Genomic DNA, 55,881 nt, shown 5'->3' on the forward strand with positions numbered 1-55,881 from the left:
TCGCCGGCTTGCGTCCGATCCTTCCTCTCTTCCCCTCCGATGCAGTCCTTGATTGTGAGGACAGGACATGGACGCGCGCAACGACATGCTGAGGCTCTTGAATAGCCGCAAGCAAGGCTTTTCACTGGAGCAGCCCTTCTACACCGACCCCGACTATTTCAAGCTCGACATGGAGCTGATCTGGTATCGCGACTGGCTGTTCATCGGCCATGATTGCGAACTGCCGAAGCCGGGCAGCTACATCACCGTGCAGATCGGTGACTATCCGGTCGTCATCGTCCGCGACCAGCAAGGCAAGATCAACGGCTTCCACAATTCCTGCCGCCATCGCGGCAGCCGTGTCTGCAATTCCGACAAGGGCACGGCGGCCAAGCTGGTCTGCCCCTATCACCAATGGACCTATGAGCTGGACGGAAGGCTGCTATTCGCCAGGCAGATGGCCGACGGTTTCGACAAGAGCCAGTTCGGCCTGAAGCCGGTCGCCTGCGAGACGGTCGGCGGTTACATCTTCATTTGCCTGGCCAAGGAGCCGGCGGATTTCGCGCCGATGCGGGCGATGATCGAACCCTATCTGCTGCCGCACCGGCTGCGCGAGGCAAAAGTCGCCTTCGAGAGCACGATCATCGAGAAGGGCAACTGGAAGCTGGTCTGGGAAAACAACCGCGAGTGCTACCATTGCGCCGGCAATCATCCGGAACTGTGCAAGACCTTCCCGGAAGCACCGACGGTGACCGGCGTGCAAGGCGCCGACAGCGACCCGGAAATGCTTGCGCACTGGGCGAAATGCGAGGCGGCCGGCCTGCCGAGCAAGTTTCGCATCGATCCGGCCGGGCAATACCGCGCCACCCGCGCGCCGCTGCTGCGCGATGCCGTCAGCTACACGATGACCGGCAAGCGGGCGGTGAAGAAGAACCTGTCCGAAGCCGTCTCCGCCGACCGCATTGGCACTTTGATGCACTATCATTATCCGACGACGTGGAACCACATCCTCATCGACCATGCGGTGACCTTCCGGGTGCTGCCGATCAGCGCCACGGAAACCGCGGTGACGACGAAATGGCTGGTGCACAAGGATGCGGTCGAAGGCGTCGACTACGATCTCGCCGAACTCACCCATGTGTGGACCGAGACCAATGACCAGGACCGCCGCATCGTCGAGGAAAACGCCTTCGGCATCCTGTCGCCGGCCTACGAACCGGGCCCCTATTCGGAGCTGCATGAGGGCGGCGTGATCCAGTTCGTCGACTGGTACGCACGCTTCATCGGCCCACGCCTGGCCGGAGACGGCAAACCGGCCCTGCGCAGCGTCGCCTAACGCATGGCGCCCAAAAGTGCGCGGCGGTTTTGGGTTCACGACATGTGCGGAACAAAAGGGACAAGAGGATGAACGCGATGACGGATCTTGGCCTCTATCGCCATCTCGACGAGATGGCGCCCTGGAACGACAGGCTCCAGGTGCTGGAAGTGATCGGCGTCGCCGACGAGGCCCCTGACGTTAAGACCTTCACCTTCCGCTCCGACAACCAGACCTGGTTCCGCTACAAGCCTGGCCAGTTCGTGACGTTGGAGCTGCCGACCGCCGAGGGGCCGCTGATGCGCACCTACACGCTGTCATCCTCGCCGTCGCGGCCGTTCTCGATCGCGGTGACGGTGAAGGCACAAGCGGGCAGCATCGGCACACGCTGGATGTTCGATCATCTGGCGCCCGGCACCCATGTCAAAGCCTATGGGCCGGCCGGCGACTTCTCGCTGCACAGCCACCCGGCGGCCAAATACCTGTTCATTTCGGCCGGCTCCGGCGTGACGCCGATGATGTCGATGCTGCGCTGGCTCAACGACTGCGCGCCATGGACCGATGTCGGCTTCGTCAACTGCGCGCGCCGCCCGGAAGAGATCATTTTCCGCAAGGAGCTCGAACTGCTCGGCAGCCGCATGCCTGGCCTGTCGCTCGGCTTCATGATCGAGGAGCGGTCGAGCCGCGAGGGCTGGTTCGGCCATATGGGCCGCATCGACGCGATCCGGCTGCCGTTGCTGGCGCCTGATTTCCGCGAGCGCGAAATCTTCTGCTGCGGTCCCGATCCCTTCATGCGCGCCGTGCGCGGCATGCTGGAGGCCGCCGGCTTCGACATGACGAAATACCATCAGGAGAGCTTTGCGGCGCCTGTCGTGGAGGAGATCCCGGCGCCGTTCGCAGCGCAGGCGCGCGACGGCGCCGCGGTTCCCGTCGAAGCCGCCACGCCGATCCGCTTCTCGCTTTCGGATGTCGATGCCGAATGCGTCGCCGGCCAGACCGTACTGCAGACGGCGCGGGCTTCGGGCGTGCGTATCCCCGCCGCCTGCGAGTTCGGCCTGTGCGGAACCTGCAAGGTGAAGAAGGTCGCGGGCACCGTCGAGATGAGCCACAATGGCGGTATCCTCGATCATGAGATCGACGACGGTTTTATCCTCGCCTGCTGCTCCAAGCCGCTTTCGGCGCTCGAAATCGAGGCGTGATCCACTCGGAGAGCCGGACTGCTCCCCAAAAATGGTCGACGCCTCGCCGGCGCCCGTTGGCTTGCCAAGGAAGAACCGAGTGTTTACAGGCGTTGTTGGGGAGCAACCACGCCGACCGGTGATTGGTCGCGCAAGCTGCGGGGACCAAGAACGATGCGCCATGCCGATGTCTACAAGATTGCGAGCAAGGACGTGGTCTTTGAGTCCTTCGACGGCGAAGCCGTCGTGCTCGATCTTTCAAGCGGGAAATATTTCGGTTTTTCCGATTCAGGCAGCAGGATCTGGCAGGCGCTCTCGTCCGGCGTCGATGCCCAGGCCCTGATCGGGCTGACCGCAGGTGCCTCGACAATAGGCCCGGCTGAACTCGACGGCTTCGTATCGCAATTGGTCGAGATGCGGCTCCTGACGCGTTCCGACGCGCCGGCGCAGCCGCTGCCGGGCGGCCTGCTTGCCGAGCTTGCGGCCACGAGCGAGCCGCTCAACGTGAGTGTTCACGACGATCTGGCCGACCTCATCATCGTGGATCCCATCCATGAAGTCGAGGAACCGCTGGGTTGGCCGGCGGTCAAGCAGGCATCCTGACGATCCGTCGCATCCGCGATAGAGGGGCGCTGGACCTGGCCATGTCGCGCGTTACCCTCGAAACCTTGCCGGACTACGCCCGCTATGTCATCGCCGCCGCCGAAGGCGCGTCCGCGTCCTATCCGGTCACGCGAACGATCCGCCTGCCGTGGCTGGAACTGAACGCGCATCTCGGTCCCGGGGTGCTGGCGGATGCGCTCGGCCATGCTTTTGTCGAGACCAGGGGTGATCAACCGGAAAGCGCCCGTTGCCGCATTTTTATTGCTCACCCAGGCATCCACGGCATCCCTGAGCCGGCACAATGGGGCGATGCGCACTTCACCGAACACGGCTTTGCCAAGCGCCTCGCCAAGGCCGGGTTGCGCGGCCACCATTTTCACGATCTCGATTTCTGGCAGTTCTACGATCCGCAACGTCGCGTTGGCGTGCAGTTGATGGGCTCGGCCGACGCCTTTCCGCCCTGGGAACCTGGCGCGCCACTGCGCGCCTTCCTGCACTGGGAGTATGCGGCACGCGGCATGCGGCTGACCCATGCCGGCACCCTTGGCGCCAACGGCAAGGGCATTCTGCTTGCCGGTGCGGGCGGCGCCGGAAAATCCGGGACCGTCGCTGCCGGCCTCCTCAACGGGCTGGACAGCGTCGGTGACGACTATGTGCTGATCGACCTCTCCAACGGCGTGACGGCCCGTCCGCTGTTTTCAACGTTGAAACAGGATCCCCAAGGGTTTGCGCGACTCGGGCTGAAGCGCCGGGTGCCGGCCAATGTTCCGCTCAACTGGCAGGGCAAGCATGCCTTTCACATTGGCGACATCGCGCCTCGGCCGGTACCGGCAACGCTGGACATCGTTGCGCTGGTGGTGCCACATATCAGCGGTGGCGGGGCAAGCTCGATCATGCCGGTGTCGCGCAAGGATGCCATGATTGCATTGGCGCCGTCCGGCATAGCGCAGATGCCGGGCGAGCGGGAAAGCGGCTTTCGCTTCTTCAGCGATCTCACCCGCCTGCTGCCGTGCTACCGTCTGTCGCTGGGGACGCAGCCGCAGGAGATCGCCGGCACGGTCGCGGATTTCCTCGCGCGGGGCGCTTCGTGAAACTGAGCGTGATCATGCCCGTCTACAACCGCGAGCGCTATGTCGTTTCGGCATTGCGCTCGCTGGTGCGGCAGCGCGACGTCGTCGATCTCGACGTTATCGTCATCGATGACGGCTCGACCGACGGGTCGGCGGAGGCGGTGCGCTCGATGATGCGCGAGACCCCCTGCATCCGCCTGTTCCAGCAGGCCAATATGGGCGTCGCCAGGGCGCGCAACGCCGGGCTGCGGCACCTGCCGCCGGACGCCGGGTTCGTGTCGTTCCTGGATTCTGACGACATCTCGCTGGCGGGACGCTTCGAGAGAGATCTTGCATGCTTCACGGCCGACCCCCGCCTCGAATTGACCTATTCGCTGATGACGCTGGCCGACCGGATTGACGACGAGAGGCTTGAGCCCGCAGCCGACAGCCGTACCATGACGCTTCGGGGAATTTCGCTGAGCACCGCCGTGCTCAGCAGGGGGCTTGTCGACCGCACGGGACAATTCGACGAGGATTTCGAACAGGCCGAGGACACCGACTATCTGCTGCGTGTTTTCGAAACGGGTCCGAACTACGAATTGCTGGATGCCGTCGCGATCTACTACCGGCGCCACGCTGGCAACGTCACCAAGGAACATGGCGGCAGGGTCCGCAACCACTTGCGTGCCATCCACAAGTCGATGCGGCGGCGCAAGGCCGACCCGTCGTTACATGAGGTCCAGGGCATCTTCGAACTGAAGAGCCCGGCTGACTGGCAGATGCTGTGATGCCGGACACAATCGGTTCGGATCGGCCAAGCCCGGAACAGTCGTGGAGCCATCAATGAGGCTGAGCGTGATCATGCCCGTCTATAACCGCGAGGCCTTTGTCGGCGCGGCCCTGCGCTCGCTGTTGAGACAACGCGACGCCGCCGATCTCGACATCATCGTCATCGACGACGGCTCGACAGACGGATCGGCCGAAGTCGTGCGCGCGGCGATGGATGAAAACCCCTGCATCCGCCTGTTCCAGCAGCCCAACCTGGGTGTGACCCGGACCCGCAACACCGGGCTCAGGCTGCTCGATCCGGAAACGGAACTGGTGTCCTTTCTCGATTCGGATGACATTTCCCCAGCGGGACGGTTCGAGGCCGATGTCGAACTCTTCCGGACCGATCCGGACCTAGACCTCACCTATTCAAAAATGATGCTTGTCGACGAGATCGACGACGAGCGTCTGGAGCCGGCCGTCAATAGCAACAGCATCACGGTTCGGGGCATCCATCTTTCGGCGGCGATCTTTTCGCGCCGGCTTGTCGAGCGTATCGGTGGTTTCGACGAAGCATTCAATCAGGCGGAGGACACCGACTACCTGCTGCGCACCTTTGAAAGCGGACCAAGATATGCGATGCCGGAGACAGTGGCGCTCTACTATAGACGCCATCCCGGCAACATGACCCGACAGACCGACGTCCAGTCCCGTGAATTCATGCGCGCTATCTACAAATCGATGAACCGCCGCAAGGCAGATCCGTCCCGGCGTCGAATCGAGGGCATCTTCGATCTCAGGCCTCTCGCTGACTGGCATTTCATGTGATGAGCGGATACGGCGTCGTCATCCCAGCCTTCAATGCGGCCGGCACAATAGCTGAAACGCTGCGGTCGGTCATGGCCCAGTCGGTCAGGCCCGAGACCATCATCGTCGTCGACGACGGCTCGACCGACGACACGGTTGCGGTGATCAAGACGATGAACCTGCCGGTCAAGCTGTTGCGCCAGGACAATGCCGGGCCCGGTAGTGCCACAACCCGGGGCATTGGGGCGCTATCGACCCCGCTCATTGCGACGCTCGATGCGGACGATCTGTGGCTGCCCAACAAGATCGAAAGCCAGCTCTCGCATTTAGAGGGATCTCCAGGAACATCGGGAGTTTTCTGTCATTGGCGGAATTTCCGTAACGACCGGCCCGACGCGCCCGAGGCCGAGGTCATGCCCGGCTGGTCGCGGACCACCATGATGATTCGCCGCGAGGTCGCCGAGACCGTTGGATCAATCGTCGATCCGCCGGGCGGCCGTGGCGAAATGATCGACTGGATCGCCCGAGCGCGCGAGGCAGGCCTTACACTCGATATGCTGGACGAGGCGCTGGCGCTGCGCCGCATCCGGCCGGGCAGCCTGTCCTACGGACGCGATCCGGCCCGCGACCGCGGCTATCTCCAGGTGGCGCGGCTCGCCATGCAGCGGCGGGCGCAGAACAAGGCCGGCTCGGGCTGATGGCTGATATTCGCCGTATCGATCGACGCTTCCCGGACTACGGCTGGTCCTGGCCGACCGGTGGGCTGGACCAGCTGCTCAAGGCGGCGCTTCTTTCCGACGAGGACGCCGCCGCCGCTTGCGCAGCGCAATGGCTGGACGAGAACGACATCGACCTTGTCGCCTTCCGGGAGCATCGGCTGCTTGCTGCCATTTCCGACAGGTTTGGCAGGAAGCTCGCCGGCCATTCCGCCTATCCGCGGCTCGTTGGCCTGCAGAAGATGCTGTGGACCAAGTCGCGCATGGCCATGCGCGAGGCCGAACCGGCGCTGCAGGCGATGGCGGATGCCGGATGCATGGTGATGCTGATCAAGGGCGCCAGCCGCATCGCCTTGAACGCGTCGGCGCAGCGTGGCCGCGTGGCGCACGACATCGACATATTGGTACGGCCGCAGGACATGCAAACGGCCTTCGACGTGCTGCGCGACCGCGACTGGCAGATCGCCTCGGGTGTCAGTCCGCAATATCTGCGGACAAGGCTGGCGTCGCTGCGCTCGATGAATTTCTTCAAGGGCAGTTTCGGCGACATCGACCTTCACCAGCTCGCCTATGATGGTTCGCAGCAAAGCAACGAAGACGACCTTGCAATCTGGCGCAGGGCGGCGGCCGCCGCGTTCAGCGGCGTCAGCGTGCTGGTGCCGTCGCCTGCCGACCGTATCGCGCTGGCCATCGCGCATGGCGGGCTTGATGCCCACACGCACAGCGACTGGCTGGTCGATTGCGCCGTGGCTATCCGCGACGGCGATGTCGACTGGGACGTGTTCCTCGATATTATCGCCAGGCGCGGCCTCGCCGTTGCCGCAGCGGTGGCGCTCTCCTACCTTGCGCTGGGTATCGGCGTGGCGGTGCCGGATGGGGTGCTGGCGCGCGTGCTGGAGATGGCCGACCGCGCTGGCCTTTCGCGCTGGTCGGCCGTGCTGCAGGCCAAGCCGCGTACTGATTTCGGCAGGCTGGTCTGGTTGTCGCGTGGCCTTGCCAAGCAATTGCGGCTGAAGCGAAAGAGCGGCCGGCTGCAACAGGAGCCGCCGGCCAAGGCCTGGCGCGGCAGGTCGGCTGGGCGCAGGCCACCGGACGCGGCGTCGCCGCTGGTGTTTTCACAGACCATCCCCTGTCCGCAAATGACGGGGGACGTGATGCTCGACGTCGCCGTCAGGATCAGTGTCCCACCGGTCCGGCGCCGCATCGAGATGGAGATCAATGCCGGTGACGACCATGTTGCTCGCCTGCGTGCCATGGTCATCAGCCGATCCGGCAAGGAAAGGGTGCTGCATTTTCGCGGCAAGGTGAGGCTGGACGGCTCGCGACAGGCCTTGACGCTGGAGGCGCGGCCATCGCGGCAGTTTCGCGAATGGAATGACGCGGCCGCCGTCGCCGTCTATGGCGCACTGCCTTTCCAATTGCTGTCGGCAGAATTCTCGCCGGTTGGCTGAGACCGGAGAAGACGGGAAGCACGCGTCGAAAACGACAAGCGCAACCTCCGAGGCGACCCTCCTTCAGACCCCGTAGCGTTCGGTGCGAATGATTTCCGTCGCAACGCCGGCATCGATCAGCGCCTGGGCGGCAGCCGAAACGAAGGCGTTGGAGCCGCAGACGAAGGCGATCCTCGGCGGCTCGGGCAGCCGGGCCATGGCTTGCACCATCATCGCGACGTCCACCCGCCGCGAATAGTCGGCCGGCCGGCGCGCGGTTTCGCGCGTCAGGGTCAGCACGAGGCCGAAGCCGTCCTTGCGGTCGTCGAGACCGATCAGCTCATCACGAAAGATCACCTCGTCCCAGACCCGGGCCGAAAAGACGAGGACGACGGGCACCGTCGATTTTCGGGCGGCGCGATGGCGGACCATCGACATCAACGGCACGACGCCCGAGCCGCCGCCGACCAGCAGAAGGGGCCCACCGTCGTCATCGGGCCAGACGAAATGCCCGCCGAGCGGCCCGCGCAGTTCGACCTCGTCGCCAACCGCGGCGACCTCGTGGAAGAAGGGCGAGACCTCGCCATCGTCGAGTTTTTCGATCGCCAGTTCGATCGCCCCGTCCGTCCTCGGCGCGGAGGCAATGGAATAGGAGCGGCGCGCCTGATAACCATCCGGCGCCGTCAGCCTGACATCGACATGCTGCCCGGCTCTATAGGCGAAGGGCCGCGACAGCCGGAAGAAGAAGCTGGTGACACGCGGCGTGCGCTTTTCGATGCGGACGATCCCGGCTGTCTGCCAGGGCGACTGGACCGCCAGCGCTTCGCTCATGGATCGTCCGTATAGCGTTGTTCGCGCCAGGGGTCGCCATAGATGTGATAGCCGCGCAGTTCCCAGAAGCCGGGCTCGTCACGCGTCGTGAACTGCAGGCCGTTCAACCATTTGGCCGACTTCCAGAAATAGAGATGCGGAACGAGCAGCCGCGCCGGACCACCATGGTCCGGGGTGATCGGCTTGCCTTCGTAAAGCAGCGCCACCATCGCCTTGCCAGCGGTCAGGTCCTTTACCGGCACGTTGGTGGTATAGCCGTCGAACGCATGCGCCAGCATGAAATCGGTCGGCGGCTCCAGGCCGGCATCGGCAAGGATATCGTCGACCAGCACGCCCTGCCACGGCGTGTCGAACTTGGTCCACGCGGTCACGCAATGGATGTCTCGCGTCATCTTGGTCAAAGGCAGCGCGTTGAACTCGGCCCAATTCCACTTCTTGATCGGCCGCGGCCCATGCTTCAGCGTGAACGACCAGTCCTCGGTACGCACGCGCGGCGTCGGACCGGCCGACAGGACCGGAAATCCCTGCTCGAGATATTGCCCGGGCGGGATGCGCGCATCGCCGTCGGTCGGTGGGCGCCGCCCAGAAAGAAACCCTCGGGTGACCATTGCGGCAATCCCCTCTGTGTCAGGCCATCGTCAGCCTTGCACAATGTTCTCGAAGATACCGTGGCGGGCAACCAAAATCTTGACGCAAGGGCGGAGGGTTCGTCGCTGGTCCGACGAGCCTGCCGATCCTGCGCCCAGTTCAGCGACCCATGTCAGCCATTGGCAAATGGCACCGCGACATAAATCTGGCCACCGTCGCGCTCCACCAGCAACAGCACCGATTTCCTGCCGGACTTGCCGGCCTGGGCAATCGCCTGGGTGACCTGCCTGGCGTTCTTCACCGGCACCTGATTGACGGCAACGATGAGGTCGCCGGGCTCGATACCGGACGCCGCGGCCGCCTTGTCGGGACTGACGCTGGCAACCACCGCGCCGCGCTGGTTGTCGGCGAGGTTCAGCTGCTGGCGAATGTCGGGCGTGATGTCCATCAGGCCGAGGCCGATCGCGGGAGCCCGATTGCCTTGCCCGGGCGCACCGGAGCCGTCGGTCACCGACGCCGTCTTCACATCATCGCTGTTTTGGCCGACATCGACGGAAATCTGCACCGCCTTGCCCTTGCGCCAGACCTCGAGTGGCTCCCTGGCGCCGGGTGCGACGTCGGCGACGGCCCGCGACAGGTCCTTTGGATCCTTCACGTCCTGTCCGGCAAAGCCGGTGATGACGTCGCCGGTCTCGACGCCGGCCCTGGCGGCCGGCGAGCCATCATTGACCTGCGAAACCAGTGCCCCGCCAGGATGGTCGAGGCCGATGGCGCTCGCCACATCCGGGGTCACCGGCTGGATTTCGACACCGAGATAGCCGTACTGGATCGAGCCGCCCTTCTCCAGCTTGGCAACCACCTTCTGGGCCTGGTCGGATGGAATGGCGAAACCGACGCCGACGCTGCCGCCATTGGGCGAATAGATCGCCGCGTTGATGCCGACGACATTGCCGTTCACATCGACCAGCGGACCGCCGGAATTGCCATGGTTGATCGGAGCATCGATCTGGATGAAATCATCAAACGGTCCGCTGTGCAGATCGCGGCCGCGTGCCGAAACGATGCCTGCCGTCACCGTGGTGCCGATGCCGAACGGATTGCCGATCGCCAGCACCTGGTCGCCGGTCATCAGCTTGTCGGAGTCACCCCATTTGACCGTCGGCAACGGCTTGTCGGCCTTGATCTTCAGCACGGCGAGATCGTTCTTGGCGTCGCTGCCGACGAGCTTGGCCGGAAGTTCAGTACCATCGTCGAGCGTCACCTTGATCGAAGACGCGCCATCGACGACGTGGTTGTTGGTGACGATGGTGCCGTCGGCGGCAACGATGAAGCCGGAGCCGAGCGCCTCGGCGCGTTGCGCCTGCTGCTGCGGCGGCGTGCGTGGGGCCGGCATGCCCTGGTCACCGAAGAACTGGCGGAAATAGTCATCGAACGGCGAGTTGCCGAGAGGTGTGCTGTCATCGGCACTTGCCGGCGGTGCTTTCATGACGGTGGTAATCGTCACCACCGCCGGCTTGTCGGCCGCCACGATGGGGGCGAACGAGCCGTTGGGCGCGGTGATGCCGGCGACAGGTGTCTGGGTTGTCGGAACGGTGTTGCCCGCACTTTGGGCGAAAGACACGACGAAGGGGGATATGATCAGCGCAGCGCCCAGCAAGGCCGCGACGCGATGTCTGCGAAGGATATCTGACATGGTCGTTTGTCCGGGCGAGAGTTGATCCGGCGCCGCGACCGCTTCCCATGCAGGGAAATCCGGTCATCCGGCGTGTCGAGGGTCGCGATTGCCCGTCTCGCCTAGCATGGCAGCCGACCGGATCGACAACCCTGCATCTAGGACGCAGATTGGCCCGATTTAGGGTTTTCGGGCGACCTTACGAAGATTTAATTTCCGGACGGTGGCTGGTTCTCTGCTCTGCCGGGCATCAGATCCCGCCGGTTTGCCCGAGATACGCGGTGGCGATGTCGCGCATGCGTCTGCCATCGAAGCTCGGCCCGTGGCCGCCATGGCCGATGCGAATCGGCAGGTCGAGCAGGCGCCGCATCGTGTGGCGATAGGCGGTGCGGTCGGAATCCGGCAGGTCGTCGATCAGCCTGTCGTCGTAGATGGCGTCGCCGCTGAAAAACAGGCCGTCGGCCTCGTCGAACAGCGCGATCGAATCCGGCGAATGTCCGGGCAGGTGCAGCACACGGAACTGGCGGTCGCCGAGATCGACCACGTCGCCTTCGTCCAGGATCCGTGTCAAGGGCGCGGACGGAATCTTGTAATCGGCGGCTCTCCAACCCGGTGCCGGCAGTTTCGAAACGGCACCTTCGAGATCGTGGAACATGTAGGCGTAGGTCGCAGCCTCATCCATGCTTTCGAACTGCGCCGCACTCATCCTCGGCCCCGCCCGCCACGGGAATTCGTGCAACGAGCCTACATGGTCGAGATGGATGTGGGTGGCGACGACCAGAAGCGGCTTACCCTGCGGCGTCTCGATTTCCGGCGCCAGCGGGCGGATGCCCATGCCCGTATCGACCAAAAGGTCGGCGTCGCGGCCGCGCAGGTGCCAGATGTTGGCGCGCACATAGGCATGCACGAACGGCTCGGTCAGCATCGTCGTCTTGTCGTCGACGATGCTCTTGCTGAACCAGTCGGGGTCTGAGCCCGGCATCAGACGAACGGCTTCCCGATCTTGTATTTTTCCGGCACCAGCCGCTTGAGGTAGGCCATGCCCGCATCGGACAGCTGATTGACATCGGGCTGCATGAAATCGTCCGGCATGTGGCGGGTCTTGCCGGCAACGTTCTTCAACGGCACTTTCTTCAGCACCGTTTTGCTACCGTCATATTGCAGCGCCACCGAGCCGCCGCCCTGTTCGGCGACGGTGACGGCGAAAGCGCCGGCGTCGAAGGCCTCCCGCGCGTCGACCGCGCTGATGGCGCCGACATAGCCGCGCGGCATATAGCCGAGCGCATCGACACGGGCCCGCTTGCCCGGCAGGCCCTCGGCCAGCGCCCGCTCGAGTGCCGCCGGCAGGTCGCTGCCCGAGAGCTTGACGTTGCCATGCGCGTCGCGTTCCAGCTTGTCGGGCGGCACCAGGCTTTCGACCAGCGCCTTGCCGTCGGCTGTGCTGACACCTTCGGACACGGCGACGATGCAGCGCTTGTGGCGGTCGAGCGTGGCGCGCACGTCGTCGATGAAGCCGGCGGCCGAGAACGGACGCTCGGGCACATAGACAAGATGCGGCCCGCTGTCCTGGTCGAGTTGCCAGGCCGCGGCCGCAGCGGTGAGGAAGCCGGCATGCCGGCCCATGACGATGCCGACATAGATGCCGGGCAGAGCTCGAAAATCGAGGTCGACGGACAGGAAGGCGCCAGCGACGAACTCGGCCGCCGAAATGAAGCCCGGCGTGTGGTCGTTCTCCTCGAGATCATTGTCGATGGTTTTCGGCGCATGGACAAAGGCGATTTGGCCGCCGGCGGCATCGGTCAGGATTTGCTGCGTGCCCGACGTGTCGTTGCCGCCGATATAGATGAAGGCATCGGCGCCGGCCTTCTTCAATCCGTTGAGGATGACGTCGCAATAGGCCGCGTCCGGCTTGTCGCGCGTCGAGCCAAGGGCCGCACTTGGCGTTCCGGCAATCAGCCGCAGCCGATCCTCGGGAATGGCGGAGAGGTCGACATAGTTGCCGTCACGGATGCCGCGCACACCGTGGATCGAGCCCAGGACCTTGGCGCCGGGATGCCGCTTGCGGATCTCGAGCGTCGCCCCGACAACGGTCTGGTTGATGACGGCGGTCGGACCGCCGCCCTGCGCGATAACAAAAGTTCCGGCCATTCCTGACGTCTCCCGAGCGCTGGATTCGCAGGCACATTCGCCTGTCTTTCGCCATCGCGCAACGGGAGAACCGGAGCATGGTCCCGAAAAGCCTGCCGTCGGGCCTGACCCGAGGCTGGCAGCCGGCTTTCACGAGAGATCGGGCTCAAACAGAGAGACGAGGCGGCCGCGCGGGGGGCCGACAGGATCAGACGACAACGACCGGGTTTTTCTTGGAGACGCGGCTGTAGAGATCGATGATGTCCTGGTTGATCAGGCGCACGCAGCCCGACGACATGGCCTGGCCGATGCTCCACCATTCGGGCGAGCCGTGGATGCGGTAGCCGGTGTCCTTGCCGTCCTGATAGATGTAGAGGGCGCGCGCGCCAAGCGGGTTGGTGAGGCCGCCGGGTTGCCCGGCCTGCCACTTCACCAGTTCCGGCTTGCGGGCGATCATTTCCGGCGGCGGCGTCCAGGTCGGCCATTCCCTGCCGTACTGGATGTTGGCGCGACCGGACCAGCGGAAGCCGTCCTTGCCGATGCCGACGCCGTAGCGGATGGCGTCGCCACCCGGCTGGACGAGATAGAGCATGCGCTCCTGCAGATGGACGACGATGGTGCCGGGCGCTTCGCCTGTCGTGTCGACGACGATCTGGCGGCGGAATTCCGGCTTGACCTTGAGATAGGGAACTTCCGGCAGGTTAAAGCCGCCATCGGTCATGGACGCGTACATGACGTCCGGGCTGGTGATGTTCTTGTCGACACTGATGCTTGGCCGGATCGGCCGCACCGAGCCGGTGGTGACATCATCCAGTTCCAGCGCCGGCAGGCCGCCGCCCGAGGTCGAGCAGCCGGCAGCACTGAGCAAGGCCAACGCCCCTGCTCCGGACAGGACGGCACGGCGGGAAAGGTGATGATCGGTTTCGATTGCGTCGCCGTTTCGCGGCGGCGTCAGACCTTGCGGCAACTCACGCATATACCCAAACCCTACGCTGTCGGCGGGAAGCACGGTCCGGCCGGATAGCAGGCATTTTCATCATTCATGGTTGATAAAGCGTGAAGACCTTGTGTCGCCCGCGTTTGCGGGCCGCCTTGCCGGCTTCCTGCCTTCCGCCGGGGCATCAGCCAAGGACTGCCGCACAAAAAGACCTCCATCAGGTCATATTCCCGGCCCCGGCATTTCCTACCCCCCGAATGCTAACGAGGGGTAGGCATGTGCGAGACCTTGAAAACCGACATCAAGCCTTTTGCCGCTGCCATTGCCGCGGCAGCAACAGTTCTCGGTGCCAATGTCAGCCTGGCCGATATCGCGAGCACGCTGAGCGGCGCGAACTGACACCGACCTGCCGCTGGAAAAATTGATGTGGTAGCAATTCCAGGAAAAGTGCATCGCGGTTTTCCGTCCGGAATTGCGTAAAAACAAAAAACCAGCCTCTTTACATTCTCCCGGACACAAGGATTTATCCTCTTCTTTGAGCTCAAGGGAGACGAGCATGTCCTTCGAAAACTGGGCCGCCTTCGCCGCCGCATCGACGATACTTCTCATCATTCCGGGCCCGACCATCCTGCTGGTGGTGTCCTATGCGCTGGGCCAGGGCTGGCGCACCGCATTGCCGATGGCGGTCGGCGTGGCACTGGGCGACTTCACCGCGATGACGCTGTCTATGCTTGGCATCGGCGCGCTGCTGGCCGCTTCGGCGACCGTCTTCACGATCCTGAAGCTGATCGGCGCCGGCTATCTGATTTATCTCGGTGTGAAACTGTTCCGCGCCGGCGGCGCGCTGAAAGCAGAACCGCGCACCGACGTCGTGTCCTCGGCCAGGATGATGGCGCATGCCTGGCTGGTCACGGCGCTCAACCCGAAAAGCATCACCTTCTTCGTCGCCTTCCTGCCGCAGTTTCTCGACCGGCACGCCGATTTCTGGACGCAGATGCTGATCTTCGAGACGACCTTCCTGGCGCTCGCCTTCGCCAATGCCTTCGGCTATGCGCTGATCGCGGCGCGGGCGCGCAATGTCGTGCGCAACCCCAAGGCGATCCGCATCTTCAACCGCACCGGCGGCACGCTGCTGGTCGGCGCCGGCATCGCCACGGTGGCGATGCGTTCAGGCAATTGAGGGCCGGTAAATCCAGGACGTTACAGCACCGCGAGCCCTGAAGGATGCGCGGTGCCGCAGGTTCACATGCCTCACCACTTGGCGCTGAAGCCGAGATTGCCCTCGAGAATGCGGCGCTTGTCGCCGCCGAGATTGGTGGTGTAGCCGCCGGTGGCAAAGATGCTGACCTTGTCGGTCACCTTGGCGACGACGCCGCCGCCGAACTCCAACGAGGTCGACCTGCCTTCGGTCGAGATGTCCGTCGTGTCGAAGCTGACACGCTCGGTGCCGCCGAAATCGTGCCAGATGTTGGCCTTCAGGTAAGGCTGCAGCGCCATGCCTGTGATCGTGGTCTCGCCTTGTAGCCGCACGCCCAGCCGACCTGTGACACTGTTGTGGGAATCGAAGGAAACCGACGAGAAGCGGTCCGAGGTGTCGTCGAGCGACAAATGCTGCCAGACCAGTTGCGCCTGGGGTTCAAGCGTCCAGCCTTGCGATAGGGCAATGGGATAGCCCCCCTCAAGCGAAGCGGTGATGCCGGTTCCGCCGATGTCGATGCCGATGTCGCGCGACGACGTGGCGTTGCCGCCGAAGAAGGTGGCCATGACCACGCCGTCCAGGTACCAGCCGCCCTGGCCGATACGGGTCCAGTAACCGCCAACGCTGGTGCCGCTGAGGTCGATACCGCCGACGGACAGATTATCCTGCCCCAGCGCCTGGCCGCGCACGTCCCCATTCATGCTGGCATAGGCAATGAAAAGGCCGGCGCGATCGATCGAACCGGAGCTGGTTTCCCGGCCGAACACGTCGAAGCCGCCCTGGAAGCCGAACAGAGTGCCGTCGAAGGACGGCGATACCGTTCCCGACCAGGCCATCTTGGTGTCCTGGCCGAAGATGCGGCCCCAGACCGGTGACAATTCCGTGTTCGACAACAGGCTCTGCTCGCCGCGCCGTTCATGGAAAGTGCCGAGCGTCGTCATCGCCAGATGTCCGGCCACTGGCGGCAAGGCCGAATAGACCGGCACCTCGATACGATAGAGCAGGATTTCCTCACCCGCGGCCGGCGTCGGCAGGCCAGGCACCTCAGTCGGCACCACCGGTGGCGGCGGTGGCGGATCCGCGGCCGGTGCCGGCGGCGGCGGAGGCGGCGGCTCGGGTTCCGGGTCGCTGGCCTGCACCGGCGGTGTGGGGTCGACCGGCGGGTTGTTGATGTCGCCCTCGGTCGGCGGCGGCGTTGGCGGCAGGTCGGATGGCGGCGGGGGCGGCGGCTCGACCGCGGGCGGTACCGGTTCCGGCTGCGGGGCGGGCTCCAGCGGCGCCGGCGCCGCCGCCGGCGACGTCGGCGTTATCAGCGTCGAGCGCAGATACCAGTTCTCCCCGCTGCCGGCGCTGACGCCGCCCTTGAACAGATAATATTCGAAGGCGCCTGCGGCGACCGGCGCGTCGAGGGCAAAAGCGTTGGCGCTGGATGTGGCACCGTTGATCGCCTGGATGACCATGATGCCGTCCGCCGTGGTCTCGGCGCCTGCGCCGCCGACATTGACCACTCCGATGCCGGTCGAGCCGGAGGCCGTTCCTCCCGACAGGACCAGCCTGTCGGAAGCGGACGAATCATCGCCAAGTTCGGTCTGGATGAGCAGCAGCCCGCCGAGCCCTGTATAGTTGCCGGAAATCGTCAGCCGGTCGCTGGCGCCGGTGCCGCCATTGGTCAGGTCGATGCGCCCGGCATTGGAGACCTGCGCCAGCCGGCCCGCCGTAAAGGCCTGGATCGAGGCATTGAAGCCGCCGCCGTAGAGCGTGCTCGCCTGATCGACACTGAGCGATCCGGTGCCCGTACCGCCGTCGCCGAGCACCAGGTTGCCATCCAACATCAATTGGGTGTCGTTGGTGGCGTTGATCGTCTCCCAATTCTGGACCCTGGCGATCCCCTCCAGCTTGACGTTGTCGAAGGTCAGCGTGTCGGCGCCAAGGGCGCCGTTGAGCGTGTCGACGGCGCCGAGATTGGCATTGGTGAGGTTGCTGAGCTTGGCGGTATCGTTGTCACCGCCGAGGTCGACAGCGCCGTATATGATGCCGCCGCCGTTCCAGACGAAGTTGTCGGCGCCAAAGCTCATCAGCACGTCGCCGCCGACCGTGCCGCCGGTAATCGTCACGCTGTCGTTTCCGCCGCTGACGCTGATGTTGCCGCCGATCGTGCCGCCCGATAGGATGATCGTGTCCTCGTCGAAGCCGGTAACGAGATTGCGGTCGATCGTGCCGGCGGACATGTTGAAATAGTTCTTGTCGAGCTTCATGTTGACGCGGCCGATGCGGCCACCGGTCATCACGGCGTGATCGCCATCGTCGAAGAAGTCGACGATGCGGCCGCCCGTCATGGTGAACGTGTCCAGGCCGTCGCCTTGGTTGAGCGAACCGATCTGACCACCGCTCATGTTGAAGTCGTCGATGCCGGCGCCCTGCTGGACATTGCCCGCGACAGCGCCGGCGCCGATGGTGAAGAAGTCCGTGCCGCCGCCCTGATCGACAGTGCCGGTGATGGTGCCGGACTGCATGTTGATACGGTCCGTGCCGACGCCAAAGGTGACATTGCCGCTTACCTGCCCGGTGCCGCCAGCGGGAAAATTCAGCGTGTTGTCGCCGCCGGTATCGGTGAGGCTGCCGCCTGAATCGCCACTATCGCAAGTGAAGGTGTCATTTCCAGGAGACGGAACCAGAACGCATGCTGCCAAGGCCGCGGAATTGGGTAGCAACGCAAGTGCTGTAGTTGCAAGAAAACTAATAAACCATGGATGGATTTGACACGGCCTTTGCCGCAACAAAGCAATCGTTTCACCCGGCTCTTCCGAACGGCTGCCCGGAAGCTCTATTTCAAAGAGCCACATCGCGTCCCCTCTCAGATCGCGATTTTCAAGCCCCTTACCCGCGCCGCAATGAAGCCACAATCTGTCCGATTTTACAAAGCCTAATCTTCACCCCATGGTTGATGAACTACGAAAACTACTCAACTAGACCAGCGCAACGCATGGTTGGCGCGTCCGTGGCCCATGCTTTAAGATCGCTTTGGACCCAGGGTTCGAAGGGTCGATCATAGGCGGACCGGAGGACATTGCATGGCAATCAGGGATCCATTCGGCCTGACATTTTCGGGCGCGACAGAGGCAGGTTTTTCAACCTACAGCCAGGCTGTCCATGAATTGCAGTGCTTCGTCGGCGATCCGGTCGCCTCCGTCGATCGTGCTATCGTCGAGGATCCCGGCTTCGTCATGGCGCATGTGTTCAAGGGTTATCTCTTCGGCCTCGCCACCGAGCGAGAGGCAACGGCGGTGGCCATGGCTTGCCATCAGGCGGCGCTGCCGCTTACCGCGACAGCGCACGAGCAGGCGCATGTCTCGGCCCTTGGCCACCTCGCCAATGGACGCTGGCATGATGCCGGCAGCATTCTCGAGGACATTGCCATCGAGAACCCGCGCGACGCGCTGGCGCTGCAGGTCGGCCACCAGATCGATTTCTTCACCGGCAATGCCCGCATGTTGCGCGACCGCATCGCCCGCGCCCTGCCGTCCTGGCAGAGCGGCATGCCCGGCTACCACGCCATCCTCGGCATGCAGGCGTTCGGGCTGGAGGAAATGGGCGACTATGCGCGGGCCGAGATGCTTGGCCGCACTGCCGTAGACATCGAGCCGCGCGACGGCTGGGCGCAGCACGCCGTCGCCCACGTCATGGAGATGCAAAGCCGGCAAAGGGATGGCATCGCCTGGATGCGCGCCAATCCTGAAGCATGGACGAAGGAAAGCTTCCTGCAGGTGCACAATTGGTGGCATCTGGCGCTGTTCCACTATGACCTCGGCGAGATCGACGAGGTGCTGGCGCTCTATGACGGCCCGATCTACGCCGAGCGATCGACACTGGCCCTCAACATGGTCGATGCGTCGGCGATCCTGTGGCGGCTCTATCTCGGCGGCATCGATGTCAGCGACCGCTGGGCAGCGATCGCCGCCAACTGGCGCAAGGCCGGCGCCGGCAACTATGCCTTCAACGATGCCCACGCGATGATGGCCTTTGTCGGCGCCGGCCTCGACGCCCCGGCTCAGACCTTGCTCGAGGCGCAACGCGAGGCCATGCGCGGTAACGATGACAACGTCGCGTTCACCCGGGATGTCGGCCACCCGCTGACACTCGCCATCAAGGCATTCGGCGACGGAAACTACACCGAGACCATGCGCCTGATCCGGCCGATCCGGGCGATCGCCCATCGTTTCGGCGGCAGCCACGCGCAACGCGACGTCATCGACCTGACGCTGATCGAGGCGGCCTTGCGGGCCGGCGACGGCGCGCTGGCCAAGGCGCTTACCGCAGAACGTTCGATGGCTCGACCCGACAGTCCGCTATCCGCGTTGCTTTCGCGTCGTGCAGCCGATTTGTCGGAGAATTGACCGGAAGCGGATCTTGTCTTAAAAACTGGCCAAGCCAGATTTTTTCGAGATCCGAAAAAATTAATGGCATGGGGAGGAAGACATGTATCTCGGGCTCGATCTCGGTACATCGGGCGTCAAGGCGCTGCTCATCGATGCCGGGCAAACCGTCGTCGGCTCCGGCCATGCGTCGCTCGATGTGTCGCGGCCGCATCCCGGCTGGTCGGAACAGGATCCCGCCGATTGGATTCGCGCCTGTGAAGAGGCGATCTCCGCGCTGAGGGCCGGCTATCCGCAACAACTCTCCGCCGTCAAAGGCATCGGCCTTTCCGGTCACATGCATGGCGCGACCCTGCTTGACGCGGCAGACCGGGTGCTGCGCCCTTGCATCCTGTGGAACGATACGCGCAGCCATGCGGAGGCAGCTGCCCTCGACGCCAACCCGCGTTTTCGCGCGTTGACCGGCAACATCGTCTTTCCCGGTTTCACGGCGCCGAAGCTGGCCTGGGTGAAGAACAACGAGCCCGCCATTTTCGCCAAGGTGGCGAAGGTCTTGCTGCCCAAGGATTTCCTGCGGCTCTGGCTTTCGGGCGAGCACATTTCGGAAATGTCGGATTCGGCCGGCACCTCCTGGCTCGACGTCGGCGAACGGCGCTGGTCGGCCGAATTGCTCGCGGCGACATCGCTCGACGAAAGGCAGATGCCGTCGCTGGTCGAGGGCACGCAGAAGGCCGGTGCCTTGCGCGCCGAGTTGGCTTCGAAATGGGGCCTGCAGGCCGGCATTCCGATTGCCGGCGGCGCCGGCGACAATGCCGCCTCGGCCTGCGGCATGGGCACGGTCGGCGCCGGCCAGGCCTTTGTCTCGCTCGGCACATCGGGTGTTTTGTTTGCCGCCAATGCTTCCTACCTGCCCAACCCGGCGAGCGCGGTGCATACCTTCTGCCATGCCCTGCCCGACACCTGGCACCAGATGGGCGTCATCCTGTCGGCGACGGATTCGCTGAACTGGCTATCGGAGATCACGGGCAAGGGCGCCGGCGAACTGACCGCCGAGCTCGGCGGTACGTTGAAGGCGCCGAGTGGCGTGTCGTTCCTGCCCTATCTGTCGGGCGAGCGCACGCCCTACAATGATTCCGCCGTTCGCGGCGCGTTCACCGGACTGGCGCATGAATCGAGCCGCGCGGTGCTGACCCAGGCGGTACTGGAAGGCGTTGCCTTCGCCTTCCGCGACAGCCTCGAAGCGCTGGCCAAGGCCGGCACGACATTGACGCGGGTGACGGCGATCGGTGGCGGCTCGCGCTCACGCTACTGGCTGAAGGCGATCGCCACCGCGCTTGGCCTGCCGGTCGACATTCCCGCCGACGGCGATTTCGGCGCCGCCTTTGGCGCGGCCAGGCTCGGCCTGATCGCGGCGACAGGCGCCGATCCGCTCAGCGTCTGCACGGCGCCCGCGACCGATGCGACGATCGAGCCGGACGCCGCGCTCGGCGCGGCCTACGCGGATGCCTATCACCGCTACCGGGCGCTATACCCGGCAATCAAGAGTGTCACGGCGTGAGCGATTTCTCCCCCACGCCGCGGCTTGCCAGCTCACTGTGCGGGCACCTTGTCGAGAAAGCCGGTGACGCTCTTCAGCCGGCCATTCTCGATGACGCCGATGTCGGTGCCTTCGATGACGGAAGGGATGCCTTCCGGGCCGAGATTCCAGGAGAAGCGGATCTTGTCGGCGAAACCATCGGGCGTGCCCTTCAGCGAGAAGCGGAAGCCGGCAAAGCGCTGCTGCACGCCGTCGATGAGTGCCGCGACACCCGCATGGCCATCGCCCTGCATCAGCGGATCGCGATAGCTGACGTCTTCGGTGAAAATCGCCTCGAGCAGGGCTGCGCGGCGATCCGCGTCGCTCTCGTTCCAGGCGGTGATGTAGCCTTCGGCAATCTTGTTGAGGTCGGTCATGGTCTGTCTCCTTTGTTGGCTGGCTTTGACATGAGCCTTTTCGACCGGCGGAAGAACGAAACCAATTACGCCTGAGGTAATCAAGGCGAACTATTCGAGAGGAAGAAAGCCAATGAGCAGCGGATTTTTCGGCGACATCCAGAAGATCAAATACGAGGGTCCGGATTCGACCAATCCGCTCGCCTACCGGTTCTACAATCCGGATGAGGTTGTCGCCGGCAAGCGGCTGGAAGATCATTTGCGCTTTGCCGTCGCCTACTGGCATTCCTTTGCCTGGCCGGGCGGCGATCCGTTCGGCGGCCAGACCTTCGATCGCCCCTGGTTCCCCAAGGCCGGAGGCGTCGACACGATGGAACTGGCCAAGCTCAAGGCCGACGTCGCCTTCGAGATGTTCTCGCTGCTCGGCACGCCCTATTTCTGCTTCCACGATGCCGATGTCCGGCCGGAGGGCAAGGATTTTTCCGAAAGTGCGGCGCGCCTCGATGAGATCGCCGATTATTTCGCCGGAAAGATGAAGCAGACCGGCGTCAAGCTCCTATGGGGCACGGCGAACCTGTTCTCCAATCGCCGCTTCATGTCGGGTGCCGCCACCAACCCCGACCCGGATGTGTTTGCCTATGCGGCGGCGACGGTGAAGCACTGCCTGGACACCACCAAGCGGCTGAAGGGCGAGAACTATGTGCTGTGGGGCGGTCGCGAGGGCTACGAGACGCTGCTCAACACCGACCTGGCCCGCGAGCAGGAGCAGGCCGGCCGCTTCCTCAGCCTCGTCGTCGACTACAAGCACAAGATCGGCTTCAAGGGCACGATCCTGATCGAGCCGAAGCCGCAGGAGCCGACCAAGCACCAGTACGATTACGATGTCGCCACGGTCTATGGCTTCCTCAAGCGCTTCGGGCTGGAGAAGGAAGTCAAGGTCAACATCGAGCAGGGCCACGCCATCCTGGCCGGTCATTCCTTCGAGCACGAGCTGGCGCTGGCCAATGCGCTCGGCATTTTCGGCTCGATCGACATGAACCGCAACGACTATCAGTCGGGCTGGGATACCGACCAGTTCCCCAACAACGTGCCGGAGATGGCGCTGGCCTACTATCAGGTCCTGCAGGCCGGCGGCTTCAAGACCGGCGGCACCAATTTCGACGCCAAGCTGCGCCGCCAGTCGCTCGATCCGCAGGACCTGCTGATCGGCCATATCGGCGGCATGGATTCGTGCGCGCGTGGCCTCAAGGCCGCCGCTCGCATGGTCGAGGACAAGGCGCTGTCGAGCCCGCTGGCCGAACGTTATGCCGGCTGGAGCACGGCCGAGGGCAAGGCGATGCTGTCCGGCAAGCGGACGCTGGAAGAAATCGCCGAGCGCGTCGTCAAGAAGAAGATCGAGCCGCAGCCAAGGTCGGGTCGCCAGGAGCTGCTGGAAAATATCGTCAACCGCTACGTCTGAGAGCGGAAAGCCGTTTCGGACTGTTCTAAGGGCGGCTGGGATGACACACCCTGCCGCCCTGGAACGGGTTTGCGCGAGGCCGTATCGGACGACAAGGTTCTGCCCTTTGCCGCCCTTCAATGACCTCGCTCCTGCCTTCAAACTGCCGTCACGTATCTCCTATAAGGATGCTGCGTGGCGGAGAGGAAGAAGGAGGCGAACCGATATGCAGAACGAACGTGAAATCGACGCCCTGCTTTCACCGGGCGAGGCCGGATCGATCATCGACAGGCTGATGGCAATGCCGCATCCGAAAGATGGTACGCGCCGCTCGAACGAATGGGACCGCGCCGTAGCCAGCCGTTTTGAGACCCATCTTGCCAGACAGATGCGTTCGCAGATCGACGCTGGCTCGGACCGCCGGAACGCGGCCTGATCCTGCCGATTTTGTGCATGTCGTTGCCCCAAAACCGCAATACACTTTTGGGCGACATGCATATCAGCCCCGGCGCAGCCTGACCGGCGCTTCGCCGAAAGCCCGTGAAAAAGCCCTCGAAAACGCCGCGGCGGACGAAAATCCGGTCCGCCCGGCAATATCGGCCATCGCCACTCTGGTGTCGACCACCAGCCTGCGCGCCGCTCCCAGGCGCAGCCTGAGATAATAGGCGCCCGGCGTCTCGCCGATCGACTTACGAAAGATGCTCTCCAGCGTCCGCGCCGTCACGCCGGCACGCTTGGCCACCGCTTCTATGGTGAGCGGCTGGTCGACATGCGCTTCCATCAGCCGGATGGCTTGCGCCAGCCGCGGATCATAGCCGTCGAGCCGGCCGAGCGACACCAGCGGCTGCGCGTCCGTCGCGGCTCGGGCCTGGTCGTAGATGAAGACGCTGGCGACATCCAGCGCGACGGCCATGCCGAGCCGCGTGCGAATGAGGTGCAGCATCAGGTCGAAGGTCGGCGAAGCGCCGCCCGAGGTAAAGACAGGCCCGTCGATGACATAGCGGTCGGGACGGACATCGACGCCGGGAAAGGCCGACGAAAAATCCTCCATGTCTTCCCAGTGGGTGGTGGCGCTGCGCCCTTCCAGCAGGCCAGCACGCGCCACCAGCCAGGTGCCGGCCTCGACGCCGCCGCACGCGCGTGCTGCGCGCGCGGCGCGGCGCAGGCCCGACAGAAGAGTCGAGGTCGCATAATTCTGGGTGCCGAAACCGGCGACGACGACAAGAACATCGGTTGGCTCGGTCGCATCGAAACGGCCACTGACCGCCACTGGCAGGCCGCAAGTGGTGACCGGAGCCTCGCCGGTCACCGAGACCAGTTTGAAATCGAACAAGGTCTCGCCGGAAATGCGGTTGGCGGCGCGCAGCGGGTCGACGGCCGACGCAACGCACATGATGGACGAGCCGGAAAACACCAGCAGCGTCACCTTGAGTGGCGAGCGCTCGGCGCGAAAGATTGTCGGCTTTTCGCTTTTGATCATGAGAGCTTCGTAAAACGCAAAACAGTTTCCGGCAAGTCAGTCATTGTTGGCTCGTTCTGGTGCATGTCGTTACCCCAAAACCGGTTTCCCACTTTTGGGCGACATGCATGGCTATCTCGATTGGGAGGATTTTCGATGCCGCTCGCGATGAACCGTGAGGTTTTCATTACCTGTGCCGTGACCGGGTCCGGCGGCTCGCAGGATCGCAGCCCGCATGTGCCACGCTCACCCAAGCAGATCGCCGATTCGGCCATCGACGCGGCCAAGGCGGGCGCCGCGATCGTCCACTGCCATGTCCGCGATCCCGAAACCGGCAAGCCGCGGCGCGACGTGCATCTCTACCGCGAAGTGACCGAGCGCATCCGCGCGGCAGACGTCGACGTCATCCTGAACCTGACCGCCGGCATGGGCGGCGACATGGTGTTCGGCTCGCCCGAGGCGCCGCTGCCGCTCAACGAAAAAGGCACCGACATGGGCGGCGCCACCAACCGCATGGAACATGTACGCCAGTGCCTGCCGGAAATCTGCACGCTCGACTGCGGCACCATGAACTTCGCCGAAGCCGACTATGTGATGACCAACACGCCCGGCATGCTGCGCGCCATGGGCGGCATGATGACGGCGCTCGGCGTCAAGCCGGAGATCGAGGCTTTCGACACCGGCCATCTGTGGTTCGCCAAGCAGCTGGTCGAGGAAAAGGTGCTCAATCCCGATGCGCTGGTGCAGCTCTGCATGGGCGTGCCGTGGGGTGCGCCTGACGACCTCAACACCTTCATGGCCATGGTCAACAATGTGCCGTCGACCTGGAACTGGTCGGCCTTCGCCATCGGCCGCAACCAGATGGCCTATGCCGCCGCGGCGGTGCTGGCCGGCGGCAATGTCCGCGTCGGCCTCGAAGACAATCTGTGGCTCGACAAGGGCGTGCTGGCGACCAACGCGCAACTGGTCGAGCGCGCCGCCAGCATCGTCACCAATCTGGGCGCCAGGATCCTCGGGCCAGAGGATGTGCGCAAGAAGCTGAACCTGACCAAGCGGGCACCGATAGCTGCATAATTGGGGGGAGTCGCAGATGACAACCGTCAAGTTCACCGCGATGAAGGATGGCGACAGGGACGACTATGAGTTCCTGACCGCCCATGAAATCGACTATGCGGCCAGGACCGGTGAGCGGCTGCTCGACGCGCTGGTGCAGTTGGACGAGGGCCTGTCGGGCTACAAGATCACCCGGCTCGGCCATTCGCTGCAGGCGGCGACGCGCGCCTGGCGCGACGGCGCCGACACCGACTGGATCGCCTGCGCGCTGCTGCATGACATCGGCGACATCTACGCGCCCTACAATCACGACGAATACGCCGCTTCGATCCTGAAACCCTTCGTGCGCGAGCAATGCACCTGGGTGGTGGAGAAGCACGGCGACTTCCAGCGCCTCTACTACGCCCATCATCTTGGCGGCAATCGCCATGCCCGCGACCGTTTTGCCGGCCATGCCTATTTCGACGACTGCGACCAGTTCTGCGAACGCTGGGACCAGTCGAGCTTCGACCCCGGCTACGATACGCTGCCGATCGAATTCTTCCGGCCCTTCGTGCTCGAGGTCTTTGCCCGCATGGCCTACGACCCCTCGGTCATCCGCGCCGGCGAGCGCGTGCCTCTGACAGATCCCCAAACAGCCACGACAAGAACCGGAGCTTCCGCATGAGCATCATCAACAAGGCAGCCGCCATCGGCGGCGGTGTCATCGGCGCCGGCTGGGTGGCGCGCCTGCTGCTCAATGGCATTGACGTGTCGATCTTCGATCCCGATCCGGAAGCGTCGCGCAAGGTCTCGGAAGTGATGAAGGGCGCACGCCGCGCCTACAAGCAGATGGTTCCAGGCGGCTTGCCCAAGGAAGGCAAGCTGACCTTCGCCAAGACCATCGCCGAGGCGGTGGCCGATGCCGACTTCATCCAGGAAAGCGTGCCGGAGCGGCTCGACCTCAAGCACCGCGTGCTGGCCGAGATCGATGCCCATGCGCCGGCCAACGCCATTGTCGGCTCGTCGACCTCCGGCATCAAGCCGACCGACATGCAGGTGGCGATGAAGAAGCATCCGGAGCGGCTGGTCGTCGGCCATCCGTTCAACCCGGTCTATCTCCTGCCACTGGTCGAGATCGTCGGCGGCGAGCAGACCTTTCCCGAGGCGATCGAGGTCGCCAAGGAGATCTACGCCTCGATCGGCATGAAGCCTGTCGTCATCCGCAAGGAGATCGAGGCCTTCGTCGGTGACCGTCTGCTGGAGGCGGCATGGCGCGAGGCGCTGTGGCTGATCAAGGACGGCATCTGCACGGTCGAGGAACTCGACGACATCATGCGCTATGGCTTCGGCCTGCGCTGGGCGCAGATGGGCATGTTCCAGGTCTATCGCGTCGCCGGCGGCGAGGCCGGCATGCGCCACTTCATGGCGCAGTTCGGCCCGTGCCTGAAATGGCCATGGACCAAGCTGATGGACGTGCCGGAGTTCAACGACGAGCTGGTCGACCTGATCGCCACGCAGTCGGACGACCAGGCGCATGGCCTGTCGATCCGCGAGCTGGAAAAAATCCGCGACGACAATCTGGTCGCGATCATGGACGCGCTGTCCAAGCAGAACAAGGGCAAGGGCTGGGGCGCCGGCGCCTTGCACAAGGACTACACCAGGCAGTTGGCCAAGCTGGCGGCGAAGAAGCCGACGGCTTCCAAGGCGGCCGAGAAGGCCAAGGCTTCCAAGCCGGTGAAGAAAGCCGAGAAGCCGAAGAAAAAGACCGGCAAGAAGAAAGGCTGAGACCATGGATTTCGGTCTGTCGGAGGAACAGAGGCTCATTGTCGAGACGACGCGCGCCTTCGTCGAGAACGAGCTTTATCCGCATGAGCGCGAGGTGGAACGCACGGGCGTGCTGCGCCGTGAGCTGATCGAGGAGCTCAAGGCCAAGGCGATCGAGGCCGGGCTCTACGCCGCCAACATGCCGGCCGACGTTGGCGGCGCGGGCCTGGATACAGTGACCTGGCTGCTCTACGAAAAGGAGCTTGGCCGCGCCAACTACGCGCTGCACTGGACCTGCGTCGCGCGGCCTTCCAACATCCTTTTGGCCGGCACGCCGGAGCAGCGCGAGAAATACCTTTTCCCATGCATCCGTGGTGAAAAATGGGACTGCCTGGCGATGACCGAGCCGGGCGCCGGCTCCGACCTGCGCGGCATGAAGGCGACCGCCGTGCAGGATGGCGACGACTGGGTGCTGAACGGCACCAAGCACTTTATCTCCCATGCCGACCTTGCCGATTTCGCCATCGTGTTCATGGCGTCAGGCGAGGAAGAGTCCGCGCGTGGAAAACGCAAGAAGATCACCGCCTTCTTCGTCGACAAGGGCACCAAGGGTTTTACCGTCCGCGACGGCTACCGCAATGTTTCGCATCGCGGCTACACCAACGCCATCCTGGAATTCGACGATTGCCGCTTGCCGGCAAGCCAGGTGCTCGGCGAAGTGCACAAGGGTTTCGATGTTGCCAATTCCTGGCTCGGCGCCACCCGCTTGCAGGTCGGCGCCACCTGTCTCGGCCGTGCCGAGCGGGCGCTTGGCCACGCCGTCGAATATGCCGCGCAGCGCCAGCAGTTCGGCCAGCAGATCGGCAAATTCCAGGGCGTGTCGTTCAAGCTCGCCGACATGGCGACCGAACTGAAGGCCGCCGACCTGATGGTGTTCGAAGCCGGCTGGAAGTACGATCAGGGAACCGTCACCGACCAGGACATGGCCATGGCCAAGCTGAAGGCCACCGAAATGCTCGCCTTCGTCGCCGACGAGGCGATCCAGATCCATGGCGGCATGGGGCTGATGGACGATCTGCCGCTGGAGCGCATCTGGCGCGACGCGCGTGTCGAGCGCATCTGGGAAGGCACGTCGGAAATCCAGCGCCACATCATTTCGCGGGCGCTGCTGCGCCCGTTTGGAGCCTGATAATGCACAAGCTAGAGCGTCTCCTGCGGCCGAAGTCGATCGCCGTCTTCGGCGGTGCGCAGGCCGCGGCTGTCGTCGCGCAATCGATCAAGATGGGCTTTGCCGGTGAGATCTGGCCTGTGCATCCGACCAAGGACGAGGTTGCCGGCCGCAAGGCCTATCGTTCGGTGGCCGAGCTGCCCGGCGCGCCCGACGCCGCCTTTGTCGGCGTCAACCGGCACCTGACCATCGAGGTGATCAAGGCACTGGCCGAACGCGGCGCCGGCGGTGCCGTCTGCTTTGCCGCCGGCTTCCTCGAGACCGAGGCTTATGACGATGACGGCCAGCGGCTGCAGGCTGAACTGGTCGCGGCGGCGGGCTCGATGCCGATCATCGGGCCGAACTGCTATGGCCTGATCAACTATGCCGACGGCGCGCTTCTGTGGCCCGACCAGCATGGCGGCATCAGGCTGGCCGAGGGCGGCCGTGGCGTCGCCATCATCACCCAGTCATCCAACATCGCCATCAACATGACGATGCAGAAGCGCGGCCTGCCGATCGCCTTTTTGATGACCGCCGGCAACCAGGCGCAGACCGGCCTGTCCGAAATGGCGCTCGGCCTGATCGAGGACGAGCGGGTCACGTCGCTCGGCCTGCATATCGAGGCCTTCGATTCGGTAGCCGGCTTCGAGAAGCTGGCGGCGCGGGCGCGAGAACTGAAGAAGCCGATCATCGCCATGAAGGTCGGCCGCTCCGAACAGGCGCGGCAGGCGACCGTCTCGCACACCGCCTCGCTCGCCGGCTCGGACGCGGCATCGGGCGCCTTCCTGAAGCGGCTCGGCATCGCGCGTGTCGATTCGATCCCCGCCTTCATCGAAGCGCTGAAGCTTCTGCACATCACCGGTCCGCTGCCCGGCTATCGGCTGTCGTCGATGAGTTGCTCGGGTGGCGAGGCATCGGTGATGGCCGACAGCGCCGAAGGGCGCTGGGTCAACTTCCCTGAACTGACCGACAAGCACCGCGCGCATGTCAAATCGACGCTCGGGCCGCTGGTGGCGGTGGCCAACCCGCTCGACTACCACACCTTCATCTGGAACAACGAGCCGGCAATGACCGCCACCTTCACCGCCATGGTGTCGGGCGGTTTCGACCTCAACATGCTGGTGCTCGACTTCCCCCGCCCAGACCGCTGTTCCGACACCGACTGGTGGGCGACGCTGCGCGCCTTCGAATCGGCGCTGAAGACCAACAAGGCGCAAGGCGCGATCGTGTCATCGCTGCCGGAGAATTTGCCGGAAGAGTACACGGCCGGGCTGATGGCACGCGGCATGGTGCCGTTGTTCGGTATTTCCGAGGCGATGGACGCCGCCCAGGCGGCCGCCTTCATCGGCTGGGCGTGGCTCGAGCCGCAGGCACAGCCGATCGACACCTCGGCCGCCGGCGCACCCGGCGGCGAGCACGTCACCCCTGACGAGGCCGAGGCGAAGGCACGGCTGATCAGAGCGGGCCTGCCGGTGCCGAAAGGTGAACGCGCCGGCAATGCGGTCGAGGCGGTGATCTCGTCGATGGCGCTCGGCTTTCCGGTAGCGCTGAAGGCGCTGGGCGTTACCCACAAATCCGAGGTCGGGGCGGTGCGGCTCAATCTCAAGGACGCCGAATCCGTCAGCACGGCGGCGCATGACTTGCTGCCGCTCGGCACCGGGCTCTATGTCGAGCGCATGGTGCGCGACGGTGTCGCCGAACTGATCGTCGGCTTCACCCGCGATCCGATGTTCGGCGCGGTGATGACGCTGGGCACCGGCGGCGTGCTGGTCGAGCTGTTGCGCGACAGCATCACGCTGATGCTGCCCGCAACCCGCGACGACATCGAGGCGGCGTTGCGCGGTCTGAAACTCTATCCGCTGCTCGAAGGCTATCGCGGCCGGCCGAAGGCCGATGTCGCGGCGGCCATCGACGCCATTTCGGGCATTGCCGCCTTCGTCCAGAAGAATGCCGGCGAGATCGAGGAACTCGACATCAACCCGCTGATCGTCTGCGCCGAGGGCAAGGGCGCCTGGATCGCCGACGCGCTGCTGGTGCTGGGAGACAAGAAGAATGGCTGACGTCATCACCACTCGCCGCGAGGGCACGATCCTCGAGGTCACGCTCGACCGGCCCAAGGCCAATGCCATCGACCTGAAGACGTCGCGGCTGATGGGCGAGACCTTCAAGGCGTTCCGCGACGACCCCACCTTGCGCGTTGCCATCGTCAAGACCGCTGGCGACAAGTTCTTCTGCGCCGGCTGGGACCTCAAGGCGGCTGCCGGCGGCGATGCGGTCGATGGCGACTATGGCGTTGGCGGCTTTGCGGGTCTGCAGGAACTGCGCGACCTCAACAAGCCGGTCATCGCCTGCGTCAACGGCATGGCGGTCGGCGGCGGCTTCGAGCTGGCGCTGTCCTGCGACCTCATCTACGCCTCCGATCACTCGTCGTTCGCGCTGCCCGAAATCCGGGCCGGCACGCTGGCCGACGCGGCGACGATCAAACTGCCGAAGCGCATCCCCTATCATGTCGCCATGGACCTTTTGCTCACCGGACGCTGGATGGATGTCGCCGAGGCGCATCGCTGGGGCCTGGTCAACGAAGTACTGCCCAGGGAGAAGCTCGAGGACCGCGTCTGGGAGATCGCACGGCTGCTCGCCAGCGGCCCGCCGCTGGTGTTTGCCGCGATCAAGGAAACGGCGCGGGTGGCCGAGGCGCTCAGCTTCCAGGATGCGATGAACCGGGTGACGCGGCGCCAACTGCCGACGGTCGATGCCCTCTACGGTTCCGAGGACAATATGGAAGGCTTTCGCGCCTTCGCCGAGAAGCGCGATCCGGTGTGGAAGGGGAAGTGACCCACTTTACCCTTCCCTCGATGGGGAGGGTCGGACCGAAGGTCCGGGGTGGGGTGGACGCGCCACCACCCCCACCCGCCGCTTCGCGGCGACCTCCCCCATCAAGGGGGAGGTAAAGGAGTTCCATGACCGACTACAAAACCCTCATCGACGCCGAGACCTGGGCCTTCATCGAACGGACCAATTCCTACTATCCGCCCGATACGATCGACTACACGATCGCGCAGCAGCGCCAGATCTACGACCGCATGTGCCGCGAATTCTTTGCCGGCTATCCCGAAGGGGTCACGGTCGAAACCGCTGCCATTGCAACGCCCACGCACGACATCCCGGTCCGCATCTACCGAAAAACCCCGCAACCCGTAGCGACGGTGCTCTATTTCCATGGCGGCGGCTTCATCCTCGGCGGGCTGGACAGCCATGACGATGTCTGCGCCGAGCTCTGCGCCCGTACCGGTCATGAGGTGGTCTCGGTCGACTACCGGCTGGCGCCGGAACATCTGCATCCGGCCGCTTTCGACGACGTGATGAGCGCCTTCGAGTGGGCGGCGACAACCCGCAATCACCCCATTCTGCTTTGCGGCGACAGCGCCGGCGGCAATCTTGCCGCTGCCGTCAGCCACGCAACACGCGGCAACGCGAAAAGGCCGGTCGGCCAGGTGCTGATCTATCCCGGCCTCGGCGGTGATCGGTCAAAGGGATCCTATCTCAGGCATGCCGAAGCGCCGATGCTGACCATGCGAGATCTCGAATTCTACAAGCACATCCGCACCGGCGGGCAGGACCGCAGCGGCGACGCGACACTCGCGCCGCTTGCCGACACCGACTTCTCAAACCTGCCGCCGACGGTGCTTGTCACCGCGCAATGCGACCCGCTGTCTTCAGATGGCGAGACCTACCGCGACCGGATCGTCGCGGCAGGCGGGCGCGCCACCTGGTTCGAGGAACCGGGGCTGGTGCATGGCTATCTCAGGGCCCGGCACACGGTTGGCCGCGCCCGCGCGAGCTTTACCCGGATCGTCGATGCGGTAGCCGCCCTTGGCAAGGGCGCCTGGCTCTGGTGAGCGATTTTCCCCTCCCGTGAGAGATGATGGCACTGGCATGATCCGATGCGGACTCACCACGCCGGAATGCTTTCGCTTGGCTTGACACTCAAGTTATTAATATGCAGACTGCATACATATTGTTGAAACAAAGCCGGATAACCTCATGCAACGCTTGCCGCTGATCGCTGCCTTTGTCGAGCCTTTCGACCTGCTCCGCTGCATCTCGCCGCTGCCGCGTCATCAACAGGGACGACGCATCGAGGGGCCGAAGCCGGATCGCCGCGAGAGCCTCGCGCCCCGGATACGGACACCGAAGTGACGCGAGGCACCGCCTGAGCGCTGGCATAGGCCGAGGCGCAACGCGGCGCTCAGCTTGATGGCACCGCGATCGGTTCGCACGAGGCGCAATGCAGAGCCGGCAGACCAACCCGCGGTGACCGACAGCAAGGAAATCGCAGACATGACCAGACTCGGAGGTGCGTTGGCGCTTCATCTTCGGCGCATCTGTCGACACGGATGACTATCGCGACCGCCCCCTGCCGCGAACACCATTGGCGGGATGGCGGCCACAGACCAGACCAGACAGGCTGGAGCGCCCACGTCCCGATTGTCGCGGCGGAACGGCAGGACGCCCTCGTGTGACTGCATCGAGCCGCGCCCCCGCGCGGCCGGATCCCTGTTCGAGAGCGCGGCCGACATATGCGGCATATATAATTCAGGCCAGAACCTGCTCTCGAATTCCTATGCGGCCAGCGACTATGTAATTCCGGCCGCCGCTTGATTGGCGGCCGGAACGACAATCTGGCTTCGAACGAACATGAGATTAAATTCAGTCTGGCTGACCTCAAAGGAAAGCCGCAGGGTGCCGACGGAGTATTTCGTCCTGGCAAACCTGAGGGAGCAGGGAGCAGTCATCGGCCGACTCGCCGGCCATCCGATCGCCGACACCGTCGTCGATGCGAGGGGACGGCGATATCATTTTGTCGGCGTTGCGCCGCGTGACCGCAGCGGGCGCTTCGATGTCGAAGCGCTCCGCGCCGGCGAATGGATCGTCCAGCCGGGATTGGTCTATGCCGCCGATGGCGAGGGGCGCAAGCCGCTGTCAGAACTGGCGCTGCGCATTCGCGGCCGCCACCGGTCCTGACCGCGCGATACTGAATCCAGCCTCGCTCAGCTCCAACATCGCCTCCCGGATCGCGGTCGCGGTTTCGGGGCGAACAGCTGTCATCGGCAGGCGAACATCCGGACTTAGTCCCAGCGCCAGGCTCAGTGCATATTTTACTGGCACCGGATTGCTCTCCAGTTCAAGCGCCGCGATCAGCGGCCGCAAGCGGTGATGGATGGCCCGGGCGGTGTGGTGGTCGCCTTGCCTGCAGGCATCGTGCATCTCGACACACAGCCGTGGTGCAACGTTGGAGACCACGGAGATAGTGCCACGCCCGCCCATCGTGTTGAAGCCGAACGACGTCGCATCTTGGCCGGACAGGCAGATGAAACGGCGCCGCAGCACCGCCGGAAGCGAGGATAGCCGGCTCAGATCGCCGGTGGCATCCTTGATGCCGACGATGTTTGGGATCCGCGCCAGCCGTTCGATCGTCTCCTCGGACAGGTCAACGCCGGTCCGTGTCGGTACATTGTAGACGATGATCGGTATCCTGACCTTGGCCGCGACAGCTTCGAAGTGGCGAAAGATCCCTTCCTGGCTCGGTCGGTTGTAGTAAGGCGTCACGATCAGGGCAGCGTCGGCGCCAAACGCTTCGGCGGCTGTCGAGAAGGCAATCGTCGTCTCGGTGCTGTTGGTGCCGGTGCCGGCGATAACAGGCACCCTGCCGCCGGCAATCTTCACGCAGAGCGCGATGATGTCGAGGCGCTCCTCCCACGACAGCGTCGGGGCCTCACCTGTGGTGCCGCACGGGACCAGCCCGTTGATCCCTTGTTCGATCTGCCAACGCAGCAGCGTGGTCAGTTGCTTCAGATCGACCTCGCCGTCGGTGAATGGCGTGACCAGCGCGGTCATCGCCCCGGTCAGGCGCAGTCGTGCTTGTTCGGGTGTCATGAGAGTCTCCTGGGTGATTTCTTGGATGCACCGTCTGTTCGAGGTGCGAGGAAAGCAGGGCCGACAGCACCGCGGCAGCCAGATCCATATGATCCGCTTCGGCTATGCCGGCCCCTGCCGACGTGATTTGAATGGAACAAAACCAGCGCTCTCCGGTCCTGCAGATGGCCGACACCGAACGCTTTGGCTTCGACGAAGCGACGAGCAGGAAGACGGCGTCGAGCGTGGCGCCGGCCTCGACCAGACCGGCAAATCGCCGGCCTTGTCGGGACGCCCTGTCGAGCGACAGGGTGCGTGCCGCCTCCCAAAGTTGGTGTTCGAGCAGCCTGTTGACAGGCGCAAGACGGTTCTGCAGGTCAGCCAGATCGGCAGGGTTGAGTCCAGAAATGTTGGAATTGTTCATGGCCACATCGTTCCGATCAGGACGGAACCAGGCGCGTGGGTCAGTTGAACAGGGACAGCCGGACGCTTGCCGGAGCGAAGCGTATCGCGCCGGCCTGGTGGCCGGTTTCCATGGTGGCGAAACGCACCGCGGAACTCCTGTCGGCAAAGACGCCGCCGGTCAGCCCTTCTTCATCGCGCGCGATCCAATGACCTTCGCCGTCACGCCCGACCACGAAACGATGAAGAGCGTTTCCAGCCGGGGACGTATGGGAACTAGGCATGATATTCTCCTTGGCGGTCCGCGATCACGAAACCAACGCGGCGACCATGGCGGCGGCAAGTAAGGCGCCGCCAACCAGGAACCACCAGGCGTATGTGAACGGCGCGACGCCGGCGGCCGGCCGGCGATTGCTGTTGGCGGCACGCCTGATCTGCTCGAGTTGCGAGGCCGGCAGCGGACGATGGGTGGGCAGATAGAGCCCGTCTGAGAGGAACATCGGAGACTTCCTTCTTTCTGTAACCGCCGCCACGAGGTGGCGGCCGCCTGCAGCGGCTCAGGACCGGCTGCACTCCGAAAGATAAAAGCATTGGCATTTGTATTCGAGGCGGCTCAAAACTGAAAAATATAAAAAAGTCATATGTTTATCGCCCGGGCGTATGTGGAACCCAGGCCCGAAAATCAGGCCGCGATGGTGTCGTTTCACGCCACCGAGGCGGCCGCTGCCCGACCGGCGCTGCGGCCGGAAAAGATGCAGCCGCCGAGGAACGTGCCTTCGAGCGCCGCATAGCCATGCACGCCGCCGCCGCCGAAACCGGCGGCCTCGCCGACGGCATAGAGCCCCGCGACCGGCTGGCCATCGGCACCCAGCACGCGGCTGTCGAGATCGGTCTGCAGGCCACCCAGCGTCTTGCGAGTCAGGATGTTGAGGCGGACCGCGATCAGCGGGCCGTTTGCCGGGTCGAGCATCTTGTGCGGCCTGGCCGTGCGGATCAGCCGGTCGCCGAGATAGGCGCGTGCACCGCGCAGAGCGGTGATCTGCATGTCCTTGGAGAACGGATTGTCGAGCTGCCGGTCGCGGGCGCGGATCTCACGCTCGACCTGGGCGAGTTCGAGCAGCGGCTCGCCGCCGGCCAGCGCGTTCATGCGGGCGACCAGTGTCGGCAGGTCGGCCTCGACAATAAAGTCCTCGCCCTTCTCCATGAACGCCTTCACCGGACCCGGAATGCCTGACGTGGCACGGCCGAGCACCTGGCGCCAGCTCTTGCCGGTCAGGTCGGGGTTCTGTTCGGAGCCCGACAGCGCGAACTCCTTCTGGATGATCTTCCTGGTCAGGATGAACCAGGAATAATCGAAGCCCGTCTTCATGATGTGGGAGAGCGTGCCCAGCGTGTCGAAGCCGGGATAGAGCGGCACCGGCAGGCGCTTGCCGCGCGCGTCGAGCCACAGTGATGACGGGCCGGGCAGGATGCGGATCGCATGGTCGGTCCAGATCGGCGCCCAGTTCTTGATGCCCTCGACATAGTGCCACATGCGGTCGCGGTTGATGATCGAGCCGCCCGCCTGTTCCGCGATCGCCAGCATGCGGCCGTCGACATGGTCGGGCACGCCCGTGATCATGCGCTTCGGTGCCGCGCCCAACCGCTGCGGCCAATTTTCACGGACCAGCTGATGGTTGCCGCCGATGCCGCCGGACGCGACGATCACCGCTTGCGCCTGGAGCTCGAAATCGCCTGATATTTCGCGCGAGCTCTTGTGGCCCCGCTCGACGGTGCTTGGCTGCAGGACATCGCCGCGCACGCCGGTTATCGTCGCGCCCGTCCGCGTCAGTTCATTGACCCGGTGACGAAACCGGAAGCTTATCAATCCACGCTTCTGCGCCTCGCGCACGCGCAGGACAAAAGGCTCGAGCACGCCGGGGCCGGTGCCCCAGGTGATGTGGAAGCGCGGCACCGAATTGCCATGGCCGATGGCATTGCCGCCACCGCGCTCGGCCCAGCCGACCACCGGAAAGAACTTCAGGCCGCGCTGCACGAGCCAGGAGCGCTTCTCGCCGGCGGCAAAGCCGACATAGGCCTCCGCCCATTTGCGCGGCCAGAAATCTTCCGGCCGGTCGAAGGCGGCGGTGCCCATCCAGTCCTCGAGCGCCAGGTCATGCGAGTCGCGGATGCGCATGCGCCGCTGCTCGGGCGAATCGACGAGGAAAAGGCCGCCGAACGACCAGAACGCCTGGCCGCCCAGCGACTGCTCCGGCTCCTGGTCGACGATGACGATTTTCTTGCCGACCTCGGCCAGCTCGGCGGCGGCAACCAGCCCGGCAAGGCCGGCGCCGACAATGATCACGTCCGCGTCGTCAGCCATTTTTCCTCCCAGAATTAGCCGGCTATTTCAATGCAGAGATTCAGACTGTCTCCCAGCTGCCGTCCTTGCCGCCGGCGCGGAAGATGGCGTCGATGACCTTCTGGTTGAGCACGGATTCTTCCAGCGTGAAGACGCGCTCCTTGCCACCCTGTGCTGCCCGCGCGAACGTCTCGACCTCCAGCCGGTACTGCTGCGTGCCGGGAAAGCGGAACACTTGCGCCTCGGTGTGGTTCTGGTTGTGCAGTTCGACGCGGTGATGGTCGTAGAGCCCGGCGTTGAAGGGCGAGAACACCTCGATGAACCCCTTCTCGCCGTGGAACACCATCACCTGGCGCGCCGCCATCTGCGTCGACAGGTAGAAGGACAGTTCGAAGTCGCCGAAATCGGCGCGGATCGAGGAGTAGATGTCGGTGCCGAATTTCTTGTCGCGCTCGATCGTCGCCTGCACGCGCAGCGGCTCCTTGCCGGTGGAAAAGCGCGTCGACACGGTCGGGTAGACGCCGATGTCGGGCAGCGCGCCGCCGCCGAGATCGAGCTGGTTGCGCATGTTGTTGGGGTCGACATTGTAGTAGGAGAACGCGCCCTGCACATGGCGCAGCCGGCCGATGGCGCCGCTGGCGATGAGGTCGCGCACCTTGATCCATTGCGGGTGGTAGATGACCATGAAGGCTTCGCAGACCAGCACCTTCCTGGCGTCGCGCAGCTTGATCAGGGGCGCGATGTCCTTGGCGTCGAGCGCCAGCGGCTTTTCGACCAGCACATGCTTGCCGGCTTGGATAGCCTTTGCCGTCCATTCGACATGCTGCGACGTCGGCAGCGGGATATAGACGCCGTCGACCTCGTTTGAGGCGAGCAGGTCTTCATAGGAGCCGAAGGCATGGCGCGCGCCGAAGCGCTCGGCCAGCGCCTTGGCCTTCGACAGGTCGCGGCTGGCGATCGCCGCCAGCACGCCATTCTCGGCCTCGACCATCGCCGGCAACAAATGCTCGCGGCCGATCTTGGCCGTCGACAAAACACCCCATCGGAACATCACGCTTCTCCATGTCGATTACAGGCGACGAGGTTTGCCCGAAATCGATGGAAAAGCCAATGCGCAGTGCTGGTTCCTCGCCCCCGCAAAGCGGGAGAGAGGAAGCAGGCCGCGTTCAGCCCCGCCTGCCGGTCAGCGTCATGTCGAAGTCGACGATGTTCGAATAGATGGGCGTGCCGACATCCATGCCATAGCGTGACCTGAGCACCTTGCCGGTGACGTGGAATTTGATCGCGCCGGCCTTCAGCCCGCCCAGCTCCGCAGTGAATTTTTCCGGGAAAGTCCTGCCGCGCGCCGTCAGCCGGCCGGTGACCAGCGCCGTGGTGTCGCTGGTTCGTGTCACGCTGGTCGAGCGGAACTGGATTTCCGGGCTGTTGGCGGCGTCGAACACCGCGTCGGAGCGCAGGAAGGCGTCGATGCGGCCCTGGCCGGTTCCGACGCTTTCGGGAAAGATGGTGAAGTTGACCTGCGAGCGAGCGACGTCGCTGTTGTCGATGCGGATCGAGCCCTTGAAGCGGGCGAAGCCGCCATCGAGGCCGCCGCCCCCGACCTTGCCGATGGAAAATCGGATGCTGGAGCTGGCCGGACTGATCGAGTAGCTGCCGGCGGCGTCGCCGAGCGCGACGGCCGCGAAGACAGGCATGGCAAGGCAAGCGGCAACCGCCGCAAATCCAGGGATGCGCGCAAACATGGGAGTGTTCCTTTTTGGAGGCAACGCTTTTCGCGTCCTCGCCCCAGGAACGAACGAACTGCCCGTTCTATTCCCCGCCTGACGAAGGTGTGATCATGCGGGTAAGCACATTGTCCCTGAGCCGGAAATGATGACGTAGCGCGGCGGCGACATGCAACACGACCAGGGCGATGCCGGCATAGGCGAGATACCAGTGCGCCGCCGCCCAAAAGCTTTCAGCCGCGTCCGATTCGACCAATGGCAGGTTCGGCATGACGAAAAGATTGAACGGCATGCTGGGGATTTCCAGCATCGACACAGAGACCAGAGCCCAGCCGGACAAGGGCAGAGCGATTTGAAAGGCATAGAGCGCGAGGTGGGCGAGCGGCGCGGCCCGGCGCTCCAAGGCTCCTACCGAGCGGGGCAGCGCCGGCGCCGCATTGCCAAGCCGCCAGGCGATGCGCAGGGTCACCAGCCCGAGCAGCAGAAAGCCGAAGGATTTGTGCAACTGGATCAGTTCGAAGGCGGTGCGCTGGCTGGCAAGCCGCACCATGATGAAGCCGAGTACGAACTGGCCGACGAAGATCAGCGCAATCAGCCAATGGAGAAGGATTGTGCCCCAGCCGTAGCGGGTCGTGCTGTTTGTGATCGATGCAGGCATGGGGCGTGAACGAGCACGATGCCGGTTTTCTTCCACCCTTCCCTCGGGGAGGGTCGCGCTCTTATTCGCCCACCTTGAAGAAATCGACAAGGGCGCGCAGCGCCGGGCGCATCTGGCGGCGGCTTGGATAGTAAACAAAGAACCCGTCGAAGGGCGGGCACCAGTCCTCCAGCACACGGACAAGCTGGCCGTCGGCGATGGCATCGCGAACATAGTCCTCGAACACGAAGGCCAGGCCGGCGCCGTCGACCGCCGCCCTGGCGATGAGGTGATCCTCGTCGAGGATCAGTGGCCCCTGCGCGGCAAACTCGATCTCCTCGCCGTCCTTCTCGAATTCCCAGCGGTAGAGAATGCCGCTGGAAAAACGGAAGCGAATGCAGCGGTGTCTGGCCAGATCGTGCGGATGCGATGGTTTGGGCATGGTCGCGAAATAGGACGGCGCGCCGACGACGGCGCCACGCAGATTGGGCCCGATGCGCACAGCGATCATGTCGCGCTGCAGGCTTTCGCCAAGCCGCACGCCGGCGTCGAAACCGCCTTCGACGACATCGGTGAAGCGATCCTCGATGATGATCTCCAGCACGATCTCGGGAAAGGCCTGGGCAAAGGCACCGAGCCGCGGCGTCAGCGCCAGGTGGGCTGCGGTGCGTGGCACGGTCAGCCTGAGATTGCCGGCCGGCCGGTCGCGCGCCTCGATCGCCGTCTCCAGCGCCACATCGATCTCCGACAGCGCTGGCCGCAGCCGCTCGAGCAGCTGCGCTCCTGCCTCGGTCGGCGCGACGCTGCGCGTGCTGCGCGCCAGCAGCCGCACGCCAAGCCGTGCCTCAAGCCTGGAAACCGAGTGGCTGACCGCCGACGGTGCTATGGCCAATTCCCTGGCGGCGCCGCGAAAGCTGCCGCATTGGGCGACCGTCGCCAGCACGGCCAACTGGGAAAGATGCGCTCGGTTCATTGATCTATTTTTTGGAACAGCCCGTGCACATGAGAGCCGATTATCGAACGTATGGCAAGGCGCTATCTCTGTCGCATCACAACAAGGAGACGCGTGATGCAAACCCGCAAGCTAGGACCTGAACTGAACGTCTATCCCGTCGGCCTCGGCTGCATGGGCATGAGCTTCGTCTATGGCGGCCAGCCGGAAGCCGAGGCGATCGCCACCTTGCACCGCGCCGTCGATATCGGCGTCAATTTCTTCGACACCGCGGAAGTCTACGGTCCCTACGAGAACGAGATCCTGATCGGCAAGGCACTGAAGTCGGTGCGCGACAAGGTGACGATCGCCACCAAGTTCGGCTTCAGGATCCTGGAGGAAGGCATAGGCACCGGGCGCATGGCCGGCGTCGACAGCCGTCCCGAGCACGTCAAGGCGGTCGCCGAGGCCTCGCTGAAGCGGTTGGGCACCGACGTGATCGACCTCTACTATCAGCACCGTGTCGATCCGAACGTGCCGATCGAGGATACGGTCGGCGCCATGGCCGAGCTGGTGCGCGAGGGCAAGGTGCGCGCACTCGGCCTGTCGGAGGCGAGTGCGGCGACCATCCGCCGGGCGCATGCCGTGCATCCGATATCCGCCGTGCAGAGCGAATATTCGCTTTGGACCCGCGACCCGGAAGACGAGGTGTTCGCCGTCTGCCGCGAACTCGGCATCGGCTTCGTTCCGTATAGCCCACTCGGTCGTGGCCTGTTGACCGGCACGATCGCCAAACCCGAAGCTTTGAGCGACGACGATTGGCGCCGCGGTCAGCCGCGTTTCCAGGCCGACGCCATGGCGGCCAATGCCGCTGTCATCGCCACGCTGGAGAAGATGGCGACTGAAAAGGGCGTAACCTCGGCGCAACTGGCCCTGGCCTGGGTGCTGCATCAGGGCGACTTCATCGTGCCGATCCCCGGGGCGCGAAAAATTCGCCATCTGGAACAGAACACGGTGGCAGCCGGGATCGAGCTGAGCGCGGCCGAGGTGGCCGCGATCGGGGACGCGCTGTCGCCCGACAAGGTGGTTGGCAAGCGCTACACTGAGGAGCTGCTGGCGCTGGTGAATGGCTAGGCCTTCGCCTTCACCCTCCCCCTTGTGGGGAGGGTGATCACCACGGCACCACCGTGATCTCCGGCCAGTTGGCCTTGGCGCGGGCGCCCTTGGCCTCGTGCGTCTTGCGGTTGTCCAGTGCCTTGTTCGGCGTGATACGAAACGAGAAGATGTCATCAAGACCGAACGGCGCCACCAGCTCAAGTGGCCCCTCCGCGCCAGACTGAACGCCGACCGCATGGGTTCTCGAAGCGAAATAGGAAAGCGCTTCTGCAGACGAGGAAAGCCTGGGATAGGTGTCGCCAAAGCGCGCCTCGTACCAGAGATGCACCCGGGCCTGGTTGCGCACTTCGACCGGCAACGCCAGTCCCTCGAAATGCTGTGCCGCTCGGCGAATGACCGCGTCCTCGGCCTCATAGGACAGGTCGCTCTCGTCGAAATAGAACAGGTCGACATCCTTGATGCCGTAACCTGACGGCTTCCCGGTCAGGTGGTTCCAGACGCTGTTGTAGAGCGCGCCGGAGACCACCAGCCAGTCCGGCAGCGCGAGCGCGCGCACCCGCGCCAGTGTTTCGACAAGCAGCGGATCCGCCGCGACGATGTCAAGAAACGCCGTGCGTTGTGCTTCGAACGGGAGGCCGGAATAGCGCAGATGGTCCATCGCCCTTTGGAGAGCGATTCGCCATCTGCCCGCAAGCCTCAGCCTCGCAGAACGCCACCGGTCTGCTTGCCGACATTTTCGACGATGCGCCTGGCCAGCGCCTCGAAATCGTCGTCGGTCAGCGTCCTCTCGACCGGCTGGATCGACACCTCGATGGCGATCGACTTCTTGCCCTCGCCGAGCGACGCGCCTTCGAAAATATCGAAGACCGAAACGGCTGTTATCAGCTTCTTGTCGGCGGCCAAAGCGGCGCGCACCAGCGCGCCGGCCTCGACCGACTTGTCCACGACGAAGGCGAAATCGCGCTTCACCGCCTGGAAGGCGGACAACTCCAGCTTCGGCTTGGTTTTCGTCGGCTTGGCCTTCGGCTCGGGCACGGCATCGACGAACACTTCGAAACCGCAGAGCGGCCCGGAGACATCGAGTCCCTCTAGCGTCTTCGGATGGAACTCGCCGAAGGTGCCGAGCACGGTCTTTGGCCCGAGCTTGATCGTGCCGGAACGGCCGGGATGGTACCAGCCCGGTCCGCCCGCCTCGATCTGCAGCCGCTCGACGGGCGCGCCGCAGGCTTCGAGTGCCGCGATAGCATCCGCCTTGGCGTCGAACACGCCGACTGGGCCAGAATTGCCGGCCCAGTTGCGGCCTGAACCGTCGAGCTTTGCCGTGCCGCGCCGAACGCCGGCGGCCACGCGCCGCTGCTGGTCGGCGCCGTCGCCCTCATAGGTGCCGGACACTTCGAACAGCGCCACGTCGCCGATTCCCCTGTCGGCATTGCGCTGTGCGGCGGCGATCAGCCCCGGCAGCAGCGACGGCCGCATGTCGGACATGTCGGCGGCGATCGGGTTGGCGAGCTTCAGCGCGGTCTGGCCGCCGCCGAACAGTTCAGCGTGCTTGGCCGGAATGAACGACCAGGTGACGGCCTCCATCATGCCGCGCACGGCAAGCGCCCGCTTGGCCGTGCGGGTGCGGACCTGCAGCGTGGTGAGGATCCTTGCATTGACCGCGTCATGCGAACCGAGCGGCTGCGGCGCGATGTTGTCGACGCCGTGGATGCGCATCACCTCCTCGACCAGGTCGGCCTTGCCGTCGATATCGGGGCGCCAGGACGGCACCGCCACATCGACGACATCGCCCGAGCCCTTGGGCTTGAAGCCGAGGCGCGACAGGATGTCGAGGCTCTCCGCCTTCGGCACCTCGATGCCGGTCAACCGCTTCACTTCCGACAACGGGAAGGAAACGACCATGGGCTTGTGACCGGCATAGCCGGCCACTTCGATCTCCGTCGGCGTGCCGCCGCAGAAATCGAGCACCAGCCTGGTCGCCAGTTCGACGCCGGGGACCATGAATTCGGGGTCGACGCCGCGTTCGAAGCGGTAGCGGGCATCGGTGATGATGCCGAGCGTGCGGCCGGTACGCGCCGTGGCGATCGGGTCCCAAAGGGCCGATTCGATCAGCACATCCGACGTGTTTTCGTCGCAGCCGGAATGCTCGCCACCCATGATGCCGGCGATCGATTCGACGCCGTCGTCATCTGCTATGACGCACATTTCCGGCGTCAGCGTGTATTCGCGACCGTCGAGCGCCAGCACCTTCTCGCCGTCGCGCGCGCGGCGTACGACGAGATTGCCGGCAACCTTCTTCGCGTCGAACACATGCAGCGGCCGGCCACGGTCGAAGGTGACGTAATTGGTGATGTCGACCAGCGCGCTGATCGGCCGAAGCCCAATGGCGATCAGCCGCTGCTGCAGCCATTTCGGCGATGGGCCGTTCTTGACCCCCTTGACCAGCCTGAGCGCGAAGCCGGGACAGAGTTCCGGGGCCTCGATCGTCACCTTGACAGGGCACATGCCGCTACCGGCATGGGGCATGATGGCACCGCCGACGAGGCGGCCAAGCCCGCTCGCCGCCAGATCCCTGGCGATGCCGTAGACACTGGTGGCATCCGGCCGGTTCGGCGTCAGGTTGATCTCGATCAGCGGATCGTCGAGATGCGCGTACGCAGCGAAGCTGGTGCCGACAGGGGCGTCGGCCGGCAGGTCGATGATGCCGCTATGCTCGTCGGAAAGCTCCAGCTCGCGCTCGGAGCACATCATGCCATGGCTTTCGACGCCCCTGATCTTGCCGACCGTAAGCGTCACGTCGATGCCGGGCACATAGGTGCCGGGCGCAGCAAAGGCGCCGATCAACCCGGCGCGGGCATTCGGCGCGCCGCAGACGACCTGCACGGGTGGCTTGCCGTCGCCTGTATCGACGGTCAGCACGCGCAGCCGGTCGGCATCGGGGTGCTGCACCGCCGTCAGCACCTTGGCGATGACGAAGGGTTTCAGGCTCGACTTGTCGTCGACATGCTCGACTTCGAGGCCGATCGACGTCAGCCGCTCGACGATCTCGTCGAGCGAGGCGTCGGTCTCGAGATGGTCCTTGAGCCAGGAGAGGGTGAATTTCATGGGACTGTTCCGTCTGGTCTTTTGACGCTTGATTTCAGATGTCTCGGCAAGTCGTCGGACATATGCAGGTAGGGAAGCTGCTCGTTGACATAGGCATGCTGCGTCGGCCTGAAATCGGCCGGCATGTCCATGGCGCCGAGCATGAAGTAGATGTCGTCCTCCAGCCGCTCGTCGACATAGGCGATCGGCGAGCCACAGACGCCGCAGAAGGAGCGTGTCACCGGCCCGTTCTCGTACATCTTCAGCGCCTTGCCGGTGAACGCCACCTGGTCGACCAGGAAGCCGACAAAGGCCGAAACCGGCGCGCCGCTCGCCCGCCGGCAATCGCCGCAATGGCAATAGCTGACGTGGTGCGGCTCGGCCGAAGCCTCGAACCGCACGGCGCCGCAGCGGCAGCCGCCGGTGTGCGGCACTGTCATGCGCTCAATCCGCCGAACAAGGTCGGCATGTCGAGCGGCCTGAAACCGTAATGCGACAGCCAGCGGACATCGGCATCGAAGAAGGCACGCAGGTCCGGCATGCCGTATTTCAGCATGGCGATGCGGTCGATGCCCATGCCCCAGGCAAAGCCCTGATATTCGTCCGGGTCGAGCCCGCCATGGCGCAGCACATTGGGATGCACCATGCCGCAGCCGAGGATCTCCATCCAGTCGGAGCCTTCGCCGAAACGCACCTCGCCCGGCCGCGAGCGGTCGCACTGGATGTCGACCTCCAGGCTGGGCTCGGTGAACGGGAAGAAGCTGGGCCGGAAGCGCATCTTGACCTGCGGTACCTCGAAGAAGGCCTTGCAGAACTCTTCCAGCACCCACTTCATGTTGGCGACATTCGCCGTCTTGTCGATCACCAGCCCCTCGACCTGATGGAACATCGGCGAGTGGGTGGCGTCCGAATCCTGCCGGTAGGTCTTGCCCGGGATGACGATACGGATCGGCGGCTTCTGCGTCTCCATGGTGCGGATCTGCACTGGCGAGGTGTGGGTGCGCAACAGCTTGCGCTCGCCCTTCTCGTCCGGCTGGAAGAAGAAGGTGTCGTGCATCTCGCGCGCTGGATGGCCTTCGGGGAAATTCAACGCGGTGAAGTTGTAGTGGTCGCTCTCGATGTCCGGCCCCTCGGCGATCGAGAAGCCGAGGTCGCCGAAGATCGCCGCGATCTCGTCGATGACCTGGCTGATCGGATGGATGCGGCCGCGCTCGGCCGGCGACTGCCGCACCGGCAGCGTCACGTCGACCTTTTCAGCGGCAAGGCGGGCTGTGATCGCCACATCCTTCAGCTCGGCCTTGCGCGAGGTGAGTGCCTCGGTGACACGATTCTTGAGGCCGTTGATGGCCGGGCCCTTCACCTGGCGTTCCTCGGCGGTCATCGCGCCGAGCGTCTTCAGCATTTCGGAAATCGATCCCTTCTTGCCGAGGGCCGAAACCCGCACGGCTTCGATAGCGGCCTCGTCTGCGGCCGACGCGATATCGGCAAGCAGCGAAGCTTCAAGGGTTTCAAGATTTCCAGCGGTGGCGTTCACGGCGAAACTCTCTCGATCGGGCGACCGACACCATTTTGGTTCGTCGTCACCATTTTGGTTACATCAGGCATAAGAAAAACCCGCGCCAGCCGTGCCAGCGCGGGTTCCCCAAATCAGAATTGCGAATGCTTGGGAAGCGCTGGTCTTTAAGCGACAGCGCTTTCAAAAGCGTTCGGCGTGGTGTTCTTCAGATATTCGAGCGCCACCTTGGCCTTGGCCACGAGTGCCGCGAAAGCCTGCGGCTCATGGATGGCCATGTCCGACAGGATCTTGCGATCGATCTCGATGCCAGCCTTGTTGAGGCCGTCGATGAAGCGGCCGTAGGTCAGGCCGTGCTCATGGGTCGCGGCATTGATGCGCTGGATCCACAGCGCGCGGAACGAGCGCTTGCGGTTCTTGCGGTCGCGATAAGCGTACTGCAGCGACTTTTCCACCGCCTGCTTGGCGATGCGGATGGTGTTCTTGCGGCGGCCGTAGAAGCCTTTCGCGGCTTTCAGGACCTTCTTGTGCTTGGCGTGCGAGGTGACGCCTCTCTTTACGCGTGCCATGTCATGATCTCCTTAAAAGCAATTCCAGGAAAAGTGCTCAGCGGTTTTCCGTTCGGAATTGCGTAAAACTAATGCGTGTCCGGACCGAATGCCTTAGAGGCCGTTCGGCAGAAAATTCTTGATGACCTTCTTGCCATCCGGTTCAGCCAGAACCATCGTGCCGCGGGCATTTCGAATGAACTTGTTGGAACGCTTGATCATGCCGTGACGCTTGCCGGCCGCAGCCGACAGGACTTTACCCGTACCTGTGATCTTGAACCGCTTTTTGGCGGCGGACTTGGTCTTCATCTTGGGCATTTTGCTACTCCGTATCGTGGGCGCACTATCGCGCTTTTGTTCGCTTCAGGCCGACCAAAGCCCGAAAAGCAAATGAAACCGCCACGGCATGCCCTGCCGGGCGGTTTTTCAGAACCGCGGTGCTATACGTCAAAGCAGGCGGCTGTGCAACACCCCCTGCGCCGCGCGTTCCCGGAACGTCGGGATGCGGCGCTCGGTCCTCGTCAGGGAAGCGTGAACCACACCGGCAGCATACCCGACTGCTGGGCGCCGTCGATCAGTTCGAAGGCCGGCAGCGCGATCAGAAACACCAACCCGTCGAGCAGCGTGGTCAGCAGCAGGCGCGGCTTGAAGCTGCCGGTGTCGCCTTCCTGGTAGAGCGAGAGTTTCGGGAAGAAGCGCGGCACTTTCGCCAGATAGGCCTGGTATGGAGCGCCGAGCGCTTCCGTGAGGAATTTCTCCTCGCGCAGGATGACGATATGGAAGGCCCCCGCGCACAGGACAGCAAAGAGTATGATGCCGGAAAACGAACCGATCTGCGCGCCGACGCCGGCCGCGGCCACTGTCGAGAACACGTAGAGCGGGTTGCGGGTGATCGAGTAGGGGCCGCCAGTCACCACCTCGGAAGACTTGCGTCCACCTATGTAGAGCGTCGCCCAAAGGCGCCCGACGATGCCTAGGAAAATCAGCAGCACGCCGAACATCTCGATCGACTCGTGCACCGGCGTATCGGGCGGGAAGGTCGACTGGCCAAAAAGCAGCGCCAAGAAAAGCACCACCACGAGCACGGCAAGCACCAGCCTGCGCATCTGCTGGTAGTTGCCCAGCCCGTACTTGAGTTCATTGTCCAAGGGAGGAATCCGATCGTCGAAGAGCCTGATGCATGTCGCCTAGAATTGACCCGGTTTTGGGAGGACGACATGCATGAAAACAGAACCGGCGATCGTAGCTTTGGCCAAGAAACAGGCGTCCCGCCGATCGCCGGGACGCCCTGTAGCACAATTCAGGCGGATTTGGAGCGCGATGACGAGCCTGACGTCATCGTGATCCTAGCGAGGCGACAGCACCATCATCATCTGGCGGCCTTCAAGCTTCGGTTCCGCCTCGACCTTGGCGATGGTCGCAACTTCCTCGCGCACCTTGTTCAGAAGCTGCATGCCGAGTTCCATGTGCGCCATCTCGCGGCCACGGAAACGCAGTGTCAGCTTGACCTTGTCGCCTTCCTCGAAGAAGCGGCGAACCGCCTTCATCTTGGTCTCGTAGTCATGGCTGTCGATGTTCGGGCGCATCTTGATCTCCTTGATCTCGATGACCTTCTGGTTCTTGCGCGCCTCGGCCGCCTTCTTCTGGTTGGCGTATTTCAACTTGCCGAGATCGAGGATCTTTACGACGGGGGGCACCGCATTGGGCGATATCTCGACCAGATCGAGCCCGGCCTCTTCGGCGAGCAGCAATGCGTCGTTGATGGAAACATCGCCGCGGTTCTGGCCTTCGGCGTCGATCAGCTGGACCCGGGGAACCCGGATATCACGGTTTGAGCGCGGGCCATCCTTGGTCGGCGCCGCTGCTTTGAAAGGTCTGCGAATGGTCGTGGTCTCCTTGGCCGTTTCGTTCAGGGTTTGCAGGTCTTGATGCGTGAACGCGCCAATGTGGTGAGCGCGCGGGCGGAGTCAATAGCACAGCATTGACAGGAAATCACCTGATCGCTGACCTGCACCAAACAAAGAAGGATCGCGAGCACTTTTCGCCACGCCACTGGCTGTGCAACAAGACCCTGTGCCAAAAGACCGGCGTGAGGAAAAAGCCATGACTGCCACGCCCCCTGTCTTTCTGGACGTCGATGGAACGAGCATCGCGGTGCGCCACACGGCTGGCACGACGCCAGGCATCGTCTGGCTCGGCGGCTACAAGTCGGACATGCTGGGCACGAAGGCCGAAACGCTGTCGGACTGGGCGGCAAGAGAAGGCCGCGCCTTCCTGCGACATGACTATTCCGGCCACGGCGAATCCGGCGGCGCCTTTGCCGATGGCACGATTTCGAAATGGCTTTCGCAAAGCCTTGCCGTGTTCCGGCACTTCACCAGGGGCAAGCAGATCCTGGTCGGCTCATCGATGGGGGCCTGGATCGCGCTGCGCATGGTGCAGGAACTGCGCAAGGCAGGCGACAGGAACGTCGCCGGCCTGGTGCTGCTGGCGCCGGCGCCGGATTTTACCGTCGAGCTGGTCGAACCGGTGCTGACCGAGGCGCAGAAGCACGATCTCGCCGCAAGAGGCTTCTTCGAGGAGCCGTCGGACTATTCCAGCGAGCCTTACATCTACACACGCGCGCTGATCGAGGACGGGCGCAACAACCGGGTCATGGCAGGCCCTATCGACACGCATTGCCCGGTGCACATCCTGCAGGGGCTGGCCGATCCGGACGTGCCGGCAAGCCACGCGCTGAAGCTGGTCGGTCTGCTGCCCGCGGACGATGTGACATTGTCGCTGATCCCCGACGGTGATCATCGGCTGTCGCGGCCGCAGGATCTCGACATGCTTGTAAGGACCGTCGACGCGATGGCGCGGAGGGAGAACTGATGCGCGTTTCCATTCCGATATCCGCCTTTGTCGCCGCCATCGTCGGCTTTGGCGGCACGCTGGCCATCGTCATCGCCGCCGCGAAGGCGGTCGGCGCGACGCAGGTCGAGACAGCGAGCTGGGTGACGGCGATCTGCCTGGCGATGGCGATCGAGTGCCTGTGGCTATCCTGGCGCACCAAGATGCCGGTCATCACCGCATGGTCGACGCCGGGCCTGGCGCTGATCGCCGCGTCGAGCGGCTTCTCGATGGGCGAGGCCGTCGGCGCCTTCATCGTCACCGGCCTCCTGTTGATCGCCACCGGCCTGTTCGGGCCGCTGACGCGGCTGATCGCCAGGATACCCCCGTCGGTGGCATCGGGCATGCTGGCCGGCATCCTCGTCAGTTTCGCCGTCAACGCGGTCAAGGCCATACCCGCCGATCCCTGGCTGATCCTGCCGCTGATCGCGGCGTTTTTCGTCATCAGGCTGTTCAATCCGGCGGTGTCGGTGCTGGTGGTGCTGATCGGCGGTGGCCTCGCCGCTTTTCTGACAGGCCGCGTCGGTGGCTTGCCGACACCGGAATTGTCGACGCTGACGCTGATCACACCGCAGTTCAGCGCCGCCGCGATCATCGGCCTGGCGCTGCCGCTCTACCTCGTCACCATGGCTTCGCAGAACCTCTCCGGCCTCGCCGTGCTGCGCGCCGCCGGCTATCACCCGGAGCCCGGCCCGCTGATCGGCGTCACCGGCCTGTTTTCGCTGCTGTCGGCGCCGTTTGGCGGCTCGACCACCAACCTGGCCGCGATTTCGGCGGCGATCTGCACCGGGCCGGACGTCCACCCCGATCCCGCCGAACGCTGGAAGACCGGCCCGTTCTATGCGCTCGCCTACATCATCTTTGCCATATTCGGCGCTTCGCTGGTGGCGATCTTCGCCGTCCTGCCGCAAAGCCTGATCGTGCTGGTGGCGGGTCTGGCGCTGATGGCGCCGCTTGCCAACGCCCTGTCGATCGCACTGAAGGACGAAGGCGAACGCATGGCCGCCACCGTCACCTTTGCCGTCACCGCGTCGGGACTGACGCTGTTCGGCGTCGGCGCCGCATTCTGGGGGCTGGTCGCGGGCCTGGCCGTTCTTTTCCTCGAAGCATTCAAAAAGCAACAATCATTTCAGCCTCTTGTCCGGTTTTGGCGGACATTGTCTTGAATCGCCGTTTTCTTCTTCCCATTTCGATTCCACGCAGCCGGGTTTGGCTGTCTCCAACCGAAGGAATGGGAGAAAATGAACACATCCGCATTGATCCGTCCGGCCTGGACGCCGGCAACCATCGCGTTGATGGTGATCGGTTTCATGGTGTTCTGGCCACTCGGCTTCGCCATGCTCGCCTACATCATCTGGGGCGACCGCCTCGATGGCTTCAAGCGTGACGTCAACCGGGCGACCGACGGCATTTTCGCCGGCTGCCGCCGCGGTTCCGACAAGGCCGCTCGCTGGGGTAACGGCTCCGCCCGCACCGGCAACGTCGCTTTCGACGACTGGCGCGAAAAGGAACTCGAGCGCCTGAACGAGGAGCGCCGCAAGCTCGACGAGATGCTGACCCAGTTCGACGAGTATGCCCGTGAACTGCGCCGCGCCAAGGACCAGGACGAGTTCGACCGCTTCATGGCGAACCGCAACAAGGCGACGGCACCGACGAAGACCGATCCGAGCACCGGGACGACGGCCAGCAAGCGTGGCAAGGGCTCGAACCTGCTTGACGACTAAGGCCCAGCGACAGGCCAGATCGTGAAAAAAACGGCGTCGCGCGAGCGGCGCCGTTTCTTTTTTGTTCTATTCGTTTTCCTCGAATCGCGTATCGTCCGGCCATGTCTTTCGGCTTCTTCCGCAACCTGACAAAACCCAAGCCCGCGCCTGTCGAAGAGCGCGAGCATGTCGTTGCCGGCCGGTCATTGCCGCTCAAGATAGTCGAGAACGATCGCGCCCGGCGGCTGACGCTGCGCATCGATTCCGGCGGTCGTGGCCTGCGCATCACGGTGCCGCCGGGCCTGCGCCGGGGCGAGGTGGAAAAATTCCTCGACCGCCATCAGGAGTGGCTGGAACAGCGGCTGGCCAAGGTGCCCAACCGGCCGCAGGTGCGGCCCGGCATCAAGGTCCCGGTGCGCGGCGTGCCGCACCGCATCGTCCATGAGCCCTCGAAACGTGGCACCGTCACCGTGTCGCGCGACGAGCGCGGTCCGCTGCTGATCGTGCATGGCGAGCGCGTGCACCTGCCGCGCCGCATCGCCGATTTCCTCAAGCGCGAAGCCAAGCGCGAGATCGAGGCGCTGGTGGTCAAGCACACGCAGGCGCTCGGCAAGCGCGCCAAGGCGATCCGCTTCAAGGACACATCAAGCCGCTGGGGCTCGTGCACCTCGGACGGCAACCTGTCGTTTTCCTGGCGCATCATGATGGCGCCGTCGCCGGTCATAAACTACCTCGTCGCGCATGAGGTGGCGCATCTCAAGGAGATGAACCACGGCCCGAAATTCTGGAAACTATGCGAACAGCTTTGCCCGGACACCGAACGCTGCAAGGCCTGGCTGAAGCGCAATGGCGGCGCCCTGCAGGCGATCGCGTTCGAGTAGGTGACGGGCGACTAGGTCGTGAACCCATAAAGCGCCTTGGTGCGGGAACAGCCTACTTCGTGAAGAACAGCACGGTGACATCGCCGTTCTGGAGATCGACGGTCACGCGATAACAGCTCCACGTATTGGCGGTGAGCGTTTCGCCGTCCCAGTTCATGCCCGTGAAGCAGTCCTGCGTCGTGGGTGGTAAGGCCTTCCAGAGGATGTTGCCGTCTGCATCAACCCGCATGAGGTTGCGGCCATCCTTCATGTCTTTCGCCATATAGTCGTAGAGCATGATGCTCCCCGCCTCGTCGGCAAGATCAACACGGTCGATTACCTGCCCTGACATACGCACCTCCGGACTCGGCTTTTATTCCGACAGGATGGCAGGCTTTCGCTACTGCGCCAAATCTGATTCAAGATCGGCATTAGCCCATAAGATCTAACCGATTTCGAATGTCGCGTGATTAAGCCGCTCTTGCCCAACAAACCGAGAGGCGTGCCCCGCGTCGATGATCGCCGCGTGCTGAACGGCATCTTCTGGGTGCTGCGATCCGGGGCGCCATGGCGTGACCTGCCCGAGCGCTATGGCCCGCGCACGACCTGCTATAACCGCTTCGTGCGATGGCGGAAAGCAGGCGTTTGGGATCGGTTGACCGCATTCGCGGGTTCATTCAGGACCACGGTGCCACACCCAATATCCCGCCGAAGAGCAACCGGCGCTGGAAACCTTGCTTCAGCAAGCGGCTCTACCGCGAGCGCAACCTCATCGAGCGGTTCTTCTCCAAGCTCAAACACTTCCGCCGCGTGGCAACGCGCTACGATAAGCTCGCGGCCAACTTCCTCGCCATGATCCAGCTTGCATCGATGCGGCTGTGGCTGCGCGCTTATGAGTCTACGGCCTAAGTGAGGGCGACGATTCAGTCGTCGTTGGCGGCGTTGAGGTCCTCGGGCCGCAGCCCCTCGTCTTCATAACGCGGCCATGGCAGGAATTTGCTGTCGAAGGCATCGCTACCGAAATAGTCGAGCGCCCGATGCGCCTCGGTGCCGTTGAAGGCGGCCTTGTCCACCAGATGAGCGATAACCTCGCGCGCCTGCGCGATCTTCTGCCTGAGTTCGGCAACCGTTCTGTCCGCCATGATTCTGCTCCCGCCTAGCGTCCTGCCCATCAATAGGTAGCGCCTTTGGCCTCGCCGGCAAACAGCATGCTTTTTCTCGACTCTTACCGCTTTTCGTGCCAATCCCGCGCCATGGCGCTTGACATCAAGATCTGTGGCTTGAAGACCGACAAGGCATTGGCCGCGGCAGTGGCCGGCGGCGCCAGCCATGTCGGCTTCATTTTCTTTGCCAAAAGCCCGCGCTACGTGGAGCCAGCCGAGGCTGGCCGTCTGCGCGAGGCGGCGCGCGGCAAGGCAATCGCGGTTGCAGTCAGCGTTGATGCAAGCGACGCCTTCCTCGATGAGATCGTCGAAAAGATGCAGCCTGACATGCTGCAGCTGCACGGCTCGGAAACGCCCGAGCGCGTGGCCGAGGTCAAGGCCCGCCATGGACTGCCCGTGATGAAGGCGCTGCCGCTCAGCGAGGCTGCCGATCTGGAACGGATAAAGCCGTTCATCGGTGTTGCCGACCGGTTCCTGTTCGACGCCAAGCCGCCGAAAGGCTCGGAACTGCCGGGGGGCAACGGCGTCGCCTTCGACTGGCGTATTCTCGCCGGCCTTGACGCCGGCGTCGATTACATGCTTTCCGGTGGGCTCAACGCCGCCAACATCGGCGATGCCCTTCGGCTTGCCAACCCGCCCGGAATAGACATTTCTTCAGGTGTGGAAAGCGCGCCAGGCGTCAAGGATCCGGCGCTGATCGAACAGTTCTTCCGGGCCGTCAGGGCAGCACGCGACAACCGCGCCGCCTGACCGGCTCAAACCAGAGCATGTCCCGGAAAAGTGGGAACCGGTTTTCCGACAAGGACAGGCTCGCAAGTCAAGATGCAGGAGATCGGCAATGGACAAGCCGGCGACACCCAATTCCTTTCGCACCGGACCCGACGAACAGGGCATGTTCGGCATTTTTGGCGGTCGTTTCGTTGCCGAAACGCTGATGCCGCTGATCCTCGATCTCGAGCGGAACTGGAACGAGGTCAAGAACGATCCGGATTTCAAGGCTGAACTCACGGACCTGTCGACCCACTATGCCGGACGGCCGTCGAAGCTCTATTTCGCGGAAGGGCTGACCAGGCATCTTCGTGAGGTCTCCGCGGCGAAGGGCCTCTGGGGCGGCGCCAAGGTCTATTTCAAGCGCGAGGACCTGAACCACACCGGTTCGCACAAGATCAACAACTGCCTCGGCCAGATCCTGCTGGCCAAGCGCATGGGCAAGAAGCGCATCATCGCCGAGACGGGCGCTGGCCAGCATGGCGTGGCGTCGGCCACCGTCGCGGCCCGCTTCGGCTTTCCCTGCGTCGTCTATATGGGCGCCACCGATGTCGCCCGTCAAAGCCCGAATGTCTTCCGCATGAAGCTGCTGGGCGCCGAAGTGCGGCCGGTGACCGCCGGCCACGGCACGCTGAAGGACGCCATGAACGAGGCGCTGCGCGACTGGGTGACGAATGTCGAGGACACCTATTACCTGATCGGCACCGCCGCCGGCCCGCACCCCTATCCGGAGCTGGTGCGCGACTTCCAGTCGGTGATCGGTTCGGAGGCCCGCGCGCAGATTCTCGAACAGGAAGGCCGGTTGCCGGACACCATCATCGCCTGTGTCGGCGGCGGCTCGAACGCCATCGGCATGTTCCATCCCTTCCTCGACGACAAGGAGGTTCGCATCATCGGCATCGAAGCCGGCGGCCGCGGCCTCGATGGCATCGAGCACTGCGCCTCGATGAATGCCGGAAGGCCCGGCGTGCTGCACGGCAACCGCACCTATCTCCTGCAGAATGCAGACGGCCAGATCATGGACGGCCATTCGATCTCGGCCGGCCTGGACTACCCCGGTGTCGGCCCGGAGCATTCCTGGCTGCGCGACAGCGGCCGCGTCGAATATGTGCCGATCCTCGACGACGAGGCGCTGGAAGCGTTCAAGCTGACGACGCGTGTCGAAGGCATCATTCCGGCGCTGGAATCGGCGCACGCCATCGCCCATGCGGTGAAGATCGTGCCGGCCATGGACAAGGACCAGATCGTCATCGTCAACCTGTCCGGCCGCGGCGACAAGGACGTGCATACGGTTGCCAGCATGCTGGGCATGGAGATCTAGGCCCATTGGACAGTTTCGACTTGGGAGTTGATTATGAGCAAAATTCGTCCAAAGGGCCAGACATGACCACTCGCATCGACCGCCGCATGGCGAAGCTGAAGACCGAGGGCCGCCCGGCGCTCGTCACCTATTTCATGGGCGGCGACCCGGACTACGACACCTCGCTGTCGATCATGAAGGCATTGCCGGCGGCGGGTGCCGACATCATCGAGCTCGGCATGCCGTTCTCCGACCCGATGGCCGATGGCCCGGCGATCCAGGCGGCGGGCTTGAGGGCGCTCAAAGGCGGCCAGACGCTGGTCAAGACACTGAAGATGGCGTCGGAATTCCGCGTCGACGACAATGAGACGCCGATCGTGCTGATGGGCTACTACAACCCGATCTACATCTACGGCGTCGACCGTTTCCTCAAGGACGCGATTGCCAGCGGCATTGACGGGCTGATCGTCGTCGACCTGCCGCCGGAGATGGACGAGGAGCTGTGCATTCCGGCACTGAAGGCCGGCATCAACTTCATCCGGCTGGCGACGCCGACCACCGACGACAAGCG

Annotated in this window: 59 protein-coding genes and 1 pseudogene (1 of these 60 only partly in view); 33 read left to right on the plus strand and 27 right to left on the minus strand. The window is 64.1% G+C overall.

Going from position 1 to position 55,881, the window contains the following annotated elements; translation table 11 throughout:
- The first annotated feature begins 67 nt into the window (after positions 1-67).
- From NR193_RS02325 to NR193_RS02360, 8 genes are all read left to right on the plus strand, one after another.
- Positions 68-1,315: an aromatic ring-hydroxylating dioxygenase subunit alpha gene (locus tag NR193_RS02325; protein ID WP_256749261.1), complete on the plus strand. Its 1,248-nt coding sequence runs from the start codon at positions 68-70 to the stop codon at positions 1,313-1,315.
- 77 nt (positions 1,316-1,392) lie between these two features.
- Positions 1,393-2,493, plus strand: a complete 1,101-nt coding sequence (locus tag NR193_RS02330; protein ID WP_256749262.1) for a hybrid-cluster NAD(P)-dependent oxidoreductase — start codon at positions 1,393-1,395, stop codon at positions 2,491-2,493.
- A 153-nt stretch (positions 2,494-2,646) separates the two neighbouring features.
- The gene (locus NR193_RS02335) at positions 2,647-3,075 is read left to right on the plus strand and encodes a PqqD family protein (RefSeq protein ID WP_256749263.1); all 429 of its coding nucleotides are present in this window, start codon (positions 2,647-2,649) and stop codon (positions 3,073-3,075) included.
- A 41-nt stretch (positions 3,076-3,116) separates the two neighbouring features.
- A complete protein-coding gene (locus tag NR193_RS02340) occupies positions 3,117-4,166 on the plus strand; it encodes a serine kinase (protein WP_256749264.1) in 1,050 nt (349 codons plus the stop codon).
- Positions 4,163-4,915 (plus strand): glycosyltransferase family A protein, encoded by a 753-nt coding sequence (locus NR193_RS02345; protein ID WP_256749265.1) that lies wholly within the window; start codon positions 4,163-4,165, stop codon positions 4,913-4,915. Before NR193_RS02340 ends, NR193_RS02345 begins: the two co-directional genes overlap by 4 nt.
- A 55-nt stretch (positions 4,916-4,970) precedes the next feature.
- Positions 4,971-5,723: a glycosyltransferase gene (locus tag NR193_RS02350; RefSeq protein ID WP_256749266.1), complete on the plus strand. Its 753-nt coding sequence runs from the start codon at positions 4,971-4,973 to the stop codon at positions 5,721-5,723.
- Entirely contained in the window at positions 5,723-6,400 is a 678-nt protein-coding gene (locus NR193_RS02355; RefSeq protein WP_256749267.1) for a glycosyltransferase family A protein, read from the plus strand. Before NR193_RS02350 ends, NR193_RS02355 begins: the two co-directional genes overlap by 1 nt.
- Positions 6,400-7,869: a nucleotidyltransferase family protein gene (locus NR193_RS02360; RefSeq protein WP_256749268.1), complete on the plus strand. Its 1,470-nt coding sequence runs from the start codon at positions 6,400-6,402 to the stop codon at positions 7,867-7,869. The genes NR193_RS02355 and NR193_RS02360 overlap by 1 nt, the downstream gene beginning before the upstream one ends.
- A gap of 63 nt (positions 7,870-7,932) precedes the next feature.
- Here NR193_RS02360 and NR193_RS02365 read toward each other — a convergent pair whose 3' ends face one another.
- From NR193_RS02365 to NR193_RS02390, 6 genes are all read right to left on the minus strand, one after another.
- Positions 7,933-8,679 (minus strand): FAD-binding oxidoreductase, encoded by a 747-nt coding sequence (locus tag NR193_RS02365; protein ID WP_256749269.1) that lies wholly within the window; start codon positions 8,677-8,679, stop codon positions 7,933-7,935.
- A complete protein-coding gene (locus NR193_RS02370; protein WP_256749270.1) occupies positions 8,676-9,287 on the minus strand; it encodes a molybdopterin-dependent oxidoreductase in 612 nt (203 codons plus the stop codon). Before NR193_RS02370 ends, NR193_RS02365 begins: the two co-directional genes overlap by 4 nt.
- Before the next feature lie 152 nt (positions 9,288-9,439).
- Entirely contained in the window at positions 9,440-10,960 is a 1,521-nt protein-coding gene (locus NR193_RS02375) for a DegQ family serine endoprotease (RefSeq protein ID WP_256749271.1), read from the minus strand.
- Between the two features lie 229 nt (positions 10,961-11,189).
- A complete protein-coding gene (locus tag NR193_RS02380; RefSeq protein WP_256749272.1) occupies positions 11,190-11,921 on the minus strand; it encodes an MBL fold metallo-hydrolase in 732 nt (243 codons plus the stop codon).
- Entirely contained in the window at positions 11,921-13,087 is a 1,167-nt protein-coding gene (locus NR193_RS02385) for a diphosphate--fructose-6-phosphate 1-phosphotransferase (RefSeq protein ID WP_256749273.1), read from the minus strand. The genes NR193_RS02380 and NR193_RS02385 overlap by 1 nt, the downstream gene beginning before the upstream one ends.
- Before the next feature lie 187 nt (positions 13,088-13,274).
- Positions 13,275-14,042, minus strand: a complete 768-nt coding sequence (locus tag NR193_RS02390) for a L,D-transpeptidase (protein WP_256749274.1) — start codon at positions 14,040-14,042, stop codon at positions 13,275-13,277.
- Between the two features lie 237 nt (positions 14,043-14,279).
- On the opposite strand from NR193_RS02390, the gene NR193_RS02395 reads away from it, so the two are divergent.
- Positions 14,280-14,402, plus strand: coding sequence for a hypothetical protein (locus NR193_RS02395; RefSeq protein WP_256749275.1), 123 nt, complete (start codon positions 14,280-14,282; stop codon positions 14,400-14,402).
- Between the two features lie 157 nt (positions 14,403-14,559).
- Complete coding sequence (locus NR193_RS02400) at positions 14,560-15,183, plus strand: LysE family translocator (protein WP_091586265.1); 624 nt, start codon at positions 14,560-14,562, stop codon at positions 15,181-15,183.
- 71 nt (positions 15,184-15,254) lie between these two features.
- Here the strand turns inward: NR193_RS02400 and NR193_RS02405 are convergent, their stop codons facing one another.
- The gene (locus NR193_RS02405) at positions 15,255-18,044 is read right to left on the minus strand and encodes an autotransporter outer membrane beta-barrel domain-containing protein (RefSeq protein WP_256749276.1); all 2,790 of its coding nucleotides are present in this window, start codon (positions 18,042-18,044) and stop codon (positions 15,255-15,257) included.
- A 228-nt stretch (positions 18,045-18,272) separates the two neighbouring features.
- Between NR193_RS02405 and NR193_RS02410 the strand changes: the two genes are divergently transcribed.
- Positions 18,273-19,595: a tetratricopeptide repeat protein gene (locus NR193_RS02410; RefSeq protein ID WP_256749277.1), complete on the plus strand. Its 1,323-nt coding sequence runs from the start codon at positions 18,273-18,275 to the stop codon at positions 19,593-19,595.
- An 82-nt stretch (positions 19,596-19,677) separates the two neighbouring features.
- Positions 19,678-21,132, plus strand: coding sequence for a xylulokinase (xylB, locus tag NR193_RS02415; protein ID WP_256749278.1), 1,455 nt, complete (start codon positions 19,678-19,680; stop codon positions 21,130-21,132).
- A gap of 32 nt (positions 21,133-21,164) precedes the next feature.
- Here the strand turns inward: xylB and NR193_RS02420 are convergent, their stop codons facing one another.
- Positions 21,165-21,527, minus strand: coding sequence for a nuclear transport factor 2 family protein (locus NR193_RS02420; RefSeq protein ID WP_256749279.1), 363 nt, complete (start codon positions 21,525-21,527; stop codon positions 21,165-21,167).
- A gap of 112 nt (positions 21,528-21,639) precedes the next feature.
- On the opposite strand from NR193_RS02420, the gene xylA reads away from it, so the two are divergent.
- Together xylA and NR193_RS02430 are read left to right on the plus strand one after the other, a co-directional pair.
- Positions 21,640-22,965 (plus strand): xylose isomerase, encoded by a 1,326-nt coding sequence (gene xylA / locus NR193_RS02425; RefSeq protein ID WP_256749280.1) that lies wholly within the window; start codon positions 21,640-21,642, stop codon positions 22,963-22,965.
- A 205-nt stretch (positions 22,966-23,170) separates the two neighbouring features.
- Positions 23,171-23,380, plus strand: coding sequence for a hypothetical protein (locus tag NR193_RS02430; RefSeq protein WP_256749281.1), 210 nt, complete (start codon positions 23,171-23,173; stop codon positions 23,378-23,380).
- Positions 23,381-23,443: 63 nt separating this feature from the next.
- Here the strand turns inward: NR193_RS02430 and NR193_RS02435 are convergent, their stop codons facing one another.
- Complete coding sequence (locus NR193_RS02435; RefSeq protein WP_256749282.1) at positions 23,444-24,424, minus strand: GlxA family transcriptional regulator; 981 nt, start codon at positions 24,422-24,424, stop codon at positions 23,444-23,446.
- Between the two features lie 135 nt (positions 24,425-24,559).
- On the opposite strand from NR193_RS02435, the gene NR193_RS02440 reads away from it, so the two are divergent.
- The 9 genes from NR193_RS02440 (at position 24,560) to NR193_RS02480 (ending at position 33,437) form a co-directional block, all read left to right on the plus strand.
- Positions 24,560-25,477 (plus strand): 3-keto-5-aminohexanoate cleavage protein, encoded by a 918-nt coding sequence (locus tag NR193_RS02440; protein ID WP_256749283.1) that lies wholly within the window; start codon positions 24,560-24,562, stop codon positions 25,475-25,477.
- A 16-nt stretch (positions 25,478-25,493) separates the two neighbouring features.
- On the plus strand, positions 25,494-26,123 hold the full coding sequence (locus tag NR193_RS02445; protein WP_256749284.1) for an HD domain-containing protein: 630 nt from the start codon (positions 25,494-25,496) through the stop codon (positions 26,121-26,123).
- Positions 26,120-27,223 (plus strand): carnitine 3-dehydrogenase, encoded by a 1,104-nt coding sequence (locus NR193_RS02450; RefSeq protein ID WP_091586283.1) that lies wholly within the window; start codon positions 26,120-26,122, stop codon positions 27,221-27,223. The genes NR193_RS02445 and NR193_RS02450 overlap by 4 nt, the downstream gene beginning before the upstream one ends.
- Before the next feature lie 4 nt (positions 27,224-27,227).
- Entirely contained in the window at positions 27,228-28,391 is a 1,164-nt protein-coding gene (locus tag NR193_RS02455) for an acyl-CoA dehydrogenase family protein (protein ID WP_256749285.1), read from the plus strand.
- Between the two features lie 2 nt (positions 28,392-28,393).
- Positions 28,394-30,472 carry an acetate--CoA ligase family protein gene (locus NR193_RS02460; protein ID WP_256749286.1) on the plus strand — a complete coding sequence of 693 codons (2,079 nt, stop codon included), beginning with the start codon at positions 28,394-28,396 and terminating at the stop codon, positions 30,470-30,472.
- A complete protein-coding gene (locus tag NR193_RS02465) occupies positions 30,465-31,247 on the plus strand; it encodes a carnitinyl-CoA dehydratase (RefSeq protein ID WP_256749287.1) in 783 nt (260 codons plus the stop codon). The genes NR193_RS02460 and NR193_RS02465 overlap by 8 nt, the downstream gene beginning before the upstream one ends.
- Before the next feature lie 125 nt (positions 31,248-31,372).
- Positions 31,373-32,311, plus strand: a complete 939-nt coding sequence (locus NR193_RS02470; RefSeq protein ID WP_256749288.1) for an alpha/beta hydrolase — start codon at positions 31,373-31,375, stop codon at positions 32,309-32,311.
- A gap of 145 nt (positions 32,312-32,456) precedes the next feature.
- Entirely contained in the window at positions 32,457-32,612 is a 156-nt protein-coding gene (locus NR193_RS02475) for a hypothetical protein (protein WP_256749289.1), read from the plus strand.
- A gap of 498 nt (positions 32,613-33,110) precedes the next feature.
- Entirely contained in the window at positions 33,111-33,437 is a 327-nt protein-coding gene (locus tag NR193_RS02480; RefSeq protein WP_256749290.1) for a hypothetical protein, read from the plus strand.
- On the opposite strand, the gene dapA is transcribed toward NR193_RS02480, so the two are convergent.
- The gene (gene dapA, locus NR193_RS02485; protein ID WP_256749291.1) at positions 33,396-34,349 is read right to left on the minus strand and encodes a 4-hydroxy-tetrahydrodipicolinate synthase; all 954 of its coding nucleotides are present in this window, start codon (positions 34,347-34,349) and stop codon (positions 33,396-33,398) included. The genes NR193_RS02480 and dapA overlap by 42 nt on opposite strands.
- A gap of 25 nt (positions 34,350-34,374) precedes the next feature.
- On the opposite strand from dapA, the gene NR193_RS02490 reads away from it, so the two are divergent.
- Positions 34,375-34,800: a hypothetical protein gene (locus NR193_RS02490; protein WP_256749292.1), complete on the plus strand. Its 426-nt coding sequence runs from the start codon at positions 34,375-34,377 to the stop codon at positions 34,798-34,800.
- Here NR193_RS02490 and NR193_RS02495 read toward each other — a convergent pair.
- The 7 genes from NR193_RS02495 to NR193_RS02525 form a co-directional block, all read right to left on the minus strand.
- Positions 34,793-35,014 carry a hypothetical protein gene (locus NR193_RS02495; protein ID WP_256749293.1) on the minus strand — a complete coding sequence of 74 codons (222 nt, stop codon included), beginning with the start codon at positions 35,012-35,014 and terminating at the stop codon, positions 34,793-34,795. The genes NR193_RS02490 and NR193_RS02495 overlap by 8 nt on opposite strands.
- A 24-nt stretch (positions 35,015-35,038) precedes the next feature.
- Positions 35,039-35,230: a hypothetical protein gene (locus NR193_RS02500; protein WP_256749294.1), complete on the minus strand. Its 192-nt coding sequence runs from the start codon at positions 35,228-35,230 to the stop codon at positions 35,039-35,041.
- 203 nt (positions 35,231-35,433) lie between these two features.
- Positions 35,434-37,092 (minus strand): FAD-binding dehydrogenase, encoded by a 1,659-nt coding sequence (locus NR193_RS02505; protein WP_256749295.1) that lies wholly within the window; start codon positions 37,090-37,092, stop codon positions 35,434-35,436.
- A 40-nt stretch (positions 37,093-37,132) separates the two neighbouring features.
- Positions 37,133-38,122 carry a Gfo/Idh/MocA family protein gene (locus NR193_RS02510; RefSeq protein ID WP_256749296.1) on the minus strand — a complete coding sequence of 330 codons (990 nt, stop codon included), beginning with the start codon at positions 38,120-38,122 and terminating at the stop codon, positions 37,133-37,135.
- Between the two features lie 115 nt (positions 38,123-38,237).
- Complete coding sequence (locus NR193_RS02515) at positions 38,238-38,813, minus strand: YceI family protein (protein WP_256749297.1); 576 nt, start codon at positions 38,811-38,813, stop codon at positions 38,238-38,240.
- A gap of 67 nt (positions 38,814-38,880) precedes the next feature.
- Positions 38,881-39,453 (minus strand): cytochrome b, encoded by a 573-nt coding sequence (locus NR193_RS02520; protein ID WP_256749298.1) that lies wholly within the window; start codon positions 39,451-39,453, stop codon positions 38,881-38,883.
- 61 nt (positions 39,454-39,514) lie between these two features.
- Positions 39,515-40,405: a LysR family transcriptional regulator gene (locus NR193_RS02525; protein WP_256749299.1), complete on the minus strand. Its 891-nt coding sequence runs from the start codon at positions 40,403-40,405 to the stop codon at positions 39,515-39,517.
- Positions 40,406-40,501: 96 nt separating this feature from the next.
- Between NR193_RS02525 and NR193_RS02530 the strand changes: the two genes are divergently transcribed.
- Entirely contained in the window at positions 40,502-41,497 is a 996-nt protein-coding gene (locus tag NR193_RS02530; protein WP_256749300.1) for an aldo/keto reductase, read from the plus strand.
- Positions 41,498-41,534: 37 nt separating this feature from the next.
- Here the strand turns inward: NR193_RS02530 and NR193_RS02535 are convergent, their stop codons facing one another.
- The 8 genes from NR193_RS02535 to infC form a co-directional block, all read right to left on the minus strand.
- Positions 41,535-42,137 carry a nucleotidyltransferase family protein gene (locus NR193_RS02535; protein ID WP_256749301.1) on the minus strand — a complete coding sequence of 201 codons (603 nt, stop codon included), beginning with the start codon at positions 42,135-42,137 and terminating at the stop codon, positions 41,535-41,537.
- A gap of 38 nt (positions 42,138-42,175) precedes the next feature.
- A complete protein-coding gene (gene pheT / locus NR193_RS02540; protein ID WP_256749302.1) occupies positions 42,176-44,584 on the minus strand; it encodes a phenylalanine--tRNA ligase subunit beta in 2,409 nt (802 codons plus the stop codon).
- Positions 44,581-45,003 (minus strand): GFA family protein, encoded by a 423-nt coding sequence (locus NR193_RS02545; protein WP_256749303.1) that lies wholly within the window; start codon positions 45,001-45,003, stop codon positions 44,581-44,583. The genes pheT and NR193_RS02545 overlap by 4 nt, the downstream gene beginning before the upstream one ends.
- Positions 45,000-46,097 (minus strand): phenylalanine--tRNA ligase subunit alpha, encoded by a 1,098-nt coding sequence (gene pheS, locus NR193_RS02550; protein WP_256749304.1) that lies wholly within the window; start codon positions 46,095-46,097, stop codon positions 45,000-45,002. The genes NR193_RS02545 and pheS overlap by 4 nt, the downstream gene beginning before the upstream one ends.
- Positions 46,098-46,243: 146 nt before the next feature.
- Positions 46,244-46,645, minus strand: a complete 402-nt coding sequence (gene rplT, locus NR193_RS02555; RefSeq protein ID WP_006201247.1) for a 50S ribosomal protein L20 — start codon at positions 46,643-46,645, stop codon at positions 46,244-46,246.
- A gap of 93 nt (positions 46,646-46,738) precedes the next feature.
- A complete protein-coding gene (gene rpmI / locus NR193_RS02560) occupies positions 46,739-46,942 on the minus strand; it encodes a 50S ribosomal protein L35 (protein WP_006201248.1) in 204 nt (67 codons plus the stop codon).
- A gap of 203 nt (positions 46,943-47,145) precedes the next feature.
- On the minus strand, positions 47,146-47,772 hold the full coding sequence (locus NR193_RS02565; protein WP_256749305.1) for an isoprenylcysteine carboxylmethyltransferase family protein: 627 nt from the start codon (positions 47,770-47,772) through the stop codon (positions 47,146-47,148).
- Between the two features lie 198 nt (positions 47,773-47,970).
- Positions 47,971-48,507 carry a translation initiation factor IF-3 gene (gene infC, locus NR193_RS02570; RefSeq protein WP_013528312.1) on the minus strand — a complete coding sequence of 179 codons (537 nt, stop codon included), beginning with the start codon at positions 48,505-48,507 and terminating at the stop codon, positions 47,971-47,973.
- A gap of 220 nt (positions 48,508-48,727) precedes the next feature.
- On the opposite strand from infC, the gene NR193_RS02575 reads away from it, so the two are divergent.
- From NR193_RS02575 to NR193_RS02590, 4 genes are all read left to right on the plus strand, one after another.
- Positions 48,728-49,498 (plus strand): carboxylesterase, encoded by a 771-nt coding sequence (locus tag NR193_RS02575; protein WP_256749306.1) that lies wholly within the window; start codon positions 48,728-48,730, stop codon positions 49,496-49,498.
- Complete coding sequence (locus NR193_RS02580; protein ID WP_256749307.1) at positions 49,498-50,682, plus strand: benzoate/H(+) symporter BenE family transporter; 1,185 nt, start codon at positions 49,498-49,500, stop codon at positions 50,680-50,682. The genes NR193_RS02575 and NR193_RS02580 overlap by 1 nt, the downstream gene beginning before the upstream one ends.
- A 75-nt stretch (positions 50,683-50,757) precedes the next feature.
- Positions 50,758-51,240 carry a DUF2852 domain-containing protein gene (locus NR193_RS02585; RefSeq protein WP_256749308.1) on the plus strand — a complete coding sequence of 161 codons (483 nt, stop codon included), beginning with the start codon at positions 50,758-50,760 and terminating at the stop codon, positions 51,238-51,240.
- Between the two features lie 101 nt (positions 51,241-51,341).
- The gene (locus NR193_RS02590; RefSeq protein WP_256749309.1) at positions 51,342-52,100 is read left to right on the plus strand and encodes a M48 family metallopeptidase; all 759 of its coding nucleotides are present in this window, start codon (positions 51,342-51,344) and stop codon (positions 52,098-52,100) included.
- Positions 52,101-52,152: 52 nt separating this feature from the next.
- Here the strand turns inward: NR193_RS02590 and NR193_RS02595 are convergent, their stop codons facing one another.
- Positions 52,153-52,431, minus strand: coding sequence for a hypothetical protein (locus NR193_RS02595; protein WP_256749310.1), 279 nt, complete (start codon positions 52,429-52,431; stop codon positions 52,153-52,155).
- A gap of 114 nt (positions 52,432-52,545) precedes the next feature.
- Between NR193_RS02595 and NR193_RS02600 the strand changes: the two are divergent.
- Positions 52,546-52,988: pseudogene (locus tag NR193_RS02600) on the plus strand (transposase).
- A 14-nt stretch (positions 52,989-53,002) separates the two neighbouring features.
- Here NR193_RS02600 and NR193_RS02605 read toward each other — a convergent pair.
- Positions 53,003-53,221 (minus strand): hypothetical protein, encoded by a 219-nt coding sequence (locus NR193_RS02605; RefSeq protein WP_256749311.1) that lies wholly within the window; start codon positions 53,219-53,221, stop codon positions 53,003-53,005.
- A gap of 111 nt (positions 53,222-53,332) precedes the next feature.
- On the opposite strand from NR193_RS02605, the gene NR193_RS02610 reads away from it, so the two are divergent.
- The 3 genes from NR193_RS02610 to trpA form a co-directional block, all read left to right on the plus strand.
- On the plus strand, positions 53,333-53,992 hold the full coding sequence (locus tag NR193_RS02610) for a phosphoribosylanthranilate isomerase (RefSeq protein WP_091584297.1): 660 nt from the start codon (positions 53,333-53,335) through the stop codon (positions 53,990-53,992).
- 88 nt (positions 53,993-54,080) lie between these two features.
- On the plus strand, positions 54,081-55,331 hold the full coding sequence (gene trpB, locus NR193_RS02615; protein ID WP_256749312.1) for a tryptophan synthase subunit beta: 1,251 nt from the start codon (positions 54,081-54,083) through the stop codon (positions 55,329-55,331).
- Positions 55,332-55,393: 62 nt separating this feature from the next.
- On the plus strand, positions 55,394-55,881 hold the 5' portion of the coding sequence (gene trpA, locus NR193_RS02620) for a tryptophan synthase subunit alpha (RefSeq protein ID WP_256749313.1). 352 nt of this gene lie beyond the right edge of the window; the window shows 488 of its 840 coding nt (coding positions 1-488); the start codon lies at positions 55,394-55,396; its stop codon lies beyond the right edge, outside the window.

It is taken from the genome of Mesorhizobium sp. Mes31 (assembly GCF_024519675.1).
Classification (GTDB): Bacteria; Pseudomonadota; Alphaproteobacteria; order Rhizobiales; family Rhizobiaceae; genus Mesorhizobium.

Coding starts and splice junctions, on each gene's coding strand:
- NR193_RS02530 (WP_256749300.1), top strand. CDS start 40,502: ATGCAAACCCGCAAGCTAGGACCTGAACTGAACGTCTATCCCGTCGGC.
- NR193_RS02515 (WP_256749297.1), bottom strand. CDS start 38,813: ATGTTTGCGCGCATCCCTGGATTTGCGGCGGTTGCCGCTTGCCTTGCC.
- NR193_RS02535 (WP_256749301.1), bottom strand. CDS start 42,137: ATGGACCATCTGCGCTATTCCGGCCTCCCGTTCGAAGCACAACGCACG.
- NR193_RS02390 (WP_256749274.1), bottom strand. CDS start 14,042: ATGCGTGAGTTGCCGCAAGGTCTGACGCCGCCGCGAAACGGCGACGCA.
- NR193_RS02395 (WP_256749275.1), top strand. CDS start 14,280: ATGTGCGAGACCTTGAAAACCGACATCAAGCCTTTTGCCGCTGCCATT.
- NR193_RS02460 (WP_256749286.1), top strand. CDS start 28,394: ATGCACAAGCTAGAGCGTCTCCTGCGGCCGAAGTCGATCGCCGTCTTC.
- dapA (WP_256749291.1), bottom strand. CDS start 34,349: ATGACACCCGAACAAGCACGACTGCGCCTGACCGGGGCGATGACCGCG.
- NR193_RS02500 (WP_256749294.1), bottom strand. CDS start 35,230: ATGTTCCTCTCAGACGGGCTCTATCTGCCCACCCATCGTCCGCTGCCG.
- NR193_RS02470 (WP_256749288.1), top strand. CDS start 31,373: ATGACCGACTACAAAACCCTCATCGACGCCGAGACCTGGGCCTTCATC.
- NR193_RS02545 (WP_256749303.1), bottom strand. CDS start 45,003: ATGACAGTGCCGCACACCGGCGGCTGCCGCTGCGGCGCCGTGCGGTTC.
- xylB (WP_256749278.1), top strand. CDS start 19,678: ATGTATCTCGGGCTCGATCTCGGTACATCGGGCGTCAAGGCGCTGCTC.
- NR193_RS02410 (WP_256749277.1), top strand. CDS start 18,273: ATGGCAATCAGGGATCCATTCGGCCTGACATTTTCGGGCGCGACAGAG.
- NR193_RS02590 (WP_256749309.1), top strand. CDS start 51,342: ATGTCTTTCGGCTTCTTCCGCAACCTGACAAAACCCAAGCCCGCGCCT.
- NR193_RS02525 (WP_256749299.1), bottom strand. CDS start 40,405: ATGAACCGAGCGCATCTTTCCCAGTTGGCCGTGCTGGCGACGGTCGCC.
- xylA (WP_256749280.1), top strand. CDS start 21,640: ATGAGCAGCGGATTTTTCGGCGACATCCAGAAGATCAAATACGAGGGT.
- trpB (WP_256749312.1), top strand. CDS start 54,081: ATGGACAAGCCGGCGACACCCAATTCCTTTCGCACCGGACCCGACGAA.
- NR193_RS02370 (WP_256749270.1), bottom strand. CDS start 9,287: ATGGTCACCCGAGGGTTTCTTTCTGGGCGGCGCCCACCGACCGACGGC.
- NR193_RS02495 (WP_256749293.1), bottom strand. CDS start 35,014: ATGCCTAGTTCCCATACGTCCCCGGCTGGAAACGCTCTTCATCGTTTC.
- NR193_RS02380 (WP_256749272.1), bottom strand. CDS start 11,921: ATGCCGGGCTCAGACCCCGACTGGTTCAGCAAGAGCATCGTCGACGAC.
- NR193_RS02595 (WP_256749310.1), bottom strand. CDS start 52,431: ATGTCAGGGCAGGTAATCGACCGTGTTGATCTTGCCGACGAGGCGGGG.
- NR193_RS02610 (WP_091584297.1), top strand. CDS start 53,333: ATGGCGCTTGACATCAAGATCTGTGGCTTGAAGACCGACAAGGCATTG.
- NR193_RS02365 (WP_256749269.1), bottom strand. CDS start 8,679: ATGAGCGAAGCGCTGGCGGTCCAGTCGCCCTGGCAGACAGCCGGGATC.
- rplT (WP_006201247.1), bottom strand. CDS start 46,645: ATGGCACGCGTAAAGAGAGGCGTCACCTCGCACGCCAAGCACAAGAAG.
- NR193_RS02420 (WP_256749279.1), bottom strand. CDS start 21,527: ATGACCGACCTCAACAAGATTGCCGAAGGCTACATCACCGCCTGGAAC.
- NR193_RS02580 (WP_256749307.1), top strand. CDS start 49,498: ATGCGCGTTTCCATTCCGATATCCGCCTTTGTCGCCGCCATCGTCGGC.
- NR193_RS02505 (WP_256749295.1), bottom strand. CDS start 37,092: ATGGCTGACGACGCGGACGTGATCATTGTCGGCGCCGGCCTTGCCGGG.
- NR193_RS02480 (WP_256749290.1), top strand. CDS start 33,111: ATGAGATTAAATTCAGTCTGGCTGACCTCAAAGGAAAGCCGCAGGGTG.
- NR193_RS02335 (WP_256749263.1), top strand. CDS start 2,647: ATGCGCCATGCCGATGTCTACAAGATTGCGAGCAAGGACGTGGTCTTT.
- NR193_RS02340 (WP_256749264.1), top strand. CDS start 3,117: ATGTCGCGCGTTACCCTCGAAACCTTGCCGGACTACGCCCGCTATGTC.
- NR193_RS02445 (WP_256749284.1), top strand. CDS start 25,494: ATGACAACCGTCAAGTTCACCGCGATGAAGGATGGCGACAGGGACGAC.
- NR193_RS02405 (WP_256749276.1), bottom strand. CDS start 18,044: ATGTGGCTCTTTGAAATAGAGCTTCCGGGCAGCCGTTCGGAAGAGCCG.
- NR193_RS02360 (WP_256749268.1), top strand. CDS start 6,400: ATGGCTGATATTCGCCGTATCGATCGACGCTTCCCGGACTACGGCTGG.
- NR193_RS02330 (WP_256749262.1), top strand. CDS start 1,393: ATGACGGATCTTGGCCTCTATCGCCATCTCGACGAGATGGCGCCCTGG.
- NR193_RS02355 (WP_256749267.1), top strand. CDS start 5,723: ATGAGCGGATACGGCGTCGTCATCCCAGCCTTCAATGCGGCCGGCACA.
- pheT (WP_256749302.1), bottom strand. CDS start 44,584: ATGAAATTCACCCTCTCCTGGCTCAAGGACCATCTCGAGACCGACGCC.
- NR193_RS02520 (WP_256749298.1), bottom strand. CDS start 39,453: ATGCCTGCATCGATCACAAACAGCACGACCCGCTACGGCTGGGGCACA.
- NR193_RS02490 (WP_256749292.1), top strand. CDS start 34,375: ATGCACCGTCTGTTCGAGGTGCGAGGAAAGCAGGGCCGACAGCACCGC.
- NR193_RS02475 (WP_256749289.1), top strand. CDS start 32,457: ATGCAACGCTTGCCGCTGATCGCTGCCTTTGTCGAGCCTTTCGACCTG.
- NR193_RS02325 (WP_256749261.1), top strand. CDS start 68: ATGGACGCGCGCAACGACATGCTGAGGCTCTTGAATAGCCGCAAGCAA.
- NR193_RS02455 (WP_256749285.1), top strand. CDS start 27,228: ATGGATTTCGGTCTGTCGGAGGAACAGAGGCTCATTGTCGAGACGACG.
- NR193_RS02385 (WP_256749273.1), bottom strand. CDS start 13,087: ATGGCCGGAACTTTTGTTATCGCGCAGGGCGGCGGTCCGACCGCCGTC.
- NR193_RS02430 (WP_256749281.1), top strand. CDS start 23,171: ATGCAGAACGAACGTGAAATCGACGCCCTGCTTTCACCGGGCGAGGCC.
- NR193_RS02450 (WP_091586283.1), top strand. CDS start 26,120: ATGAGCATCATCAACAAGGCAGCCGCCATCGGCGGCGGTGTCATCGGC.
- NR193_RS02605 (WP_256749311.1), bottom strand. CDS start 53,221: ATGGCGGACAGAACGGTTGCCGAACTCAGGCAGAAGATCGCGCAGGCG.
- NR193_RS02350 (WP_256749266.1), top strand. CDS start 4,971: ATGAGGCTGAGCGTGATCATGCCCGTCTATAACCGCGAGGCCTTTGTC.
- NR193_RS02375 (WP_256749271.1), bottom strand. CDS start 10,960: ATGTCAGATATCCTTCGCAGACATCGCGTCGCGGCCTTGCTGGGCGCT.
- NR193_RS02585 (WP_256749308.1), top strand. CDS start 50,758: ATGAACACATCCGCATTGATCCGTCCGGCCTGGACGCCGGCAACCATC.
- NR193_RS02575 (WP_256749306.1), top strand. CDS start 48,728: ATGACTGCCACGCCCCCTGTCTTTCTGGACGTCGATGGAACGAGCATC.
- NR193_RS02465 (WP_256749287.1), top strand. CDS start 30,465: ATGGCTGACGTCATCACCACTCGCCGCGAGGGCACGATCCTCGAGGTC.
- NR193_RS02400 (WP_091586265.1), top strand. CDS start 14,560: ATGTCCTTCGAAAACTGGGCCGCCTTCGCCGCCGCATCGACGATACTT.
- NR193_RS02440 (WP_256749283.1), top strand. CDS start 24,560: ATGCCGCTCGCGATGAACCGTGAGGTTTTCATTACCTGTGCCGTGACC.
- rpmI (WP_006201248.1), bottom strand. CDS start 46,942: ATGCCCAAGATGAAGACCAAGTCCGCCGCCAAAAAGCGGTTCAAGATC.
- NR193_RS02510 (WP_256749296.1), bottom strand. CDS start 38,122: ATGTTCCGATGGGGTGTTTTGTCGACGGCCAAGATCGGCCGCGAGCAT.
- NR193_RS02435 (WP_256749282.1), bottom strand. CDS start 24,424: ATGATCAAAAGCGAAAAGCCGACAATCTTTCGCGCCGAGCGCTCGCCA.